The 55069-nt window shown below is 73.7% G+C and carries 54 protein-coding genes (1 of these 54 cut by a window edge); 22 read left to right on the forward strand and 32 right to left on the reverse strand.

What is annotated here, in order from left to right:
* Window positions 1–27 precede the first annotated feature (27 nt).
* Together tuf and ACFWEG_RS07965 are read right to left on the reverse strand one after the other, a co-directional pair.
* Window positions 28–1206, reverse strand: coding sequence for an elongation factor Tu (gene tuf / locus ACFWEG_RS07960; protein WP_387210419.1), 1179 nt, complete (start codon window positions 1204–1206; stop codon window positions 28–30).
* Window positions 1207–1306: 100 nt separating this feature from the next.
* Window positions 1307–1444: a hypothetical protein gene (locus ACFWEG_RS07965; RefSeq protein WP_387210421.1), complete on the reverse strand. Its 138-nt coding sequence runs from the start codon at window positions 1442–1444 to the stop codon at window positions 1307–1309.
* Between the two features lie 181 nt (window positions 1445–1625).
* Between ACFWEG_RS07965 and ACFWEG_RS07970 the strand changes: the two genes are divergently transcribed.
* The 6 genes from ACFWEG_RS07970 to lnt all read left to right on the forward strand — a co-directional run bounded on the left by ACFWEG_RS07970 (window position 1626) and on the right by lnt (window position 6758).
* Window positions 1626–2327, forward strand: a complete 702-nt coding sequence (locus tag ACFWEG_RS07970; RefSeq protein WP_387210423.1) for a TVP38/TMEM64 family protein — start codon at window positions 1626–1628, stop codon at window positions 2325–2327.
* 340 nt (window positions 2328–2667) lie between these two features.
* Window positions 2668–3552 carry an undecaprenyl-diphosphate phosphatase gene (locus ACFWEG_RS07975; protein WP_387210425.1) on the forward strand — a complete coding sequence of 295 codons (885 nt, stop codon included), beginning with the start codon at window positions 2668–2670 and terminating at the stop codon, window positions 3550–3552.
* 109 nt (window positions 3553–3661) lie between these two features.
* Entirely contained in the window at window positions 3662–4180 is a 519-nt protein-coding gene (locus ACFWEG_RS07980; protein WP_387210427.1) for an excalibur calcium-binding domain-containing protein, read from the forward strand.
* Between the two features lie 215 nt (window positions 4181–4395).
* Entirely contained in the window at window positions 4396–4578 is a 183-nt protein-coding gene (locus tag ACFWEG_RS07985) for a hypothetical protein (protein WP_387210430.1), read from the forward strand.
* Window positions 4579–4653: 75 nt separating this feature from the next.
* Window positions 4654–5130 (forward strand): nuclear transport factor 2 family protein, encoded by a 477-nt coding sequence (locus ACFWEG_RS07990; RefSeq protein ID WP_387210432.1) that lies wholly within the window; start codon window positions 4654–4656, stop codon window positions 5128–5130.
* A 47-nt stretch (window positions 5131–5177) separates the two neighbouring features.
* A complete protein-coding gene (gene lnt / locus ACFWEG_RS07995) occupies window positions 5178–6758 on the forward strand; it encodes an apolipoprotein N-acyltransferase (RefSeq protein WP_387210435.1) in 1581 nt (526 codons plus the stop codon).
* Here lnt and ACFWEG_RS08000 read toward each other — a convergent pair.
* Window positions 6691–7587, reverse strand: coding sequence for a Gfo/Idh/MocA family protein (locus tag ACFWEG_RS08000; RefSeq protein WP_387210576.1), 897 nt, complete (start codon window positions 7585–7587; stop codon window positions 6691–6693). The genes lnt and ACFWEG_RS08000 overlap by 68 nt on opposite strands.
* A gap of 122 nt (window positions 7588–7709) precedes the next feature.
* Between ACFWEG_RS08000 and ACFWEG_RS08005 the strand changes: the two genes are divergently transcribed.
* Window positions 7710–8219: a DinB family protein gene (locus ACFWEG_RS08005; RefSeq protein ID WP_387210438.1), complete on the forward strand. Its 510-nt coding sequence runs from the start codon at window positions 7710–7712 to the stop codon at window positions 8217–8219.
* Window positions 8220–8335: 116 nt separating this feature from the next.
* Window positions 8336–8830, forward strand: a complete 495-nt coding sequence (locus ACFWEG_RS08010; protein WP_387210441.1) for a hypothetical protein — start codon at window positions 8336–8338, stop codon at window positions 8828–8830.
* 12 nt (window positions 8831–8842) lie between these two features.
* Here the strand turns inward: ACFWEG_RS08010 and ACFWEG_RS08015 are convergent, their stop codons facing one another.
* Both ACFWEG_RS08015 and ACFWEG_RS08020 read right to left on the reverse strand, forming a co-directional pair.
* Window positions 8843–9322, reverse strand: a complete 480-nt coding sequence (locus ACFWEG_RS08015; protein WP_387210444.1) for a hypothetical protein — start codon at window positions 9320–9322, stop codon at window positions 8843–8845.
* Window positions 9323–9389: 67 nt separating this feature from the next.
* Complete coding sequence (locus ACFWEG_RS08020) at window positions 9390–10388, reverse strand: helix-turn-helix transcriptional regulator (RefSeq protein WP_387210447.1); 999 nt, start codon at window positions 10386–10388, stop codon at window positions 9390–9392.
* 107 nt (window positions 10389–10495) lie between these two features.
* Here ACFWEG_RS08020 and ACFWEG_RS08025 point away from each other — a divergent pair, with 107 nt between their 5' ends.
* Window positions 10496–10906, forward strand: coding sequence for a DUF3224 domain-containing protein (locus ACFWEG_RS08025; RefSeq protein ID WP_387210450.1), 411 nt, complete (start codon window positions 10496–10498; stop codon window positions 10904–10906).
* 13 nt (window positions 10907–10919) lie between these two features.
* Here ACFWEG_RS08025 and ung read toward each other — a convergent pair whose 3' ends face one another.
* From ung to ACFWEG_RS08050, 5 genes are all read right to left on the reverse strand, one after another.
* Window positions 10920–11603, reverse strand: a complete 684-nt coding sequence (ung, locus tag ACFWEG_RS08030; RefSeq protein ID WP_387210453.1) for a uracil-DNA glycosylase — start codon at window positions 11601–11603, stop codon at window positions 10920–10922.
* A gap of 114 nt (window positions 11604–11717) precedes the next feature.
* Window positions 11718–12473, reverse strand: coding sequence for an SDR family oxidoreductase (locus tag ACFWEG_RS08035; protein WP_387210456.1), 756 nt, complete (start codon window positions 12471–12473; stop codon window positions 11718–11720).
* 52 nt (window positions 12474–12525) lie between these two features.
* On the reverse strand, window positions 12526–13287 hold the full coding sequence (fabG, locus tag ACFWEG_RS08040) for a 3-oxoacyl-ACP reductase FabG (protein WP_387210458.1): 762 nt from the start codon (window positions 13285–13287) through the stop codon (window positions 12526–12528).
* Between the two features lie 173 nt (window positions 13288–13460).
* On the reverse strand, window positions 13461–13844 hold the full coding sequence (locus tag ACFWEG_RS08045; RefSeq protein WP_387210461.1) for a DUF3037 domain-containing protein: 384 nt from the start codon (window positions 13842–13844) through the stop codon (window positions 13461–13463).
* The gene (locus tag ACFWEG_RS08050) at window positions 13841–14719 is read right to left on the reverse strand and encodes a HipA family kinase (protein WP_387210464.1); all 879 of its coding nucleotides are present in this window, start codon (window positions 14717–14719) and stop codon (window positions 13841–13843) included. The genes ACFWEG_RS08045 and ACFWEG_RS08050 overlap by 4 nt, the downstream gene beginning before the upstream one ends.
* A 305-nt stretch (window positions 14720–15024) precedes the next feature.
* Here ACFWEG_RS08050 and ACFWEG_RS08055 point away from each other — a divergent pair, with 305 nt between their 5' ends.
* The 4 genes from ACFWEG_RS08055 (at window position 15025) to ACFWEG_RS08070 (ending at window position 19768) form a co-directional block, all read left to right on the forward strand.
* Window positions 15025–15750, forward strand: coding sequence for an RraA family protein (locus tag ACFWEG_RS08055; RefSeq protein WP_387210467.1), 726 nt, complete (start codon window positions 15025–15027; stop codon window positions 15748–15750).
* A 52-nt stretch (window positions 15751–15802) separates the two neighbouring features.
* Window positions 15803–16906, forward strand: a complete 1104-nt coding sequence (locus ACFWEG_RS08060) for a glycoside hydrolase family 88 protein (RefSeq protein WP_387210470.1) — start codon at window positions 15803–15805, stop codon at window positions 16904–16906.
* A gap of 76 nt (window positions 16907–16982) precedes the next feature.
* Window positions 16983–18917 (forward strand): heparinase II/III family protein, encoded by a 1935-nt coding sequence (locus ACFWEG_RS08065; RefSeq protein ID WP_387210473.1) that lies wholly within the window; start codon window positions 16983–16985, stop codon window positions 18915–18917.
* Window positions 18914–19768, forward strand: a complete 855-nt coding sequence (locus ACFWEG_RS08070; RefSeq protein WP_387210476.1) for an AraC family transcriptional regulator — start codon at window positions 18914–18916, stop codon at window positions 19766–19768. Before ACFWEG_RS08065 ends, ACFWEG_RS08070 begins: the two co-directional genes overlap by 4 nt.
* Before the next feature lie 50 nt (window positions 19769–19818).
* On the opposite strand, the gene ACFWEG_RS08075 is transcribed toward ACFWEG_RS08070, so the two are convergent.
* From ACFWEG_RS08075 to ACFWEG_RS08130, 12 genes are all read right to left on the reverse strand, one after another.
* Window positions 19819–20589 (reverse strand): SDR family oxidoreductase, encoded by a 771-nt coding sequence (locus ACFWEG_RS08075; protein WP_387210479.1) that lies wholly within the window; start codon window positions 20587–20589, stop codon window positions 19819–19821.
* Window positions 20586–21614 carry a zinc-binding dehydrogenase gene (locus ACFWEG_RS08080; protein WP_387210482.1) on the reverse strand — a complete coding sequence of 343 codons (1029 nt, stop codon included), beginning with the start codon at window positions 21612–21614 and terminating at the stop codon, window positions 20586–20588. The genes ACFWEG_RS08075 and ACFWEG_RS08080 overlap by 4 nt, the downstream gene beginning before the upstream one ends.
* A 51-nt stretch (window positions 21615–21665) precedes the next feature.
* Window positions 21666–22379, reverse strand: a complete 714-nt coding sequence (locus ACFWEG_RS08085) for an SDR family oxidoreductase (protein ID WP_387210485.1) — start codon at window positions 22377–22379, stop codon at window positions 21666–21668.
* A 159-nt stretch (window positions 22380–22538) separates the two neighbouring features.
* On the reverse strand, window positions 22539–23732 hold the full coding sequence (locus ACFWEG_RS08090; protein WP_387210488.1) for a polysaccharide pyruvyl transferase family protein: 1194 nt from the start codon (window positions 23730–23732) through the stop codon (window positions 22539–22541).
* Between the two features lie 26 nt (window positions 23733–23758).
* The gene (locus ACFWEG_RS08095) at window positions 23759–24766 is read right to left on the reverse strand and encodes a hydroxyacid dehydrogenase (RefSeq protein WP_387210491.1); all 1008 of its coding nucleotides are present in this window, start codon (window positions 24764–24766) and stop codon (window positions 23759–23761) included.
* Window positions 24763–26805: a DUF2264 domain-containing protein gene (locus tag ACFWEG_RS08100; RefSeq protein WP_387210494.1), complete on the reverse strand. Its 2043-nt coding sequence runs from the start codon at window positions 26803–26805 to the stop codon at window positions 24763–24765. The genes ACFWEG_RS08095 and ACFWEG_RS08100 overlap by 4 nt, the downstream gene beginning before the upstream one ends.
* A gap of 68 nt (window positions 26806–26873) precedes the next feature.
* Window positions 26874–28523, reverse strand: a complete 1650-nt coding sequence (locus tag ACFWEG_RS08105) for a hypothetical protein (protein WP_387210497.1) — start codon at window positions 28521–28523, stop codon at window positions 26874–26876.
* A 35-nt stretch (window positions 28524–28558) separates the two neighbouring features.
* Window positions 28559–29467 carry a carbohydrate ABC transporter permease gene (locus tag ACFWEG_RS08110; RefSeq protein ID WP_387210500.1) on the reverse strand — a complete coding sequence of 303 codons (909 nt, stop codon included), beginning with the start codon at window positions 29465–29467 and terminating at the stop codon, window positions 28559–28561.
* Window positions 29464–30486 carry an ABC transporter permease gene (locus ACFWEG_RS08115; RefSeq protein WP_387210503.1) on the reverse strand — a complete coding sequence of 341 codons (1023 nt, stop codon included), beginning with the start codon at window positions 30484–30486 and terminating at the stop codon, window positions 29464–29466. Before ACFWEG_RS08115 ends, ACFWEG_RS08110 begins: the two co-directional genes overlap by 4 nt.
* 126 nt (window positions 30487–30612) lie before the next feature.
* Complete coding sequence (locus ACFWEG_RS08120; protein ID WP_387210506.1) at window positions 30613–32829, reverse strand: alpha-galactosidase; 2217 nt, start codon at window positions 32827–32829, stop codon at window positions 30613–30615.
* A gap of 210 nt (window positions 32830–33039) precedes the next feature.
* Complete coding sequence (locus ACFWEG_RS08125) at window positions 33040–34380, reverse strand: right-handed parallel beta-helix repeat-containing protein (protein ID WP_387210509.1); 1341 nt, start codon at window positions 34378–34380, stop codon at window positions 33040–33042.
* A 169-nt stretch (window positions 34381–34549) separates the two neighbouring features.
* Entirely contained in the window at window positions 34550–35710 is a 1161-nt protein-coding gene (locus ACFWEG_RS08130; RefSeq protein ID WP_387210511.1) for a glycosyl hydrolase, read from the reverse strand.
* A 243-nt stretch (window positions 35711–35953) separates the two neighbouring features.
* On the opposite strand from ACFWEG_RS08130, the gene ACFWEG_RS08135 reads away from it, so the two are divergent.
* Complete coding sequence (locus ACFWEG_RS08135; protein WP_387210514.1) at window positions 35954–36850, forward strand: helix-turn-helix domain-containing protein; 897 nt, start codon at window positions 35954–35956, stop codon at window positions 36848–36850.
* A 10-nt stretch (window positions 36851–36860) separates the two neighbouring features.
* Here the strand turns inward: ACFWEG_RS08135 and ACFWEG_RS08140 are convergent, their stop codons facing one another.
* Entirely contained in the window at window positions 36861–37667 is an 807-nt protein-coding gene (locus ACFWEG_RS08140) for an AraC family transcriptional regulator (protein WP_387210517.1), read from the reverse strand.
* A gap of 128 nt (window positions 37668–37795) precedes the next feature.
* Here ACFWEG_RS08140 and ACFWEG_RS08145 point away from each other — a divergent pair, with 128 nt between their 5' ends.
* The gene (locus ACFWEG_RS08145; protein WP_387210520.1) at window positions 37796–38572 is read left to right on the forward strand and encodes a phytanoyl-CoA dioxygenase family protein; all 777 of its coding nucleotides are present in this window, start codon (window positions 37796–37798) and stop codon (window positions 38570–38572) included.
* A gap of 43 nt (window positions 38573–38615) precedes the next feature.
* On the opposite strand, the gene ACFWEG_RS08150 is transcribed toward ACFWEG_RS08145, so the two are convergent.
* The 3 genes from ACFWEG_RS08150 to ACFWEG_RS08160 form a co-directional block, all read right to left on the reverse strand.
* The gene (locus ACFWEG_RS08150; protein ID WP_387210523.1) at window positions 38616–39962 is read right to left on the reverse strand and encodes an ADP-ribosylglycohydrolase family protein; all 1347 of its coding nucleotides are present in this window, start codon (window positions 39960–39962) and stop codon (window positions 38616–38618) included.
* 94 nt (window positions 39963–40056) lie between these two features.
* On the reverse strand, window positions 40057–41412 hold the full coding sequence (locus ACFWEG_RS08155; protein ID WP_387210526.1) for a GH1 family beta-glucosidase: 1356 nt from the start codon (window positions 41410–41412) through the stop codon (window positions 40057–40059).
* A 150-nt stretch (window positions 41413–41562) separates the two neighbouring features.
* Window positions 41563–42447 (reverse strand): phytanoyl-CoA dioxygenase family protein, encoded by an 885-nt coding sequence (locus ACFWEG_RS08160; protein ID WP_387210529.1) that lies wholly within the window; start codon window positions 42445–42447, stop codon window positions 41563–41565.
* Here ACFWEG_RS08160 and ACFWEG_RS08165 point away from each other — a divergent pair.
* From ACFWEG_RS08165 to ACFWEG_RS08175, 3 genes are all read left to right on the forward strand, one after another.
* A complete protein-coding gene (locus tag ACFWEG_RS08165; RefSeq protein WP_387210532.1) occupies window positions 42416–43237 on the forward strand; it encodes a hypothetical protein in 822 nt (273 codons plus the stop codon). The two genes, ACFWEG_RS08160 and ACFWEG_RS08165, sit on opposite strands and share 32 nt — an antisense overlap.
* Window positions 43168–43863, forward strand: a complete 696-nt coding sequence (locus ACFWEG_RS08170; protein WP_387210535.1) for a hypothetical protein — start codon at window positions 43168–43170, stop codon at window positions 43861–43863. Before ACFWEG_RS08165 ends, ACFWEG_RS08170 begins: the two co-directional genes overlap by 70 nt.
* Before the next feature lie 182 nt (window positions 43864–44045).
* On the forward strand, window positions 44046–44486 hold the full coding sequence (locus ACFWEG_RS08175; protein WP_387210538.1) for a Rieske (2Fe-2S) protein: 441 nt from the start codon (window positions 44046–44048) through the stop codon (window positions 44484–44486).
* Between the two features lie 21 nt (window positions 44487–44507).
* Here the strand turns inward: ACFWEG_RS08175 and ACFWEG_RS08180 are convergent, their stop codons facing one another.
* Complete coding sequence (locus ACFWEG_RS08180; protein WP_387210541.1) at window positions 44508–45416, reverse strand: LysR substrate-binding domain-containing protein; 909 nt, start codon at window positions 45414–45416, stop codon at window positions 44508–44510.
* A gap of 74 nt (window positions 45417–45490) precedes the next feature.
* Between ACFWEG_RS08180 and ACFWEG_RS08185 the strand changes: the two genes are divergently transcribed.
* Window positions 45491–46471 (forward strand): DMT family transporter, encoded by a 981-nt coding sequence (locus tag ACFWEG_RS08185; RefSeq protein WP_387210544.1) that lies wholly within the window; start codon window positions 45491–45493, stop codon window positions 46469–46471.
* On the opposite strand, the gene ACFWEG_RS08190 is transcribed toward ACFWEG_RS08185, so the two are convergent.
* A complete protein-coding gene (locus tag ACFWEG_RS08190) occupies window positions 46462–47787 on the reverse strand; it encodes an aminotransferase class I/II-fold pyridoxal phosphate-dependent enzyme (RefSeq protein ID WP_387210547.1) in 1326 nt (441 codons plus the stop codon). The two genes, ACFWEG_RS08185 and ACFWEG_RS08190, sit on opposite strands and share 10 nt — an antisense overlap.
* A 36-nt stretch (window positions 47788–47823) precedes the next feature.
* Here ACFWEG_RS08190 and ACFWEG_RS08195 point away from each other — a divergent pair, with 36 nt between their 5' ends.
* A complete protein-coding gene (locus tag ACFWEG_RS08195) occupies window positions 47824–48498 on the forward strand; it encodes a pyridoxamine 5'-phosphate oxidase family protein (RefSeq protein ID WP_387210550.1) in 675 nt (224 codons plus the stop codon).
* Here the strand turns inward: ACFWEG_RS08195 and ACFWEG_RS08200 are convergent.
* Window positions 48468–49418: a DMT family transporter gene (locus ACFWEG_RS08200; RefSeq protein ID WP_387210553.1), complete on the reverse strand. Its 951-nt coding sequence runs from the start codon at window positions 49416–49418 to the stop codon at window positions 48468–48470. The genes ACFWEG_RS08195 and ACFWEG_RS08200 overlap by 31 nt on opposite strands.
* Before the next feature lie 167 nt (window positions 49419–49585).
* A complete protein-coding gene (locus ACFWEG_RS08205) occupies window positions 49586–50566 on the reverse strand; it encodes a DMT family transporter (protein ID WP_387210555.1) in 981 nt (326 codons plus the stop codon).
* A 225-nt stretch (window positions 50567–50791) separates the two neighbouring features.
* Here ACFWEG_RS08205 and ACFWEG_RS08210 point away from each other — a divergent pair, with 225 nt between their 5' ends.
* The gene (locus tag ACFWEG_RS08210; RefSeq protein WP_387210558.1) at window positions 50792–51607 is read left to right on the forward strand and encodes a PhzF family phenazine biosynthesis protein; all 816 of its coding nucleotides are present in this window, start codon (window positions 50792–50794) and stop codon (window positions 51605–51607) included.
* Here ACFWEG_RS08210 and ACFWEG_RS08215 read toward each other — a convergent pair.
* Window positions 51585–52364 carry a CPBP family intramembrane glutamic endopeptidase gene (locus tag ACFWEG_RS08215; RefSeq protein ID WP_387210561.1) on the reverse strand — a complete coding sequence of 260 codons (780 nt, stop codon included), beginning with the start codon at window positions 52362–52364 and terminating at the stop codon, window positions 51585–51587. The two genes, ACFWEG_RS08210 and ACFWEG_RS08215, sit on opposite strands and share 23 nt — an antisense overlap.
* Window positions 52365–52508: 144 nt before the next feature.
* On the opposite strand from ACFWEG_RS08215, the gene ACFWEG_RS08220 reads away from it, so the two are divergent.
* Complete coding sequence (locus ACFWEG_RS08220; RefSeq protein WP_387210564.1) at window positions 52509–54275, forward strand: substrate-binding domain-containing protein; 1767 nt, start codon at window positions 52509–52511, stop codon at window positions 54273–54275.
* Window positions 54276–54292: 17 nt separating this feature from the next.
* Here the strand turns inward: ACFWEG_RS08220 and ACFWEG_RS08225 are convergent, their stop codons facing one another.
* A protein-coding gene (locus ACFWEG_RS08225) for a glutamate--cysteine ligase (RefSeq protein WP_387210567.1) crosses the window boundary here: on the reverse strand, window positions 54293–55069 show its 3' portion. It continues 732 nt past the right edge of the window; the window shows 777 of its 1509 coding nt (coding positions 733–1509); its start codon lies beyond the right edge, outside the window — the gene reads right to left on this strand; its stop codon occupies window positions 54293–54295.

Consider the following 55069-nt stretch of genomic DNA (forward strand, 5'->3'; position numbering starts at 1 on the left):
CGTGCGGGGTGCGCCGGACGGAGCGGCTCAGCGGACCTCGGTCACCGTGCCCGCGCCCACGGTCCGCCCGCCCTCGCGGATGGCGAAGCCGAGCCCGCTCTCCAGCGGCACCTCGCGGCCGAGCTCGACCGCGAGGTCGACGGTGTCGCCGGGCCGGGCGACGGCGACCACGCCCAGGTCGATGTCGCCGACCACGTCCGCCGTCCGCAGGTAGAACTGCGGCCGGTAGCCGCTGACGACCGGCGTCGTGCGCCCGCCCTCGCGGGCGGAGAGCACGTACACCCGCGCGGTGAAGCGGCGGCTCGGCGTGACGCTGCCGGGCGCGGCGACGACGTGCCCGCGGCGCACCGCGTCCCTGGACAGGCCGCGGAGCAGCAGCGCGACGTTGTCGCCGGCCTGCGCGGAGTCCATCGGCCTGCCGAAGGTCTCCAGGCCGGTGACGGTCGTCGCGAGCGGGCCGCCGTCCGCGCCGAGCAGCTCGACGCGGTCGCCGACCCGGACCGTCCCGCGCTCGACGGCACCGGTGACGACGGTGCCGCGCCCGGTGATCGTCAGCACGTTCTCCACCGGCAGCAGGAACGGCGCGTCGACGTAGCGCTCCGGCATCGGCACGTAGGTGTCGACGGCGTCGAGCAGCGCGCCGACCGCCTCCGTCCAGCGCGGGTCGCCCTCCAGCGCCCTGAGTCCCGAGACCCGGACCACGGGGACGGTGTCGCCGCCGTACCCGTGCGCGGTGAGCAGCTCGCGGACCTCCAGCTCGACCAGGTCGGTCAGCTCGGGGTCGCCCGCGTCCGCCTTGTTGAGCGCGACGACGATGTGGTCCACGCCCACCTGCCGGGCGAGGAGCACGTGCTCGGCGGTCTGCGGCATGATCCCGTCGGTCGCGGAGACGACGAGGATCGCGCCGTCGAGCTGCGCGGCGCCGGTGACCATGTTCTTGACGTAGTCCGCGTGGCCGGGCATGTCGACGTGCGCGTAGTGGCGGGTGTCGGTCTCGTACTCGACGTGGCTGATGTTGATGGTGATCCCGCGGGCGGCCTCCTCCGGGGCCCGGTCGATGCGGTCGAACGGGACGAAGGTGCCGGAGCCGCGGTCGGCGAGGACCTTGGTGATGGCGGCGGTGAGGGTGGTCTTGCCGTGGTCGACGTGGCCCATGGTGCCGATGTTGAGGTGCGGCTTGGTCCGCACGTATGCCGTCTTGGGCATGGCTGGAGCTGTTCCCTTCAGGAACGCGAAGCGTGGACACCGGACCCCTGGGCCTGACCGACCCTCCCCCTGCGGGGTCCGCCGGTCTGTCCGGGGAGAGTCAGCTTCGGGCGCCGCCGAAGGGCGCGACCGCGGAAGCAGCGACGACGGCTGCTGCGGCTGCGGCCGCGGAGAGGACGGCAGCCTTCGGCGCGGCCGCGACGGCGGCCGGCGCTGCGAGGAAGGCGTACCGGGACATGCCCACGATCCTGGCCGACGCCGGCGGGCGCGTCGACTCATTTACGTGCGGCCGGAGTTCACCCGCCGCCCGGTCGGGCGCGGTGTCCGGCGTGATGTGCTGGAGTGTGCTCTTCGGCACTGTGCGGCATATGAGGCACGGATTACGGCGATCCGACAGGTTCTTCGGTTAGTCTCCCCGGATGCTCGCCTCCGCTTCCCGTCCCCACGGGCTCGCTCTGCGCTGCGGCAAGCTTCTGCTGTCGCCGTGGTCGCGGCTGTCCCTGCTGCTGGTGCTCCTCGCGTCGGCGGCCGCCTTCGTCGTGATGTTCCAGCCGCAGCGGCTGCTGTCCGACGGCTGGCCCGCCCAGATCAACGGCGCCGGCGCCGTGCTGCTGTTCACGGCGGCCTACGGTCTGTGCACCGCCGCGTTCGTGCCGCGCCCGCTGCTGAACCTCGCGGCGGGCGCGCTGTTCGGCTCTCACTTCGGCCTGGCCGCCGCGGTCGGCGGGACGGTCGTCGGGGCGGGCATCTCGTTCTGCCTGGGCCGGATGCTGGGGCAGGACGCCCTGCGGCCGCTGCTGCGCGGCAAGTGGCTGAAGGCGGCCGACGGCCAGCTGAGCGGGCACGGCTTCCGGACGACGCTCGCGGCGCGGCTCTTCCCCGGTGTCCCGTTCGCCGCGGTGAACTACTGCGCCGCGATCTCGCGGATGCGCATCGCCCCGTTCCTGCTCGCGACCGGTCTCGGCTGCATCCCGAACACCGCCGCGTACGTCGTCGCCGGCAGCCAGGCGTCCACCCCCACCTCCCCCGCCTTCCTCTTCGCCATGGGCTTCATCGCCCTCTCCGGCCTCGGCGGCCTGATCGTCGCCTGGCGCAAACGCCACCAGATACGCGGCGACTGACCGGGCGCGGCCCAGGGGGTGGCCGGCGGATCTCGCTCCGAGTCGCCGGGCCCGGCACGCCGATCTGCGGCGTTGTCGTCGGTCGCCGACTTACCCGAGCTCTCGGCTTCGCTCGCGCGGGGGAGACCCCACGGCGTCGCCCCCCTCCCCCGTCGTGCACCTCGACGCACCATGGCCCCGCTCGACGCGACACAGACCTCAAGGCCCACCCAGTGCCGGGCGAGATCCGGCGGCCACCCCTGGACGTCGACCCGTGGCCACCTGCTCGTAACCCGTTCGGACTACGGTCCGCGGCGTCCAGACGATTCGCGATCTTCCTCCCCGGGACGGCCTCACCTTCATGAGCTGGTTCGAATCCCTCATCCTCGGCCTCGTACAGGGGCTGACGGAGTTCCTTCCGATCTCCTCCAGTGCCCACCTGCGGCTGACGGCCGCGTTCGCCGGCTGGGAGGATCCGGGGGCCGCGTTCACCGCGATCACCCAGATCGGCACCGAGACCGCCGTCCTGATCTACTTCCGCAAGGACATCTCCCGGATCATCTCGGCCTGGTTCCGCTCGCTGCGCGACCGCTCCATGCGCTCCGACCACGACGCGCAGCTCGGCTGGCTGGTCATCGTCGGCTCGCTCCCGATCGGGATCCTCGGGGTGACCCTCAAGGACCACATCGAGGGGCCCTTCCGCGACCTGCGGCTGATCGCGACGACCCTGGTCGTCATGGGCGTCGTCCTCGGCATCGCCGACCGCCTCGCCGCGCGGAGGGCCGCCGCCGAGACCTCCGGCGGCCGCCACCGCTCGGTCGCACCGGGCAAGACCCTCAAGGACCTCGGCGTCCGCGACGGCCTCATCTACGGCCTGTGCCAGGCGATGGCCCTGGTCCCCGGCGTGTCCCGGTCCGGCGCCACGATCAGCGGCGGTCTCTTCATGGGCTACACCCGCGAGGCCGCGGCCCGCTACTCCTTCCTGCTGGCCATCCCGGCCGTCCTCGCCTCCGGCCTGTTCGAGCTGACGGAGGTCGGCGAGGGTCACGTCTCCTGGGGCCCGACGATCTTCGCGACCGTCATCGCCTTCGGTGTCGGCTACGCGGTGATCGCCTGGTTCATGAAGTTCATCTCCACCCGCTCCTTCATGCCCTTCGTGATCTACCGCATCCTCCTCGGCCTGCTCCTCTTCGCCCTGGTGGCGGCCGGTGTGCTGAGCCCCCACGCGGGCGAGTCGGCGGGCTGAGGCCCGCGGGACGCCGTGTCACAGCTGTGTCACCGCGTCCCGGTCTCCCCCTCGCGCCCCACGCCGCGGGGTCTACGGTCGCGCCACCGCACGACCGAGGGGGGACCTCATGAGCAACCCGTACGACCCGTCGCAGCCGTACCAGCCGCAGCCTCCGTACCAACCGCAACCGCCGTACGGACCGCAGCCGCCCGCGCCGCGCCGCTGGGCCCGGAAGCGGTTCGTGCTCCCGGCCATCGGGTTCGCGTTCCTGGTCGGCATCGCGGCGGGCGGCGGCGCCGAGACCCCCGCCCAGGCCGACTCCGCGCCGAAGCCCGGGCCGACCGTCACCACGACGGCGACCGCGACCGCCACGGTGACCGCGAAGCCCGCCGCACCGAAGCCCGCGCCGACCGTGACGGTGCGGGCCACGACGAAGGTCACGGTCACCGCGCGTCCGCCGGCGGACGCCGCACCGGCGGACGACGGCGGCAGCGGCGGCACAACCGGCGGGGGCGGCGGCAGCGACGTGTACTACCAGAACTGCACCGCCGCCCGCGCGGCCGGAGCCGCACCGGTCCGCCAGGGGCAGCCGGGCTACGGCCCGCACCTCGACCGGGACGGGGACGGCGTGGGCTGCGACAGCTGAACCGCCCTGAACGGCGCCGGGCCGCCCCGCGGCGACCGCGTCATGGAACGAGCACGACCGTGTGCCGGTCCTGTCGCGGACGCAGCCGGCGGCGCCCCGCGGCGCGTCCTGCCGTACGAGAGATCGCTCACGGGCGCGGCCCGTGACGAAGCGGTGCGGGGGATCGTTGGCCCGGTGGACACCGGTTCCCCAGTCAGACGCACGGAGGTGCGCAGGTGAGTGCACATCAGGTTCTCGAACGGTTTCCGGCCGGGGGGCCGCGGGGCTCGTGGCCGGCGGAGGAGTTCGCCGCGGCCCGGCTGACCGAGGGGGTGCGGGCCGAGGTGGTGATGGACCTGCACGCGGACGCGTTCCTCGTGATCGTGCGCGGGCAGGAGACCCCGCCGGGCCCCGCGTGACACGCCGCCGGCCGGGCGCCGCGGATTCGGTGCACGGCTCTTGGCGTCCCGCACCGGGGACCGGAGACTGACCCGATGACGCAGCGTGTGGATCTCGCGACCGTGATGGACCGGCTGGCCATCGACGCCCTCGTCACCGGCTACGCCGTGGCGCTCGACGACGGCGACTGGGAGGCTCTCGCCGGCCTGTTCACCGCGACGGGCCGGGCGGACCACCGGACGGCGGGCGGCATAGAGGGCGGGGTCGAGGAGATGGTGGCCTGGCTGGCCGGCACCATGGCGCGCTACTCCGTCCGCCAGCACCTGTACGTCAACCGCCAGGTGACGGTGGAGCAGGTCGACGGCGGCCCGGGCGACACCGCGCGGGTCCGCGCCGACTACCTGCGCCCGCTGCGGCCGAGCCCGGACGCGGGACCGGTGTCGCTGTCCGGCGGCCGCTGCCTGTTCATCGTGGCCCGCACCCCGGCCGGCTGGCGGATCGACCGGCTCACCGTCCAGGAGAAGTGGCGCCAGGCGCACGCGGGACCGTACCGGAACGGGCCGGGCCTCTGAACGACCTGCCCGAGGGCGCCGACACCCGCTCGGCCGCCGCTCCACGGATGCGAGGAGGCCTGCCGGCCGTTCCGGACGGCGGCTGGTCGCGCGCCGCCTGCGCCGTGCTCGCGGGCGCGCTTCCCGCGCTCGCCTTCCCCGCCCCCGCGTGGTGGTGGTGGGCGTACGGGGCGCTGGTGCCGTGGATGCTGCTCGTCCGCCGTGCCCCCACCGTCCGCCGCGCGGCGCTCGACGGCTGGCTGGGCGGTGCGGGCTTCCTGCTCGCCGCCCACCACTGGCTCATGCCGAGCCTGCACGTCTTCATCGTGCTCCTCGTGGCGGTCCTCGGACTCCTGTGGGCGCCCTGGGGCGTGCTGGTGCGCCACCTGCTGCGGGGTTCCCCCGGCGTCCGGCGCGGGGTCGCGGCGGTGTTCCTGGTGCCGTCCGGCTGGCTCCTGGTCGAGCTGGTGCGGTCGTGGCAGGGGCTCGGCGGGCCGTGGGCGCTGCTCGGCTCCAGCCAGTGGCAGGTGGAACCCGCCCTGCGGGTCGCCTCGGTGGGCGGGGTGTGGTTGGTCGGTCTGCTCGTGGTCGCGGTGAACACCGCGCTGACGCTGCTGGTCGCCGGGGCGGGCCGGCGCGGGGCCGTCGTTGCGCTCGCCGGGCTCGTGGCCTGCGGGCTCGTCGCGGGCGCGGCCTCGTGGTGGGCGCCGCGCCCGGCGGTGGCCGGCGAGGTGCGGGTCGCCGTCGTCCAACCGGGCGTCCACGGCGGGCCCGGCGGCGCGGCGCGGCGGTTCGCCGCCGGCGAGCGGCTCACCCGGGAGGTCGCGGACCGCGGCGTCGACCTGGTGGTGTGGGGCGAGAGCAGCGTCGGTTCCGACCTCGCCGCGCGGCCCGCCCTGGCCGCGCGGCTGGCGGCGCTCGCCCGGGAGACCGGCGCGGACGTGCTGGTGAACGTCGACGCCCGGCGCACGGACCGCCCGGGGATCTTCAAGAGCTCGGTGCTGGTCGGCCCCGGCGGCCCGACCGGGCAGCGCTACGACAAGATGCGGCTGGTCCCGTTCGGCGAGTACGTGCCCGCCCGTTCGCTGCTCGGCTGGGCGACGTCGGTGGGCAGGGCGGCCGGCGAGGACCGGCGGCGGGGTGAGCGGCAGGTGGTGATGGCGACGGCGCGGGCGGACGGCCGCGAGCTGCGCTTCGGCCCGCTGGTCTGTTTCGAGTCGGCGTTCCCGGACATGAGCCGCCGTCTGACGCGCTCGGGGGCGCAGCTGCTGGTCGCGCAGTCGGCGACGTCGTCGTTCCAGGACAGCTGGGCCCCGGCGCAGCACGCCTCCCTCGCCGCGCTGCGGGCCGCGGAGAACGGCCGGCCGGTGGTGCACGCCACCCTGACCGGCGTGAGCGCCGTCCACGGCCCGCGCGGCGAGCCCGTCGGCGACCGGCTCGGCACGGCCGAGCGGACCGCAGCCGTCTACGCGGTACCGCTGGCGACGGGCCGCACCGCGTACGTGCGCTACGGCGACTGGGCGGTGCACGGCGCCCTGGCCGCGCTCGCGGCGCTGTGCGCTTACGAGGGCGTGCGCCTGCTCAGGCGCCCGCCTCGCGGACGATCCGCTCGCACAGCTCGTGCGTCTCGAGGGCGTCCCGCGCGCTGAGCGGCCGCCCGGTGCGGACCGCGTCGAGGAAGTCGGCGACCACCTGCTCGATGCCGCGCTGCCGGGCCACCGGGACCCAGTCCCCGCGCCGCCGGACGCTGGGCTGGCCCTTGTGGTCGATGATCTCGGCCAGGTTGAGGACCTGCCGCCGGGAGTCCTGGCCGGAGACGTCGAGGCTCTCCTCGGTGGACCCGCTGAGCCGGTTCATGGTGCCGACGGCCGTGAAGCCGTCGCCGGAGAGCTGGAGCACGACGTGGTGCAGGAGCCCGTCGACGACCCGGGTGCGCACGTCGACGTGGTCGATCGTGCCGGGGGCGAGGAAGCGCAGGGTGTCCACGACGTGGATGAAGTCGTCGAAGACGAAGGTGCGCGGCTCCTCGGGGAGGCCGACGCGGTTCTTCTGCATGAGGATCAGCTCGCGCGGATGCTCCAGGCACTGCGCGTAGCCGGGCGCGAAGCGGCGGTTGAAGCCGACGGCGAGCGGCACGCCGTGCTCCTCCGCGAGCCGGACCAGGTCCTCGGAGGTCTTGAAGTCGTAGGCGAGCGGCTTGTCGACGTACGTGGGCACGCCCGCCGCGATCAGCCGGGAGACGATCTCGGGATGGGCGACGGTCGCCGCGTGCACGAACGCGGCGTCCAGCCCCTGGTCGAGGAGCGCGTCGAGCCCGGTGTGGCGGTGGTCGGGCGCGATCCGGTAGGTGTCGGCGACGCGGGCGAGCGTGCCGGGGTCGCGGGTCTGGAGGTGGAGGTCGAGCCCTGGTGCGACGGTCAGGACGGGCAGGTACGCCTTCTGCGCGATGTCGCCGAGACCGATGACGCCGACCTTCACCTGGGACTCCTCGATGCCGTGTGCCGTGATGCCGTGTTTTCGCAGCATACGCGGCCCCCGCGGCTGCGATTTCGGAGCCGGCGGATTCGCGTCGACGGGGCCCGCGGGGGAGGATGCCGCGCATGACGATCTTCGAACGGCCCGACCCTTCGCTCCCCGTGGACGAGCGCACCATGCTCGACAGCTGGCTGGACCACCACCGGGCGACCCTGGCGGCCAAGTGCTCCGGTCTCGACGACGAGCAGTTGCGCCGGGCCGCGGTCGCCCCCTCGGGCCTCACCCTGCTCGGGCTGCTGCGGCACCTGGCCGAGGTGGAGCGCTGGTGGTACGCCATCGTCCTCGCGGGCGAGCCGGACGTGTCGGTGTGGCTTACCGACGACGACCAGGACCGCGACTTCCACGTCACCGAGCACGACACCGGGGCGGAGGCGTTCGCCGTCTGGGAGACGGAGGTGGCGCGATCCCGCGAGATCGCCGCCCGGTACTCGCTGGACGACGTGTCGGTGGGGACCCGTCAGACCGGTGAGCACGTCACCTTCCGGTGGATCCACACCCACATGCTGGAGGAGTACGCCCGGCACAACGGGCACGCGGACCTGCTGCGGGAGGCCGTCGACGGCGCGCGGGGCTGACCGGCTCCGCACCTGCGCGCCGGGCGCGCGTCCGGACGGGCGCCGGGACTCACCCGTCCGGGTCATCATCGGCGGTCCGGGCCCGAAAGGGCGGCGCGAGCAGCAGAGTTGGCCGGATGTACCGCACCAGAACCACCGCGACCCTTCTCATGGGTCTGGCCGTCACCGCCGTCTCCGGCTGTGTCGGCGTGAACGGGCCGACCGACGCCGCACCGCGGGTGAGGCCGTCGGAGGCGGCCGGCGCTCCGCGGCCCGCGAACGCCGACGTACCGCCGCGGATCGTCCAGGCGCCGGCGCTGGAGGCCCTGGAGATGATGCCGCCGACCCCGCCGCCGTCGGACCGTCCCGCCCGGCAGCCCGTCCCGGCGGCCGCCGCCGAAAGGGACCGCCCCGCCGCCGCGCCGACACCGGCCCCGGACCGTCCCGCCCCGTCCGCCGGAGCCGAGCGGCCCGCGGCCCGGACCGCTCCCCCGCCGCCCGCGCCGCCCCGGGTGCCGGGTGCGGAGGAGCTGCGGGACCTGGGCGACGTGTGCGCGCTGGGCCGCCGCTACGGCGGCTGGCAGCCGGGCAGCCCGGAGTCCCGCATCTGCGCCGACACCTACGGGGGCTGAGCCGCCCCCGACTTACCGCTCGGTCAGCCTCAGCTCCATGCGGCTGATCGCGCCCCTGACCCCGTCGCCGTAGGCGTCGTCGCCGAGGGTGTCGATCACCGCGCGGGCGGCGCGCAGGTGCTCGCGGGCGTGGTCGGGGCGGTCCAGGCGGTCGTAGTCGGCGGCCAGGTTGAGGTGCAGGGACGGATAGAGGCCGCGGACCGCGATCGAGCCGTCGGGGCGTGCGACCCGCGCGTCGGTCAGCAGGTCGGCGGCGGTGAGCGCCCGCAGGTCCCACTCCAGCTCCGCCAGCGGGTCGTCCTGGGTGTCGGCCATGTAGTGGGCGAGGGTGCACCGGTGGAGGGGGTCGCCGTCCTCGCCCAGCTCCGCCCAGAGGGCGGCGAAGCGGGTGCGCGCCTCCTCGCGGTCCCCGGCGTGGAGCAGGATGGCCGTCTGCCCGATCCGGGTCATGACCGCGTCCGGGGGCGCCTCGTCCTGCCGTGCGTGACCCATCGCAGCCTCCCGCCGCCCGTGCGCCCGCGGTCGGGCCCACCGTCGAAACGTCCTGTCCCCTCCGACGCTATCCGGCCCCACCCTCCCCAGGCTCGCCACGCCCGCCGTAGCGCTCTGCCAGTCGGGTGGCGACGTCCGCCACCGCCGACCGCAGGGCGGCGGGCGCGAGCACCTCGGCGTCCAGGCCGAGCCGCAGCAGGTCGCCCACGGCGACGGCCGGCGTCTCGACGTCGAGGTCGGTCTCCACCCGGCCCTCGGCGTCCGGTTCCCCGGCGGCCTCGACCGCCCGCGCCCCGGCCGCACCGAACATCATCGGGAGCAGCCGCATCCCGCGGGCGGACAGCCGGACCCGGGCCGTCTGCTGCACCACCGCGGCCTCCAGGCGCCGGGTGGACTCCTGCCAGTGGGCGGCGAGATCGAAGCCGGGCGGCCGTTCGAAGGTCTCCGCCGCCACCTCGGCGGTGAGCATCCGGGACACCCGGTAGGAGCGGATGTCCGGGCCGGCGCGAGCGACCAGGTACCAGTTGCCGCCCTTGAGCACGAGGCCGAGCGGGTGCATCTCGCCCTCGCGGGACTCGCCGCCCCAGCGGCGGTAGCGGGCGCGGACGACCCGCTGCCGCCACACCGCGTCGGCGATCGCGGCCAGGCAGGGGACGGGGTCGGCGTCGCGGAACCAGGCGGGGGCGTCGAGGTGGAAGCGCTCCTGGATCCGGCGCGACCGCTCCCCCGCCCCCGCGGGGAGCGCCGCGGCCAGCTTGAGCTGCGCGGTGGCGAGCTCGGCGCCGAGCCCCAGCGCGGCGGCCGCGCCCGGCGTCCCGGCCAGGGACAGCGAGTCGGCCTCGTCGTCGGTGAGCCCGGTCAGCCGGGTCCGGTACCCGTCGGTCAGCCGGTACCCACCGGCCGGACCGCGGTCGGCGTAGACCGGGACCCCCGACGCGGAGAGCGCCTCGACGTCCCGGTAGACGGTCCGCACGGACACCTCCAGCTCGGCGGCGAGCTCCGGCGCGGTCATGCGGCCCCGCTGCTGGAGCAGCAGCAGGAGGGAGAGCAGTCGGTCGGCGCGCATGCCCCCATCCTGGCCCGCCTACCTGACAGAAGGTGTCAGGTACGCGGGCCAGGCTGCTTCCACCGGCCGGAATCCCCGGCGGTGGGATCGGGAGAGGAGTCCACGCGATGACCGCGATCCAGGGCACCGGCAGCTTCACCTTCGAGCGCTGGGAGGAGACCGAGGGGGGCACGGCGTCCGGCGGCGCCAAGCTCGCCCACGCGTCCGTGACGAACACGTTCACCGGCGTCGTCGAGGCCGCCGGCACCTCGTGCACGTACGTGATCGCCTATGACACCGAGAAGACCGGCTCCTTCGTCGGGTACCAACTCCTGGACGGCACCGTGGACGGGCGCAGGGGCTCGTTCTTCCTGGAGGAGCGGGGCGCCTTCGGCGAGGACGGCACCGTGCGCTGCACGTTCACGGTGGTCGGGGGCTCGGGGACCGGCGAACTCGGCGGGCTGGCCGGCAGCGGCGGCTACACGGCGCGCCACGGCGAGGCGTCGGTGGCGTACACCGCCGAGTTCACGCTGTCCTGAGCCGCCCGCCGGCTCAGCCCAGGTTCGGGATGCGCCAGTCGATCGGGCGGTGGCCCTGCGCGGCGACGGCGGTGTCGATCTGGGTGAAGGGCTGGGAGCCGAAGAACTTCTTCGCGGAGAGCGGGGAGGGGTGGGCGCCCTTGACCACGGCGTGCCGTTCGGTGTCGATGAGGGGGAGCTTCTTCTGGGCGTAGTTGCCCCACAGGACGAAGACGGCCGGGTCGGGACGGGCGGCGACGGCCTTGATCACCGCGTCGGTGAACTTCTCCCAGCCTTTGCCCTTGTGCGAGTTGGCCTCACCGGAGCGGACCGTGAGCACCGCGTTGAGCAGCAGGACGCCCTGCTCGGCCCACGGCATCAGGTAGCCGTTGTCCGGGACGGGGTGGCCGAGCTCGTTCTGCATCTCCTTGTAGATGTTGCGCAGGGAGGGCGGGGTCCGCACGCCGGGCCGCACCGAGAAGCACAGGCCGTGCCCCTGGCCCTCGCCGTGGTAGGGGTCCTGACCGAGGATCAGTACCTTGACCTGGTCGAAGGGAGTGGCGTCGAGTGCGGCGAAGACCTCGTCGCGCGGGGGGAACACGGGACCCTTGGCCCGCTCCTCCTCCACGAACTCGGTGAGCTCCTTGAAGTACGGCTTCTCCAGCTCGTCTCCGAGCACCTCGCGCCAGGACTCGGGCAGCATCGCGATATCGGGCACGTCGACAACCTCCGGCAGTGGTTCTGTGCAACTGCCCCCGAACCTACCGGGCACCACTGACAACGGCCCCGGGCGGTCCTCCCGCCCGGGGCCGTACGCGCGTCGCCGGCCGGGTCAGCCGACGCCGGCGTTGAGGAAGATGCCGCCGTCGACGACGAGCGTCTGGCCGGTGACCCAGTCCGACTGGTCGGAGGTCAGGAACGCCGCCGCGCCGCCGATGTCGGAGGGCACACCGAGCCGGCCCAGCGGGTAGGCGGCCGCCGCCTCCTCCTCGCGGCCCTCGTAGAGCGCGGCCGCGAACTTCGTCTTCACCACGGCGGGGGCGATGGAGTTGACGCGCACCTTCGGCGCGAACTCGTGCGCGAGCTGCACGGAGAGGTTGACCATCGCCGCCTTGCTCATCCCGTACGCGCCGATGAACGGCGAGGCGGAGACCCCGGCGACGGAGGCGATGTTGACGATGGCCCCGCCGTTGTCCCGCTGCCAGGCGCGCCAGGTCTGCTGGGCGAAGCCGAGCGCGGAGACCACGTTGGTCTCGAAGACCTTGCGCGCCACGTCGAGGTCGAGGTCGGCCATCGGGCCGAACACCGGATTGGTCCCGGCGTTGTTGACGAGGAAGTCGACCCGGCCGAAGGCCTCCATGGTGCGCTCGACGGCGGCGGCCTGGTGGGCCTCGTCGTGCGCCTTGCCGGCCACCCCGATGACCCGGTCGGCGCCGAGCGCCTCGACGGCCTCCTTCAGGGCGTCCTCGTTGCGCCCGGTGATGCAGACCCGGTCACCGCGCGCCAGGAGCGCCTCCGCGATGCCGTAGCCGATGCCGCGGCTCGCGCCCGTGATCAGCGCGACCTTGCCACTGTCCTGCTCAGGCATGTCCCCTGCCCTTCTCTGCTCTTGCCGGTCGGTCGGATGCGCGGACCGGCGGTCAGTCGAGCGGCCCGCCGGCGACGTACAGGACCTGGCCGGAGACGAAGCCGGCCGCCTCGTCGGTGAAGAAGGCGATCGCGTTGGCGATGTCGTCGGGGGTGCCGACCCGCTGGACGGGGATCTGGGTGGCGGCGGCGGCCTTGAAGTCCTCGAAGCCCATGCCGACCCGCGCGGCGGTGGCGGCGGTCATCTCGGTGGCGATGAAGCCGGGGGCGACGGCGTTGGCGGTGATGCCGAACTTGCCGAGCTCCTTGGCCAGCGTCTTGGTGAAGCCCTGCAGACCGGCCTTGACGGCCGAGTAGTTGGCCTGGCCGCGGTTGCCGAGCGCCGAGGACGAGGAGAGGTTGACGATCCGGCCGAATCCGGCGTCGACCATGTGCTTCTGGACCGCCTTGGCCATCAGGAACGCGCCCTTGAGGTGCACGTTCATGACCGTGTCCCAGTCGGACTCGCTCATCTTGAACAGCAGGTTGTCGCGCAGGACGCCCGCGTTGTTGACGAGGATCGTCGGCGCGCCCAGCTCGGCGACCACGCGCGCGACGCCCTCCTCGACCTGCGCGGCGTCGGCGACGTCGCAGCCGACGGCGAGCGCCCGGCCGCCGGCCGCGGTGATCTTCTCGACGGTGTCCTTGCAGGCCGCCTCGTCCAGGTCGAGCACGGCGACGGCGTGGCCCTCGGCGGCCAGGCGTACGGCGGTGGCGGCGCCGATGCCGCGGGCCGCTCCGGTGACGACGGCGACGCGGGCTTGCGTGGTGGACATGCGTGATCTCCTCGACTCGACCGTGAGTGGGGTTCCGCGGCCGCCGACCGGATGGGTGAGCGACCGCTTAGTACCCTGCGGACGTGACGCTAGAAGCCCTGGCACCCGGTGTCAACGTGCCCGCCGGGTGCCCCTGATCACTCACCCGGCGGGCGTCACGGCAGGGTGGTCGTCTACTGCACGAGCAGCGCCAGGAGGCGCTCCGTCTCACCGGCCGGATCGGTGGTGAGGCCGGTGTGCACGGGTCCGGGCTGCACCACCGTGGAACGCGGGGCGACCAGCCAGCGGAACCGCCGTCCGGCGTCGTCCCGCTCGGCCTGCCCGGCGTGCTCGCCGCCCCGGCAGATGCCCTCGACGGCCCGCAGCGCGGCCCTCACCCCGGCGACGTCGGCCGCCGGGTCGAGGGCGCGCAGCTTGCCCTCGTCGAGGTGGACGCGGGCGCCGACGTAGGCCTGGGCACGGCAGTACACCAGCACCCCGGCGTTGAAGCACTCGCCGCGCTCGACCCGCGGGACGACCCGAAGGAGCGCGTACTCGAAGACGTGCCGCCCGCTCATGCGCCCGCCCCCTCGCCGGCGTCGCCCGCCGGTTCGGCGTCGTCGTCGCGCTTCGCGTGCGGCCACGGAGCGAGGTGGTCGGTGAGCCAGCCGGGCGCCTGCGACGGGCGCGGTTCACGCCGCTCGCCCAGGACGATCCGCTCGTGGATGTCGGCCGCGCGGCTGAGCAGCGGGGCGGCGTAGGCCCGGCGCAGCGCGTCGGGGTCGGCGAAGCCGGGCTCGCCCGCCAGCCAGACGTCGGGGACGTCGGCGGTGACCTCGGCGAGCAGCTCCTCGGTGACCAGCGGCGCCAGGTCGGCCGCGGCCGCCGCGATGTCGGGGGCGAACTCGGCGAGCACGTGCTCGGACGCGTCGTACGACCGGGCCGCGGAGGCCTCGACGCCCGGCCAGTTGTGGTGCCAGATCATGGTCGCGCCGTGGTCGATGAGCCAGGCGTCCCCGTGCCAGACCAGCATGTTGGGGTTGCGCCAGGAGCGGTCCACGTTGTTGACCAGCGCGTCGAACCAGACGACCCGGCCGGCCTCGGCCGAGTCGACGGCATAGGCGAGCGGGTCGAAGCCGATCGAACCGGGCAGGTAGTCCATGCCGAGGTTCAGCCCGCCGCTCGCCTTCAGCAGCTCCTGCACCTCCTGGTCCGGCTCGCCGAGCCCGATCACCGGATCGAGCTCCATCGCCACCAGCTCCGGCACCCGCAGCCCGAGCCGCCGCGCGAGCTGCCCGCACACCACCTCGGCCACCAGCGTCTTGCGCCCCTGCCCCGCGCCGGTGAACTTCATGACATACGTGCCGAGATCGTCGGCCTCGACGATCCCGGGCAGCGATCCCCCCTCCCTGAGGGGGGTGACATACCGGGTCGCGGTGACTTCAGGAAGCATTCCGCCAGGTTATACGGGCGGTACTGCCTGCGAATCGACGGTGAGTCGCAGCGCCCCGACCGGCCCTGCGGAGGCGCCCCGGGCGGGGTCGGTGGCGGGCCGGAGGCCGTCCACGGGAGATCGGGCGGGGGAACGGCACCGCCCGACCGGCGGATCGTGCACACCATCGGCGTGCGGGGCCGGGTGCGCACCGGCTCGCGCTGCCTACGGTCGGGGCGTCAGCACCGTGCGGCCCCGTCGTCCCGTCCACCTCGGGCGCCGACCGACGGTATGGGGAGAGTTCAGCAGGAAGCGAGTCACCACGTATGGATCGTCCGAGGACAGACGCCCTGCCGTCGCCCGCCCGGGCCTCCGACCACGGGCCGGGCACCGGCTCGGGGCCGGCCGTCGGGGAGTTGTGCGACCGGTACGCCCGGGTTTCCACGGCCGCGGTCAACGACGTGCTCCGGGCCCGGGGACTCACGTGCCAGGTGCTCCCCCACGCGATCGCCCCGGTGCGCGACGACATGCGGCTGGCCGGGGTGGCCTTCACCATCCGGGGCGCCCGCAGCGCGCGGCTGGAGGACGAGATGGAGGAGCGCGCCGCGATGCTGGAGCAGATACCGGAGCACTCGATCTGCGTCTGGGACACCTCCGGCGACGAGGAGTCGGCCCAGTGGGGCGAGGTCATGACCATGGCCGCTCAGCGCAGGGGCTGCCGCGGCGCGGTGGTCGACGGCGGCGTGCGCGACACGGAGAAGGTCCTGGGCCTGGGCTTCCCCGTCTTCGCCCGCTACCGGACGTCGAACGGCATGCTGGGCCGGTTCCGGATGACCGGCTGGCAGGTCGGGATCACGCTCGGCGGGGTGGCCGTCGCGCCGGGAGACCTGCTGGTCGGAGACCTCGACGGAGTGATCGTCGTCCCGCGCGCCCTGGCCGAGGAGACACTGGTCGCGGCGGAGGGGGTCGAGCGGGCCGAGGTCGGGATCAAGCAGATGGTCGCCTCCGGTCTGGACCCGCGGGAGGTGGTGAGGCGTGGTGGCTACTTCTGACCGCGGCCCCCTTGCCGGCCCGGCGCGCCCCACGGCACGGTCACCGCACGACGTGGCCGTCGGCCTCTTCCGCCACTACGACGCGACCGACGAGGTCAAGGCCTACTACGGCGTCCTGGCGGTCTACGCGCTGGCTCGCGCGGCGTCCGAGGCGGGCGACGACACCGCCCTCGACCACGCGGAACGTGTCGTCCGCCGCTTCCCCGACGGAGTCGCGCATCCGCCGTACAACTTCCCCAGCTACCGCATCGGCGGGATCGCACACGCCTTCCTGAGCGCCCGGGGACGGCTCGCGGACCGCGCGGAGCTGCTGCGGCACCACGCCGAGGAGATGATGACGGCCACCCGCGACGCGAAGGGCATCCTCGCCATGCCGGGGCGCCCCGACCTGGTCTGGATCGACGTCGCGATGGCCGCGGCCCCCTTCCTGATGTACGCGGGCCTCGCCCTGGAGGAGCCCCGCTACGTCGACGAGGCGGTCAGCCAGGCCGTGCTGATGTACGACGAGTTCCTCGACCCGGCGACCGGCCTGCTGCACCAGTGCAGGGGGTTCGTCGCCGAGGGGGTCCTGTCGCGGGACCACTGGGGGCGGGGCAACGGATGGGGGCTGTTCGCCCTCGCCGAGCTCCTCGGCGGGTTGCCCGCGGGGCACGAGCGGCGCGGCGAGGTCGTCGAGCGGTTCACCGCCCTGTCGAGAAGTCTGCTGCCCTACCGGTCCGCCCGCGGGCTGTGGCGTCAGGAGATCCCCATGGCCGAGGCCTGGGAGGAGTCCTCCGGCACCGGCCTGATCGTGTACGGCCTCGGCGTCGGGATCCGGCAGGGGGTGCTCGTCGGCGAGGAGTGGCGCGACGCCGTCGCCGACGGCGTGCGGGGCCTGGCGCGGTGGTGCGTGAACACCGACTTCTCCACCGAGAACAGCTGTCCCGGAACCCTGTGCCCGGGCGAGGGCGAGGCCGCGGGGACCCCCGAGGCCTACGTCCGGCTGCGGGCGCCCTTCCGGGACGAGCCGCACGGGTTCGCCGCGCTGATCCTGGCGATGTCCGTCGCACCCGTCGCCGGCGTCGGGTCGGTGCGGCTGCGGCCCTCCCCCCAGTCCGAGACCTACCTCCCCCCGCTCGCCCCCACCACGGATGAGGCGCCCGATGACCTCGGCTAATGACCCCCGTACACGTAGCCGGCTCGACGTGCGGGCGGTGCTCGACCTGTGCGCGAGAGACCCCAGGGCCCAGGACATGCTGGACGTCCTGACGCGGCGCGCCGAACGCTGGACCGCCTCCCCGACCGTCGCCGACCCGGACGACGCGGCCGCACGGGTGGACTGGTGGCACGTCTGCTGGGATCGGCTGGGCGACGTGGCCTTCGTCCAGGCGCTCGTGCCGGACGAGCGGCGGGCGGCCTGGCTGACCGCGGAGGTCACGCGGATCTGCGACCTCCCTCCCGCCGACTGGACCGGGCCCGCGTTCCGGCCGCGGACCTCGCCTCCGGTCGGCACGCTCGAGACCGCCCACGTCGGTCTCGGGGTCACGACGGTGCTCGAACTCTGCCCGGAGCTGTTCGACGGCGGCCTGCGCCACCACGTCGAGCAGGCCCTCTCGACCAAGGGCCTCGCACCGTGCCGCCGCTTCCTGGAGGGCAACGAGCGGGTACCCGGGGAGGGCGAGGCGGCACCCGACGTGTGCAACTGGTACCTGGTGCTGCTGAACGGCTTCGCCGCCATGGCCCTGGCGACCGGCTCGGACGCCGACATCGCGACGCTTCCGCGCCGGTTCCGGTTCGGAGCCGCGCTGTGCCAGGGCGACAGCTACGCGGAGTGGGTGCAGTACTGGGGCTACGCCCTGCTGCACCTCACCCACCTGTACGAGCTGCTGACCGCCGCCGGCGTCCCGGAGGTGACCCCGGAGTGGATCGCTCCGCTGGGCAACGCGCTTCCGTGGGTCGCGCAGTCGGTGATGTTCGAGCAGAAGCGCAGCTCCTGGGGTGAGGGCCGCTATCCGGCGTTGGTGAACTTCGGGGACACCGCGCTGACGGGCCGGCCCCCCGCCGACGTCCTGCTGTGTCTCGCGCGGTTCCTGCCCGACGGCGGACCGCGGCACCGCGGCCTCGCCCGCCAACTGTTCGAGACCACCTACGCGGACCTCGAACTCGCCCCCTACGGCGGCACGTTCGGCTTCTTCAACGCGATCGGCTGGCGGAGTCTCCACCATCTCGCCGAGGCCGGTGCACCCGTCTCGCCCCGGGAGGCGGGGCTCGCGACCGGGCAGGGGTTCGGCACGGGTGCGGTCGTCGTCCGGGACTCCTGGGAGGACACCAGGACCGTGCTGGCCGCCCGGACGGGCCAGGACGACCTCCCCACCGTCTCCCACCGCCACGCCGACGACGGCAGCTTCGTCCTCGGGCACCGGGGAGAAGTCCTGTTCACGGACCCGGGGCACTGCTGCTACCGGCTGCAGGCGCAGGAGGTCGCCAAGTCGTCTCAGGCGCACACCGGTTGGAGCTTCACCGACCCCGCGACCGGCAGGACGCTGTCGCAGAGCCGGCCGCTGGCCGCGGGAGCCCGGGGCGGCCGGTTCGGGCCGCGCGTCGTCGACAGCCCGGCCGCTCAGGGCCCGGTCACCGTCTTCGGCGCCGACGTGGCCGCCGCGTACGGCGACCCGGACGTCGAGCGTGTGCAGCGCACCTGGTTCAGCCTGCTTCCGCACATCGTGCTGGTCGTCGACGAGATCGGGACGCGGCGGCCCCTGGTCGTACACTCCCACTTCGTGATCGACAACCGGGACGACCTGCTGCGGACCCACCGGGCCACGGACAGCCGGCTCGTGTTCCGACGGCGCCAAGTGGCGGCCAAGTTCTTCCAGTTGGCTTCGGAGACCGACCGGCGCCCTTCGGCATCCCCGGTCCGGACCGCGTGGTCCGCGCTCCACGACGTCTACAGCCCGCACCCGAACGCCCCGGGGCAGGGGAAGGAGGGGAGCGGAGAGGTCCACACGTTCTCCTCGGCGGCCGCCGGGACCCGCCACCGGGCGGTCTACTCGATCGTCCTGGACGAGGAGCCGGCGATCACGGGGTGGCACGTCCGGTGGCGGGGCGGGGACGTCGTCGCCGTGGAGCGGCCGGACGGGACCGAGCTCTCCTTCGACCTCGACCGCCTGCGGGCCGAGGCGACGTGACGCACCGCACCGGGGACGAGCGGCGGCGGCGTGTGCCCGCCCTGCCGTCACGCGACCCGTTCGACTGCACCGTCAGCGACGTGGACTACGTGCTGGTCCGCCGGACCTCCGCGGACTGGCGGATCAGCGACCACGCCAACACGCAGTCGCACATCATGGTCTACGCGGTCTCGGGCAAGGCGGACTACGACATCGCCGGCCGGGCCTATCGGATCCGGCCCGGGGCGCTGGTCCTGATGCCGCGCGGCACCGTGCACACGGCCAGCAGCGACCAGGAGGACCCCTGGCACTTCATGTCGGTCGCCTTCCGGGTCACGGCGGCCGACCAGGATCCGGACGCCCTGCTGGGCGCCCTCCCCGTCGTGAGCACCGACCTGTCCGGAGGCGTCGCCACCGCCTTCGCGCAGCTGCACACCGCGTGGACGTCGAGGGAGCCCGGACACCAGCTGCAGATGCGGGGGCTGACGTCGGCGGTGCTCTTCCGGGTGATCCAGCTGCACCGCCGCTCGACGGCCGACCCGCCGCACACGCGGCGCATCTCGGCCGTCACCCAGCTGCTGACGGACGACTTCGCCACCACGTACTCGGTGCAGCGGCTCGCCGCCCTGTCCGGGTACAGCCCGTCCCACTTCCGGACCGTGTTCAAGCAGGTCACCGGGCTCACGGCGACCGCCTACCAGCAGCACGTCAAGATCGCGAAGGCGACGGAGCTCCTGAGCAGCGGCGAGTTCAACGTGACGGAGACGGCGCGGTTGACCGGCTTCCGCGACGTGCACTACTTCAGTCGCCTGTACAAGCGGATGACCGGCGTCAGCCCGTCGCAGCTGTCCCGGGGCGGTCTCGCCGTCTGACCGCGGGGGCGGGGACGGGACAGGGGGCAGGGCTCGACGGGCCCCGTGTGTCACCGCCCCAGCCATCCCCCGTCGACGGCCAGCGCCGTGCCGTGCACGTAGTTCGCCGCGGGGCTCGCCAGGAACACGGCGCTCCAGGCGAGGTCCGAGGGCTCGCCCCAGCGACCGGCCGGGATCCGGTCGAGGATCGCCCGACTGCGTTGCGGGTCCTCGCGCAGCGCCGCGGTGTTGTCGGTGGCGATGTAACCGGGCACCAGGGCGTTCACGTTGACGCCGCAGCCGGCCCACTCGTTGGAGAGCGCCTTCACCACGCCGAGGACGCCGTGCTTGGCGGCGGCGTACCCGGGAACCAGGATGCCGCCCTGGTAGCTCAGCAGGGACGCGGTGAAGATGATCTTCCCCGAGCCCCTGTGCACCATGGCGGCGCCGATCCGCCGGGCCAGCAGGAACGGGGCGGTGAGGTCCACCTGCAGGACGAGGTCCCAGTCCTCGTCGGAGTGGGCGGCCGCCGGGGCCCGGCGGATGATCCCCGCGTTGTTGACCAGGATGTCGATCGGCGGCCCGTCATCCGTCAGCGCGGCGGCCAGTTCGGCGACGGCCCGGCGGTCCGAGAGGTCGGCCCGGACGGCCGTGAAGGACCGCCCCTCGGCGCGGACCGCCGCGGCGGTCCCGCCGTCGTCGGTGATCGTGCCGGACACGCCGACGACGTCGGCGCCCGACCGGGCGAGGGCGACGGCCACGGCCCGGCCGATCCCGCGGCTGGCCCCGGTGACCACGGCCCGCCTGCCGGTGAGGTCGAAGGGCGAGCGCGGCCCGGTCATCGCGCCCCTCCGGTACGGACCAGGACCTTCATGACCCCGCGGCCGGACTCCGTCGCGGCGAACGCCTCGGCGGCCGAGCCGAGCGGGACGACCGCGGAGATCAGGACGTCGGCCGGCACCGTGCCGTCGTGGACCAGCCCCACGGCCTCGGTGAAGTCCTCCCGCCCGTACAACCGGGCCCCGACCAGGGTGAGTTCGCGCCAGAAGATACGGTGCAGGTCGATGCTGCGCGGGCGGGAGTGGATCGCGACGAGGCAGAGCCGGCCGCGGGCGCCGAGGACCCGGACGGCGGTGGCGAGGCCCTCCTCCGCCCCCGAGACCTCGAAGGCGACGCGCGCCCCGGACCCCTCGGTCCAGCCCTCCGCCGCGGCCGCCGGGTCCTCCCGGGCCGGGTCGACGGTGCGGAACCCGAGCCGGGAGACGACGTCGCGCCGGTAGGCGTCCGGTTCGACGACCAGGACGGAGCCGCCGGCCCGGCGGGCCAGGAGCGCGATCAGCACGCCAATGGGCCCGGCGCCCACGACCACCACGGTGTCGCCGTGCGAGACCCCGGCCCGGCGGACGTCGTGGACGGCCACCGCCGTCGGTTCCACGAGGGCCGCGGCCGCCAGGTCGACGTCGCGCGGCAGGGGGACGACCACGCCGACGGGGACGGTCCAGCGCTCCTGGAGGGAGCCGGCGGAGTCGATCCCGATGAAGTCCAGTGCCTGGCAGATGTGCTGGTGACCGTCCCGGCACGCCGCGCACGCGTCGCACGCGCGCAGCGGCATCACGGTCACGGGGTCCCCCGCGGCGAGGCCGGTGACCCCCTCGCCGATCGCGGCGACCCGTCCGGACGTCTCGTGGCCGAGCACCGCGGGCCGGTGCACGCGGCCGTCCATGTCGCCGTGGTAGACGTGCAGGTCGGTACCGCAGATCCCGGTGTAGGCCGGGGCGATCTCCACCTCGCCCGGTCCCGGTGGGCGCCGGTCGACCTGTGCTGCGACGAGGGAACGGGCGCCGGTGTACCGGACGGCGAGGGGCATGGGAGGTCCCTTGTTCGGAAGGTGGTGCGGAGGGCTGTGGGGGTGGCGCCGTCACCGCGGCCGGGTCACGCCCGTGGACTCGAACAGCAGCTCGCGCACCACGACGTGCGGGGGCAGGGAGACGACGTAGAGCAGCGCGGAGACCACGTCCTCGGGCGCCAGCAAGGTCTCGCGCCGTACGGGTCGGTCGCCCCAGAACGGGGTGTCCGTCCCGCCCGGCGCCAGGTGGGTGACGCGGATCCCCTCGTCCTTCAGCTGCAGGGCGAGGGCAGCGGTGAACATGGCCACGGCCGCCTTGGCGGTGCAGTAGGCCGGGGCGGTGGCGTTCGGCCGCAGGCCCGCCGCGGATCCGACGTTGACGATGAGGCCGTGTCCGCCGGCCAGGTGCCGTACGGCGTGCTTGCAGGCGAGCATCGTCCCGGTCACGTTGACGTCCAGCATCGTGGCGAGGTCCGCCGCCGGTGCGGTGGCGATCGCGCCGGGCACCGACAGGCCGGCGAGGTTGACCAGGACGTCGAGGCCGCCCAGTCCGCCGGCGGCCGCGTCGATGAAGCCGGCCACCTGCTCCTCGTCGGTGATGTCGGCGACCCGGGCGACGAGCCCGGGCACGTCCCGCGTCAGGGCGTCGAGGCGACCCCGGTGCGAGCCCGTGACCGCGATCGCCGCACCGCGCTCGCGCAGGGCGGCCACCAGCACGCGGCCGATGCCGCCGGTCGCTCCGGTGACGGCGACACGGAGACCGGAGAGGGGATCGGCTGGGTACATCTGGCTGCTCCTCGGCACGGGTTCACGTCCTGGACCTGCAACTCTGTCCGCCGGGGGCGGGCAGAGGCCAGGGGCTGGAAGCCCGTCCCTTGCACGATCCGCCGCCCTCACACTGCCGGGTGTTCCGCCCCCGGCCCGCCGCGCCGGCACCCGCCCCCGTCAGCGCCCTCGCGCCGCGTCGAGCGCGCCCGCCAGGATCCGCATCGACTCCTCCTGCATCCGGTGCACCCTGTCCCGGGCCTCCTCGGCCCTGGCCCGCGCGGCGGCGGGGTCGGCGGCCACGCGCAGGACGGCGGGCGCGACCCCGGCCGCGGAGGCCGGGTCGTCCATGTCGAACAGCCAGTCACCGAGCCCGATGTCGTGCCACATGAACCCCTTGGACGTCTGCTCCTCCCAGCGGCATACCAGGGCGGGCACACCGTGGCCGACGGCCATGATCGGCGAGTGCATCTCGTTGCCGAAGAGCCCGGCCGACCGGGCGTGGACGCTCAGCGCCTCGCCCAGGCTCCAGAAGTCCTCCCGCCACACCACCCTGTCGCGGACGTCCGACGGCAGCCGGTCGTAGACGTTCTCCCGCGATATCCGCATCTGGGAGCTGTCCTCGGGGCTGAGCAGGACCTTCAGCCCGGTCTCCCGCACCACCGCCTCGATCGCGGCGCGCAGCGGGGCGTGGTCCTGCTCCTTCATCCGCTCGTTGTGGGCGTGGTCGCGCCGGTCCTGCGCGCTCATGGGCCGGTCGTAGATGTCCCAGTACGGGCTCACCCGCAGCCTGCTGAGGCAGCAGAGGAACCTGCCGTCCTCCAGGCCGTGGGCGTCGAGGAAGGCGCGGGCGGGGGTTTCGTCGAAGAGGTCGGCGGCGAACGCGCTGTCGGGGGCGAAGGCCGTCACGGGCGCGCGCACGCCGACCTCCCGCGCCCGGGCCAGGGAGACGGAGTCGCGGAAGTAGGCGAACTCGGCGCCGCTCAGCAGGCGGACCGTCTCCTCGTCGGTCTCCTGGAGGGTGATGCCGAGGATCCCGTACGGCTTCCCGCTCTGCGCCCAGCGGGCGATCTCCGGCGCCCCCATGAGCTTCGGCCCCGAGCCGTGGAGCAGGAAGTCGTTGTGGGCGACGGCCGCCGCGAAGTTCTCCGCGGTCTTCTCCCAGATCCGCACGCGCGGGAACCGGGCGGTGATCTGGGCCTCCACCCCGTTGTCCACCGCGCTCGGCCACAACTGCACCTCGACGTCGGGGAGATGCTTCTCCAGCAGGGCCAGCATGCCCGGCGTGTGGGCCACGTCGCCGATGTTCACCGTCTGCCAGGCGGAGCGCAGCAGAATGCGCGGGGGACGGGCGCCGGATGTCTCGGAAGTCATGGTCGGTCTCTCTTTCCGGTGCGGGGTCAGGCGGTGCGGTCGAGATCGGGTCCGGCCACGGGTGCACGGAAGGGCCGGCCGTGCACGAACCGTTCGAGCTCGTCCACCGCCGCGCGGCCGAGCCGGGTCAGCTCGTTGCCGGAGGAGCCGGCCAGGTGCGGGGTCAGCACGACGTTCGGCAGTTCGTACAGGGGCGAGTCCGCGGGCAGGACCTCGGGGTCCGTGACGTCCAGGACGGCGTGCAGGCGGCCCGCGACCAGCTCCTCGGTGAGCGCACGCTGGTCGATCAGGGCGCCGCGGGCGGTGTTGAGGAGCGTCGAGCCGTCGCGGAGCAGGCCGAGCCGGCGGCGGTCCAGCATCCCGCGGGTCCGGTCGGTCAACGGCGCGTGGACGCTGACCACCGAGCACTGTTCGAGCAGCTCGTCCAGGGGAAGCGTGCGGACCCCCAGGGCCTTGGCGCCGGCGGCGTCGAGGTACGGGTCGTGGACGGAGACCAGGACGTCGTGCGGCCGCAGGAGCTCGATGACCCGCCGTCCGATCCGGGAGGCGCCGATGATGCCGACGTGCCGTCCGGCGTTGCCGATCTCCGGGTACTCGCGGTGCAGGGGGACGGCCGTGCGTTCCCGTGCGTAGCGCTCCTTGAGCGCCATCACGCCCTTGCCGGCCAGCAGGATCCAGGCCAGCGTGTACTCGGCGACCGGCAGGGCGTTGGCGCCCGCCGCGCTGGTGACGGCCAGGCCCCGTTCGAAGCAGACCGGGTGGACGTGGTGCTTCACCGTTCCGGCGGTGTGCAGCACGGCGCGCAGGCGCGGCGCGCGGTCGAGCACCGCCGCGTCGATGTAGGGCGACTCCCATCCGGTGACCAGGACGTCCACCTCGGCGAGGACGCGCCGGGCCCCGGGGGCGTCGAAGTCCGTGAGCACCACCGGCTCCACCTCGCCCAGGGCCTCCATGCGGGCGCGGTCGGCGGGGGTGAAGAGCCGGGCGGGCAGGTACGCGGCCATGGCCAGCGCGCACCGCGGTCGTCGGGTCATGTCGTCTCCGTCGTGCCGCCGGGCGGGTCGAGGCGCAGCTCGTCGCGGTGCCCGTCGCCCCAGTCGACGCGCACCCGGGTGCCGTGCGCGTCCTTCGCCACGTCGAGGGTCACCGCCTCGGCGGCGGTGGTGATCGCGGGGTCGCCGGCGAGGACCAGCAGGGCCGCGTAGACCTCGCCGGGGCGCACGGGCTCGCCGCCGGCGACGGTGGGGACGGCCGCGTGGCGGCCGAAGGCGTTGGTGCCGTCGGCGTCCACGGCCGCCGCCTGCGTGAGCCCCCGCAGGCCGATCGCCGTGCTGGTCAGGCCGTTCGCCGCCGCCACGTCGGCCCGTGCGGGCGCGAGTCGGCTGCGGACGGGTGCGTCGTCCGCGACGGGCAGGCCGCTCATGACGAGCGTCCACGGCCCGTGGTCCTCGGCGAGGCCGGGGGCGTCGGCGGGGTCGGACCCGGCGTCGCGGTCCTCCGGCCGCCGGACGTCGACGCGCGCCAGCCGTACCTCCGCGCCGCGGTGCAGCACCGACGCGGTGGTCACCACGGGGCCGGTGGTGAACCGGGAGGAGTCGGGGGCGAAGTAGTCGGGGAGCTCGCCGTCGAGCCAGTGGGCGCGGTGGCGGGAGATCCCCACCCGGCCGTCCAGGCGCAGCCGCCGCCAGGGCCGCCGCAGGGACGGCGCGCCGTCGGCGCGGACCAGCGCGACGTGGGAGTCGAGAGGGAGGGAGTCCGCGGTGCCGCCCACGGCCGGTCCGGCGGCCGTGGCGTACGCGTGCCGCGCGTACACGCTGTCGTCGGGTTCCAGGAACCTCGGATCGGCGTGGTCCCCGCCGTGCTGGACCAGCCGGACGATCCCGTCCCCGCGGGTCCCCGAGACGAGCCAGCCGGGGCCGGGGAGCGGGAACTCCGTGTCGGCCTGCTCGACCGGCAGCGGCTCCTCCACGGCGGTCCACACCGGGTGGTCGGCGGGCAGCAGGAGCCCGGCGAAGCCCTTGCCGGCCCAGTACGGCGACGCCGGACCGGAGTACGGCTGCCGGATGTCGGGGAACGCGTCGCGCCACCCCAGGGAGAGCAGCCCGCGGTCGTCGACACTGCCGGCGTCGAGGAAGTAGCGCAGCACCCCGCTCGCGAGCCGCCTGGTCAGGCCGGGGGCGAGGGGTGTGGCGTCGAAGAGCGCACCGGTCCAGAACGGGGCCGCGACCGCCGTGCGGTAGGTCAGCGAGCGCCCCTGGAAGAGGGGCGCTCCGTCGGCGCCGACGAGGTGCACGGCGTCCTGGAGGTAGCGGGAGAGCCGCTCGCGGTAGAGCGCGGCCTGCTCCGCGTAGGCGTCCTCGCCGGCGATGCGGCAGAACCAGAGCGGGTAGAAGTGCATGGCCCAGCCGGAGTAGTAGTCGAACCTCCGGTGGTCGCCCGGCCGTTCGGTGCCGTCGGCGTACCAGCCGTCGCCGACGTAGAACTCCTCGTTCAGGGCCATGACGGCCTCGACGTCGCCGGGGGACCACGGTCCGCCGACCGAGCGCAGAAACCCGTTGGTCACCCCCTGGAACCACGCCCAGTTGTTGCGGCTCGGCACCTGGCCGACCGCGGGCGTCAGCCACTCGACGACCCGCTGCCGCACGGCGTCGTCCAGACGGTCCCAGATCAGCGGGCGGGTCTCGTGCAGGGCGAGCACGACGGAGGCGGCCTCCACCTTCGCCTGCGGGGTGTCGCGCAGGGTGGGCCAGCGCTCGGGGGAGGCGGGGTCCGTCCCGGCGGCCAGGCCGCGGGCGTAGTGCTCGGCCAGGTGGAGCGGGTCCGCCTCCTTCGTCCCGGCGAGGCGGAAGGCCGCCAGCAGGAACGTCCGGGCGAAGCCCTCCAGTCCGTCGCTGTGCCGGCCCGACCGGCCGGCCGGTCCCGGCAGGTCGATCAGGGCGTGGGTGCTGGAGGCGTAGGGGCGTACGGCCGCGAGGAGCCGGTCCGCGGTGTGCTCCCAGTGGGCGCGGGTCCAGCCGGTGAGCGGCGATGCGGCGCGGTCCTCCGGGGGCGGTGGGGCAGCGGTGGCCGCCATCGCGTTCTCCCTTCCGGTGCTCGGTGCGGTGCGGGGCGGCCGGGCGGCCGCCCCGCGGGGTGGGCTCGTCAGGCCGCTTCGATGGCCTTCTGCAGTTCCTCGCGCGCGCGGTCCCCGCCGCTCTGCCGCCACCGCTGCATCGTGTCGTCCCAGGAGGAGACGGGCTTGCGGCCCTGGAGGATCTCGATGCAGGACTCGTCGAGGATCTGCTGGAGCTGGGCGCCCTTGCGGGTCAGCGTGGGCGAGTAGAACCCGAGGCCGGGGTTGTCCACCGCCGTCTCGAAGAAGACCTTCTCGAAGTCGTGCATGCCCCGCACCACGTCCGGGTTGGCCGGGTAGGTGAAGACGTAGGGCGAGTCGGTGATGAACTTGACGCCCACCGACGTCTCCGTCTTCCCCTGGTCGGTGAGGACCGGGGCGCCGTCGGCGTCCCGCTTGTGGTGGAGCCCTTCGAGGCCGTAGCGGCGGAAGAGGTACTCCTCGCTCCCGAAGGGCGCGGCGAGCCAGTTCGCGATGTCCAGCAGCTCTCTGACGCGGTCCTTGCTGCTCTTCCTGACGACGCTGAAGCCGCCCCAGAACGAGGCCTCCTGCATCCACGGCGTGGGGGTGACGCCCTGCTCGAAGGAGAAGGCGGGCCGGCCGGTGATCCGGTAGGAGTCGCCGGCGACGTTCTGCTCGTAGAGGTCGACCCAGCTGTTGTTCGGGTTCTGGGTGAACGCGATCGTGCCGGCGTTGAACCACTGGCTGTTCGGGGCGGTGGCGAGGAAGGAGTCGGGGTGGAACAGGCCGGCCTTGCGGACCTTGGCCAGCGCGTCGAGGGCCTGCTTCGCCTCCTCCAGCTCGTCGACGGCGGTGAGCTTGCCGCCCTCGGACTTCCAGCTGTTCGGCAGGCCCAGCATCTGCAGGGTGTAGCGGTACATGCCGAGCGGGGAGGAGGTCCCGAACCGGTTCTTCCTGGGGTCGGTGTACTCCTTCATGGCGGCGAAGAGCTCGTCGAAGGTTGCGGGTGCGGGGTCGATGCCCCGTTCCTCCAGCAGGTCGTCCCGGCTGAAGAGGGCCATGACGGCGCGCGGGCGGGGTATGGGCAGGCCGTAGAGCCCGCCGTTGACGGCCGTCCCCTTCCAGCACGCCTGGGGGAAGTTGGCGAGGTTGGGATAGTTCTTGATCTCGTCGCCGGCCAGGAACTCGCTGAGGTCCTGGCACTTGGCGTCGAGGAACGGCGCCAGTTCCGGCACCGCCCCGTGGGTGATCTGCATGAAGTCGGGCAGGTCGTCGCCGGCGACGAGGGTGGCGATCTTGGTCTTGTAGTCGCCGGCGCCGACGATGCTCATCCGCAGGTCGGCGTTGAGCCGGCCGTTGAGCTCGCGCCAGTACTTGTTGCGGTCGGGGCCCGGCGGGACCGGTGAGTAGGTCTGGACGAAGCCGGTGACCTTCCCGCCCTTGCCGGGCGCCTTGCGGACCGACCTGTACGTCTCCTCGGGGAAGGTGAGGTACCCGTCGGAGCCGTCCGCGTGGACCCTGGCCAGGTCGGGCTCGACGCCGTTCCTGCTCGGCATGTGGCCGGGCAGCTCGACGCGCTCGCCGATCCCGGCCGCACCGCCGCCCCCGCCTCCGCCGCACGCCGTCAGGAGCGGACCGCCCACCGAGGCGGCGGCGAGCGCGACGGCGGTCCCGCGCAGGACGGTGCGGCGGCTGGGTGCGCTGTGGTTGTCGTTCATGAGCCCCTCGTTTCCGTTCGGTGGGTTCCCGGCCCTCATCCCTTCACCGCGCCCGTCAGCATTCCCTTGGTGAAATGCCGTTGCAGGAAGGGGTAGACCAGGAGGATGGGGAGGATCGAGACGAGCAGGATCGCCATCTGGATGGACTGCTGCGGCGGCAGCGCCTCCATGGAGGCGCTCAGTTGGTCGACGCCGAGTTCGGTGTTGTTGACCACGTACGTCCGCAGGACCAGTTGCAGCGGCCACTTGGAGGCGTCGTTCAGGTACAGCAGCGGAGCGAAGAACGCGTTCCAGTAGGAGACCGCGTAGAACAGCCCGATGACGGCGAGCACCGCCCGCGACAGCGGGAGGATGATCCGTACGAGCACGGTGACGTCGCTCGCGCCGTCGATCCGGGCGCTCTCCAGGAGTTCCTGCGGCAGGTCCATGAAGAAGGCGCGCATGACGATCACGTTGAACGCGTTGATCGCGGTGGGCAGGATGATCGACCAGTAGCTGTCGATCATCCCGAGGTTCTTCACGAGCAGGTAGCTGGGGATGATCCCGGGCGAGAACAGCAGGGTGAACAGCACCGTCATGAGCAGCGGCTTGTGGGCGAAGGACCCGGGCCGGCTCAGGCTGTAGGCGAGCAGCGCCGTGCCCGTCAGGCTGATCAGGGTCCCGGTCAGCGTGACCCCGACGCTGACCGCGAGGGCGCGGGTGACGACTCCCCCGTCGAAGATCGCCACGTAGGCGTCGAGGGTGGGGGCGTCCGGCCACATCACGTAGCCGCCGGCGGCGGTGATCTGCTCGCGTGACGCCAGGCTGGTGGAGACCATTCCGACGAACGGGACGATCACGACGGCGCAGGCCAGGGTGAAGAACACCGTCTTGGCGAGGCCGGCGAGCCCGGACCGGAGGCGGAGCGGGACGGGGTCGCGGGGGCGGACAGAAGGGGAGGTCATGACGTGTAGATCCCTCGCTCTCCGAACAGGTGGGCGATCTTGTTGGCGCCCAGCACCAGGGCGACGCCGACGAGCCCCTTCACCAGTCCGACGGCGGCGCTGACGCCCCACTCGCCGCCGACGATGCCGTTGTTGTAGACGTAGGTGTCGAGCACCTCGCTGACGTCGCGGCCCACGGGTCCCTGTTGGAGGATGATCTGCTCGAAGCCGACGGTGACGGCGTCCCCGAGCCGCAGGATCAGCAGCAGGATGATGATCCCGCGCAGGCCGGGCAGGGTGACGTGCCACATCTGGCGCCACTTGTTCGCCCCGTCGACGCTCGCGGCCTCGTAGAGGGACGGCGGGATCTGGGACAGGGCGGCCAGGAAGAGGATCGTGGCCCAGCCGGTGTCTTTCCACATCACCTGGCTGGTGAGCAGCGCCTTGAACCACTCGACGTTGCCGATGACGCTGATCGAGCCCGCGCCGGCCTCGCGCAGCGCGCTGTTGAGCACGCCGACGTCGCCGAGGAACTGCTGGAAGATCGCCACGACGATGACCCAGGACAGGAAGTGCGGCATGTAGAGCACACTCTGCACGAGCCGCTTGATCCGCTCCGAGGACAGCGTGTTGAGCGCGATCGCCAGCACGATGGGGGCCGGGAAGACGAGGACGACCTGCAGGAAGAGCAGGATCAGCGTGTTCTGCAGCGCGTTGAGGAACTGCGGGTCGCCGTTGAAGATGACCTCGAAGTTGCGGAGCCCCACCCACTCGCTGTTCCTGATGCCGATGAACGGCTGGTAGTCCTGGAACGCGATGACGTTCCCCAGGAGCGGGACGTACTGGAAGAGCAGCAGGACGGCGGTTCCGGGCAGGGCGCACAGGAGCAGCAGCCGGTCCCGGCGCAGCCGGCGCCATCGGGACTCCCCCGGCCGGTTCCGGGCGGTGTCCCCCCGGGCGTTCTTCGCGGTGTTCTTCACAGGCGTGGGCGGGGCCTGGTGCGAGGCGAGGCTCCGCGGCCGTTCCAGTCGATCGAGCATCGAGGTCACCTGACGTCGTGGGATTCTGGGCTTGCGCACGGCTTGACCGGCGGGCGGTGCGGCGGGCCCGGGGGGGCGGCGGGCCGGGGGCCGGCCGGGAGCGTTCGTCCACTCGTGCCGCGCGGTTCAGACGGCTTCCGCCAGCAGCAGCACGATCTGCAGGGGGCACAACTGCGGCAGGGTGGCCCCGACGCGGCCGAGCACGGCCCCCGACACCACGGCGCCCTCCTCCGGCAGCCTCGGGACGCGGTCGGCCCGGGAGACGGCCACCTCCGTCGGAGGATGGATCGAGCGCACGCGGTACCGCCGCTCGGGCAGCAGCCCGGGGATCGTCATCCGCACGGGTGCGGTGTTGAGCCCGTCGTCGAACTGCACGCAGGCCATGAGGGCGGCGGTGGCGTCCGGGGCGACGACCCCGTGCATCCACGGATGCCCCTCCGGAGTGTCCAGCCGCACCACCTTCCCGGAGTGCAGGAGCGTGCGGTGCCTCTTGTAGAGCTCCACCCAGCCCCTGAGCGCGGCCCGCTCCAGCGGGTCGGTCTCCCGGACGTCCCACTCGATGCCGAAGTGCCCGAAGAAGGCCGTGGCGGCCCGGAACGCGAGGGGCATGTAGCGGCCGGAGTACATCGAGAAGGGCGCGGCGACGTGCGCGCCCATGTACTCCGGCGGGAGGAGCTGGCCGGTCCAGCGCTGGATCGGCTGCCGCGCCACGGCGTCGGTCATGTCGGAGGTCCAGACCCGTTCGACGCGCTGGAGCACCTCCAGGTCGATGCGGGCGCCTCCGCTCGAGCAGGACTCCCACTCCACCTGCGGATGGCGGCGACGGAGCTCGTCGAGCAGGGCGTAGTAGCCGAGGGTCTGCGCGTGGACGGCCGGCCGGCCCGCGACCCGCCCCGAACCGGCGTCCAGCAGCGCCCGGTTGTGGTCCCACTTCACGTACGCGATGTCGTGCTCGGTGAGCAGGGCGTCGATGTGCTCGAGCAGGTAGGCGACGACCTCGGGCCGGGAGAGGTCCAGGACGAGCTGGTTGCGTTCGAGCAGCGGCACCCGGTCTCCCGTGGACAGGGTCCACTCGGGGTGCAGGCGGTAGAGGTCCGAGTCGGGGTTGACCATCTCCGGCTCGATCCAGATCCCGAACTGCATGCCGAGGTCGCGGACGCGGGTGACGAGGGGCTTCAGTCCGTCCGGGAACACGGTCCCGTCGACCCACCAGTCGCCCAGCCCCGCGTCGTCCCCCCGTCGGCCGTGGAACCACCCGTCGTCCAGGACGTACCGTTCGGCTCCCACCTCGGCGGCGAGTTCGGCGAGCTCGACCAGTTCCGCGGAGTCGTGGCGGAAGAGCACGGCCTCCCACACGTTGAAGTTCACCGGCCGGGGCGAGGCGGGACGGGTGGCGACCGACCGCAGGAAGCCGTGGAACTGCCCGGCCAGCCCGTCGAGTCCGGCGTCGGAGGAGGCGAAGTACACCCACGGGGTCTCGTACGTCTCGCCCTGGCCGAGGACGGCCTCGCCGGGCAGCAGCAGTTCCCCGCCGCCGATCGTGAGGCCGCCGTCCTTCCGCTCGGTGCGGTAGACCTGGTTGCCGCTCCACGCCACGTGCACGGCCCACACCTCGCCGTCCGCGAACCCGAAGCCGCTGGTGCCGACGACGCTCAGCGTCGCGGAGTCGGCGCCCGGCTTGCCTCTGCGGCTCTCGCGCAGCCACAGCCCGTCGACGACCGGCCGGCGCTGGGGGGTGCGTTCGTGCAGGATCCTGCCGGTGAAGTCGAGGCCCTCGCAGGCCGAGGTCGGCACGGGGACGACGACGTCGAGATGGTCCACGACGTAGGGCGAGCGTCCGGTGTTGGCGAGCGCGTGGCGCACCCGCAGCGGGCCGCCCCGAAGTGACTCCACGGTCGTGGTCAGGGACAACTGGGCGACGGGGTCGTGCGCCTCCATGGTGAGGACGTCGCCGTCGACCCGGGCGCCGGTCAGGGTGAACGCCGGCGCCCAGTCCCGGCCGGCGGCGGGCTCGCCGACGGTGCCGGCCAGGCGGTGGCCGCTCAGTCCGGGGCGCCCGAACCAGCCCCGCCAGTGCTCCGGCAGGAGGGGCACGGCCGACTCGGCGCCGGCGGCGCGCTCGGCCTCCTCGGCGCTCCAGGCGGCGCCCTCGGCGCTTCCCGCGCCCGCCGCCGTCCCGCACCAGACGACCGAGGGCAGCTCGGTGGACGTCTGGTGGAGGAGCAGCCGGGTACGCCGGTCGGGGGCCGCCTGCGGGTCCGGGAACAGCACGGGGAAGCGCATCGGCTGCGCCGGAGCGGGCGAAGGGGGACGGAGGGAGACCACGACGCGGACCTCTTTCATCGGTGCGCAGGGTGCGCGGTGCGCACATCGCTCTGGTGGATCGGGGTGCTGGGGGATCGCTCTGTGGTGCGTTCGGCGGCGCGGTGCGGGCTGGTGCACGTCCCGGCGGGCGGGGGCGGCGGCCCGCCGGGACGTGGTCGGTCGCACCGCCGCGGTCCGCTCGGCGCGTTCGGAGGGGGTGCGGGCTCCTGCGCGCCGAGGTGACCGGAGTCAGTGTCGGCCGCGGAGTTCGAAGGCGCCGCGGTCGTAGGCCGGCCCCTGGGGGCGCCGCTTGCCGGTGAAGTCCCGCCCGACCTCGTCGAACCGCGTGCCCGAGTCACCCGCCGGGGAGCCCCGCTCGATCCGGAAGTCGGCCGTCTCGGGGTCCGTGCCCGGGTTCCTGAGGAGCGGGTCGGCGATCAGGTCGTGGGGGCCCGCGGTCCGGGGCTTCAGACCGCCCCAGTAGACGTTGTAGTCGTAGACCACGTTCACGTTGTCGTGCGCGAAGTTGGTCTCCTTGCCCGGCCTGGCGACGGAGATGTTGTTCAGGACCCGGACGTCCTTGCTGCCCCAGGCGCCCACGTTCGGATAACTGAGGGCGGGACTGCGGGAGTTGAGGTAGGTCGTGTTGTTCACGATGTCGACGTCCGCGCTCTTGTAGGCGTGGATCCCCGAACCGCCGTTGTCGAAGCTGATGTTGTTCGCGATCAGCGACCGCCCCGTGTAGACGCCGCCGCTGGTGTCCGGGTGGATCGTGGTGTCGATGATGATGCCGTTGCCGTCGGAGATGCAGCCGCACACGACCCACTTCACCTTGGACTCGTTGTCGTGGACGACGTTGCGCTGGATGGAGACCTTGATCTCGCGGGATTCGTCGACCGCCTCGGGCGCCAGGACGGAGATGCCGCTGTTGGCGTACACGGCGTAGTTCGCGTTGGAGTGGACCAGGTTGTCCTCGATGGTGATGTAGTCACCACCGGTCGTGGCGATGCCGCCACCGGGGCAGTCGTGCGCGTGGATGTTCCGGAACGTCACGTGCGACCAGGGGAGCTTGTCCGCGCCCTCGCGGGCGACGACGCAGTTCTGGTTGTAGGCCGGCTTCCTCGGATCGGCCTTGGCGGTGGCGTCCTCCAGCGTCAGGTTCCGCGCGTTGCCCTCGATCTCGAGGTCGTCGATGACGATGTGCGAGGCGCCGATGAGCACGATGCCGTTCCAGCCCGTCACGGGCGCGATCTTCGGCCGGTGGTTCCGGTAGTTGGTGTAGGTGATGGGAGCACCGGCCGTGCCGGAGTTCCGGACCATGACCACGCCCTCGTTGGACGTGTCCCGGTACGTGCCGTTCATGATCTGCACGGTGTCGCCGGGCCGGGTCAGGTCGGCCGCGTGCTGGATGGTGCGGAAGGGGGACCGCGGGGAGCGCCCGTCGTTGGCGTCCGAGCCCGAGGCGCTGACGTAGTAGGTGCCGCGGCCGTCTCGTCGCTCGCCCGATGCGGCGCCGGCCGGTACGGCGCCGGCGCTCAGCACGCACACCACGACGGCGGCTGCGGTGGCGGTTCTCGTGGGGTACCTCATCGTGCGCCTCCAAGGGAGATCGGTCGGCGGCAGTTCGTCTGCCGCCGTTACGCGTTCACGCCTCATGCGGTGGTACGTCCTCTTTCCCGGGCCGTGCCCGAGCACCACGCGGCGCCCCGGGAGCGGCGTGGGGAACGCGGGGAGGGGTGACGGTGCGGTGGGGCGACCGTCAGTCGGTGATCAGTTCACGGATGCCGCGCGCGGCCAGGCGCGGGGCGTCGTCGACGTGTTCGGACAGGACCAGCGCCGGCCTGACCCCCTCGTCGACGAGGGAGAAGAAGCGGTCGGCGGCCTCCAGCCCCTTGCCCCGCCCCGCGGGGAGGACCAGTCCGACGTGGCGGTCGACGGGTCGTACGGGATCGGTCCGCAGCTCCTCGACCAGCCGGGCGAGGCGGGCGCCGGTCGGCTTGACCTCGTTGTCCACGGTCAGGAGTCCGAGGTCGTACTCGTACTCCACGAAGGCCGAGTACCGGCGGTCGACGTCGTGGCTGCCCCACCAGGTGCAGCCCCAGACGCCCCGGGACGTCAGGGTGTTGCGGACGAAGGTCTCGGCCCAGTCGGGAATCGTCTCCGCCGGGCGTTCCACCGGCGAGGCCCCGAACTCCTGGAGCCACTTCGGCCGCCCGGGGCGCTCGGCGTACGCCTCGGCGAGTTCGGCCATGTACTCGCCGAGGTGCAGGACTCCGGTGCCGTCCCGGCCGTAGCGCTCGATGGCCCCCGTCCAGTGCGGATAGCAGTGCAGGACGCTGGCACCGCCGTGTGCGGCGGCGCCAGCCGGGGAGAACGTGCGGCCCTCGAACCAGGGCTGGTGGTCGACTCCGTTGACGTGGAGGCGGCCCGGCGCGATCGCCTCGCAGTGGTCCAGCAGGCGCGCGGCCCACCGGTCCCCGGCGGCAGGAGCCACCCGGCCGTTGGGGACCGACAGCTCGTTGCCGAGGTCGAGGCCGAGGAAGCGGGGGTGCCCGCCCACGTAATCGGCCACCGCGTCGAACAGCAGGAGTTCGGCGCGGACGACGTCCTCGTCCGTGATCATGCAGCGGTCTCCCAGCCAGGCCGGAAGGAAGGTGAACCCGCTGAGCCAGCCGTCGAGCACGGACACCGAGACGTCCAGACGCACGTCGGGGTGGTCGGCCAGGTCCATGAGTTCGACCAGCCGGCGGAGGGCCGTGCGGTTCACGACGGCCGGATCGGGCTGGAACACGGGCCACAGCAGCTGGACGCGGACGTGGTCCATGCCCAGGCCCGACACGGCGCGCAGGTCGTCGAGGACCGACGCCGGGTCCCACTCGAGCCACGAAAACCACCAGTTGCCGCTCGGCACGTAGTTCACGCCGAGCCTGGGTGTTCCGCCGCAGGCTGCCGCCATCGTTCCTCCCCTTCCGCTCGTCCGCTCCTGCGGCCCGTCCCGGAGCCGCGCCGGCCACCTCCTCGGCCACCTCGACGGGGGGAGCGGACTCCGCTCCCGCGCGTCGACGTGGCTTAATGCGGGTGGAACACTGCTGACACACTCACTAAACCGCGCCCGGCCTGCAGGTTCCTCCTGTCGGCTCCTTCGACCTTCCTGGATCCTCAGATGCTGGAATCCCTCACTCCCCGGACCGATCCCTCGATGCTCGCCTGCTGGCACGGCACTCCCGGCCTGATGGAACGGGCCCACCGGCACGACGACATCGAGGTCAACCTCGCCATGGACAGCGAACTGGTCTACATCGTGGGCGGCCGCCGGCTCACCTTCGCCCCCGGGGAACTGGTGGCGTTCTGGGCCGGGATACCGCACAAGCTGATCCACGTCACTCCCGGGACCCGCATGGGGTGGCTGTACATCCCGCTGACCACGTTCCTCGGCTGGCGGATGCCGGCGGCCGGCGTGACGGCCCTGCTGCACGGCCAGTCCGTACGGACCGGCGGCGCCGGCCGCCAGAAGGGCGATGCCGACCTGCTGCGCCGGTGGCAGGCCGACCTGACCACGGACGACGCCGAACTGCACCGCATCGCCCTGTTGGAGATGGAGGCGCGGATGCGCAGGCTCGTCCACCAGTCCTTCCCCGGCGCGCCGGAGACGGACGGGCCCGGGGGGCACCGGTCGGTCGAGCACACCGCCCGCCTGGCGCAGTTCATCACCGCGCACTTCCGCGAACCCCTCACCGCCGAGCGCATCGCGGCCAGCGTCCCGCTGCACCCCCACTACGCCATGTCGCTGTTCAAGGAGGTGCTGGGCGTGACCCTGAACGGCTACGTCAACCAGTGCCGGGTGGCGGAGGCCCAACGGCTGCTGATCACGACGGACCGCCCCGTCGCCGAGATATCCACCGCCGTCGGCTTCGGCTCGCAGAGCAGCTTCTACGCGCACTTCACGGAGGCCTGCGACGCCTCGCCGGGCAGCTACCGCAAGGCGCACCACGGCAGCACGCCGTTCGCGAGCGTGGCGGGGGACGATCCGCTCAGCGTGATCGACCAGGCGGCCCTCTGACCGTCGCCGCTCATCTGCTGCGGCGGCGGTAGGCGGTGGGCGGTTCCCCGAAGTGCGCGCGGAAGCGGCGGGAGAAGTGGAACTCGTCGTGGAAGCCGTAGAGGCGCGCGATCTGCCGGACCGTCATCGTGGTCATCCGCAGCAGCCCCGCGGCGTCCCGGAGCCGGCGCTCGTTCCGGTAGGCCAGCGGAGCCAGCCCCACCGCGGCCGCGAACCGCCGCCGGAAGGTGTCGTACGGCAGCCCGACCGCCGCCGCGACCTCCCGCAGGTCGACGGGACCCTGCAGGTCCGCGGTCAGCAGGGCGCACGCCTCCGCGACGGGGTCGTGCGGGGCGGTGGCGCCGGCCGCCGTGATGTCGACCAGCAGGGCGGCCAGCGCCAGGAGTTGGCGTTCCGCGTCGGCGGCGGTGGGCCGGTCGGCGGCGATCACGGCCGCGAGCGCGGACGCCGAGAGCGGGGTCCGCGGGCGGTGGGGGCCGCTCCCGGCCAGGACGCCGGTCGCGGCGAGCGTGTCGGTCAGCGGGCCGGTGACGACGGTGAAGAGCTCCGTCCAGCGGCCCCCCGGAGGCGTTCCGTACCGGTGGGGCACGCCCGGGGCGACCACCGTGACCATGCCGGGCAGGATCGCCCGCTCGTGTCCGCCGCCCTGGCGGTAGGTGCCGCTGCCGGCGACGACATGGGAGACGACCCAGCCCGGCAGCACCCTGAGCTCGTCGGACGGCGCGGGCTCGGCGTCGACGACCTCGCCGGCGAGCAGGATCCGGCCGAGCCGGGTCCGCCGTCCGTCGACCTGGAAGATCCGCAGTCCCGAGTTCATCGCTCAGAACGTACATGCATCGGCCAGGACATCCATTCCCGCGTTCCGGCGCGCGCCCTAGCGTTGCGGGCACCGGACAACGGCACCACATCACCCGGCGCACCCGTCAGCACAGGGAGAGGCCACCCATGACGTCAGTCGAGCAGACCCGTACCACCCTGGTCACCAAAGAGATGGCCGACCAGTACCATCGCGAGGGCTACTTCGTCATCGAGTCGGCGCTGCGGCCCGAGGAACTCGAGCTGCTGCGCGGCGGCGCCGACCACTCCGTCGCCAAGGCCGACGCGGCGATGGACGCGGCCGGCACCGACCGCCAGGGCATCAACGCCCGCGGCAAGCGCTACTTCAGCAACATGATCTACGAGGACCTGCCGGAGCTGCGCGCGTTCCTCTTCGGCGAGACCATGGCGGACGTCTGCCGTGCCGTCCTCGGCCCCGACGCCTACCTGTTCTGGGAGCAGTACGTCATCAAGGCCGCCGACCAGGACACGGCCTTCGCGTGGCACCAGGACTCCGGTTACGTGCACGAGGACCACGAGCCGTACCTGACGGTCTGGATCGCGCTCGACGACGTCACCGAGGAGAACGGCGCGGTCTACCTGCTCCCCTACTCCCGCTCCGGCATCCGCTCCTATGTCAAGCACGTCAAGGACGAGCGGACCAACGACATGGTCTGCTACTTCGGCTCCGACCCCGGGGTGCCCGTCGTCGCGCCTGCCGGGTCCGTCGTGGTGTTCTCGAGCGTGATGATCCACCGCAGCGGGCCCAACCTGACCGACCGCTACCGCCGCGTGTACCTGGCGCAGTACTCCGCCGACGTGATCAGGAAGAAGGAGAGGGACGGCGGCGAGCCGGTCGGCTCGTTCGAGCGGTTCCTCGACGACGGCGAGATCGTCGGATCCTGACCGGTGTGACGGGCGGCGCTCGCGAGCCCGCGGGCGCCGCCGGTCACGGGAGGGCGGGGGCCGGCGACCCGTCGGGGCCCAGGACGCGCGCGGGGAGCGCCGCCACCCGGTCGGCCGCGGCGGACAGCGAGTTCTCGTACCACCCGGCCAGCCGCGTGTGCAGCACGTCGCCGAACGGCGCGGTCCACCGTTCCTCCAGGTGGCCGGGGCCGAAGTACACGCCCAGGAGCGAGCCGGCCGTCGCCCCGTAGCTGTCGGTGTCGTTGCCCTGGCTGACCTGCTTGCAGATGCCGTCGCCGACGTCCGTCGCGAAGCGCAGCGTGTTGATCAGGGTGCCGCTCTCCTGGAAGACCCGGCAGTGGCCGTACTGCGCGTACCGGCCGTGGATCGCCCGGTAGCCCTCCAGCCAGTCGCCCGCCTCCGCCACCAGCGCGAGCGAGTCCGAGACGATGGCGAAGAAGCGGCTGCGCTGGGGCACGTAGTGCAGCGCGGTGGCGAAGACGTCCAGCGGGTCCTTCGCCGTGAAGGCCGCGGAGATGGCGGCGGCCGCGAACATCGCCCCGTAGACGCCGTTGCCGCGGTGGGTCAACGACGCGTCGCGCCATGCGAGTTCGGCCGCGATGTCGGGGCGTCCCGGGCAGGCGTAGCCGTAGGCGTCCGCCCGGATCATCGCGCCGCACAGCTCGTCGCCGGGGTTGAGCCGGGCCGGCAGATCCTCCAGCTCCTCGGCCGTCATCACGGGGTAGTCGTCCAGGCCCATCGCGAGGCCCTGCCGGGTGAGGAAGGCCCGCTCCGGTCCCCAGGTCTGGCCGAGGGCGACGTTGTCGAGCCACATCCGGCGCAGGTGGACCTTGGTGAAGCCGGCCCCGTACCGCTCCAGGGTCATCAGTCCCAGCAGCGTGTAGTTGATGTCGTCGTCGGGGACGACCCGGGTGATGTTCCCCCGCGTCGTGCCCGGCCAGTCCGGATGGAAGGCGCGGAAGCCGCCCTCCGTGCGCAGCCCGGCGGGGATGTAGTCGCGCAACGGCCACTCCCCCAGCCGTTCCAGCGCCGACCGCAGCTCGTCGAGGGTCGGCATGACCTCGACCGGCTTGCCCAGGACGCAGCCCGCCACCGACCCCAGGAACCCCGCCCGCGCCCGCTCCCCCGCCGCCGCCAGGAACCCCGGCGCCGGGCTGTCCGCGGCCGGGCTGTCGCGGGCGGACGGGGCCTGCTCGGCGCGGATCCCCGCCAGGTCGCTGGGTTCGGTGTACGGCCAGTCCGCGCGCACCGGTGACGCGTCGATCTCGGCCGCCAGGTCGGACAGGGCCTGGTAGTCGTCCGGCAGCTCCTCCAGGCGGCCCGCCATGCCGGTGACGTCGCGACCCTGCTCCTCCTTGTCCCGGAGCATGGCGCGCAGTTGCCGACGGAGTACGGGATACGGCGCGAACACGGTCTCTCTCCCTACGGGCGGGGTGGCGGCGGGTGCGGTGGCGCGGGCCCGGTCAGGTCCGGGCGGCCGCCGTGCGGTGCGCTGCGATCAGCTCGGCGAAGCGCCTCCCGCTGGACTTGAGCGTGCGCCGCTGGGTCGCGTAGTCGACGTGGACGAGCCCGAAGCGCCTGCCGTAGCCGAAGTTCCACTCGAAGTTGTCCATCAGCGACCAGGCGTAGTAGCCGTCCAGCGGCACGCCCCGGCGCACGGCGTCCGCGCAAACCTCCAGGTGGCGCTCCAGGAAGTCGATCCGCTCGGGGTCGTGCACGGTTCCGTCGGCCCCGGCGGTGTCGTGCTGGGCGGACCCGTTCTCGGTGATCACGATCGAGGCCGGGGCGTAGTCCTCGTGCAGCCGCACGAGAGTGCGTTCCAGGCCCTCGGGGTGGACCTCCCAGCCCATCGCCGTCGTCGGGGCCCCGGGGACGGGAAGGATGTCGAAGGAGGGCGCCGGCCGGCCGGGGGCGTCGGCGACGACCTGCCGGAAGTAGTAGTTGACGCCGATGTGGTCGAGCGGAGTGGCGATCGTCTCGGCGTCACCGGGTCGTTCGGGCAGCTCGACGCCGTACACCTCGCGCATGTCCGCGGGGAAGCCGCGGCCGTGCACCGGGTCGAGCCACCAGCGGTTGTGGTGCCCGTCGGCCCGCCGGGCGGCCTCGCGGTCGGCCTCGGAGTCCGTGGCGGGCTCGCAGGGGCTCAGGTTGACGGCGATGCCGACGTCCGGCGTGAGCGCGGCATGCGCCCGCAGGGCCTGCGCGGCGAGCCCGTGGCCGAGCAGGAGGTGGTAGGACGCCCGCACGGCCGCGTCCAGGTCCCGCAGCGCCGGGGCGTGCAGGCCCTCCAGGTGACCGAGCCAGGCCGAGCAGTACGGCTCGTTGAGCGTCGCCCAGTTCCGCACCCGGTCGCCCAGGGTTTCGGCCACCACCGCCGCGTACGCGCCGAACCGCTCCGCCGTCGCGCGCTCCGGCCAGCCGCCGCGGTCCTGCAGCGCCTGCGGCAGGTCCCAGTGGTAGAGCGTCGCGTACGGGCGGATGCCCGCCTCCAGCAGGCCGTCCACGAGGCGGTCGTAGAACGCCAGACCGGCCCGGTTGACCACGCCGTCGCCGTTCGGGACGACCCGCGGCCACGCCAGCGAGAAGCGGTAGTCGCTCACCCCCAGCTCCCGCATCACCCCGACGTCCTCGGCCCAGCGGTGGTAGTGGTCGCAGGCCGTGTCGCCGTTCTCCCCCCGCTCCACCGCGCCGGGGACCTCGCACAGCGTGTCCCAGACGGACCGGCCCCGTCCGTCGGCGGTGGTCGCGCCCTCGATCTGGTAGGCCGAGGTCGCCACCCCCCAGCGGAACGCGGAGGGAAGGTCGTGGAGGAACTGCATCGGGCGACTCCTGTCTCGGTGCGCGGAAGGTGCGGGCCGTGGTTCACACCGGCTCCCCGCCATGGAACCGTCTTCCGCCCACCGGTTTCCTCCTGTCGGGCCGGGCGATCTTCCTGGTTCCTCAGATGACGGCAGGGGCCGCCCGCGGTGTCAGCGCGCGCAGCCGCCCTCGCGGTCGGGGCGGACCATGGGGGCGGAGAGGTCGGGGGTTCCGCGGTAGGCGTAGGGGTCGGTGCCGGCCACCAGGACGATGTCGCGGTAGTCCCACTTGCCGAGGTGGACGCCGGGCGGCGGGGTCTGCCTGGGCAGCACGGACCGGGCGCTCATGTAGTGGTTGACGAGGGCGCGCCGCATGCCGTGCCGGCCGGTGTTGGGCAGCGAGCGGTGCAGCAGGTAGCCGTCGAAGAAGACGACGTCCCCCGCCGAGACCTCCAGGGGGACGGCGTCGGAGTCCCGGTAGGGGAAGGCGTAGGACTCCACGGTGCAGTCGAACCGCTCGTCCTCGTGCTCGCGGTCCGGGTAGAGCACAACGGCGCGGTGGGAGCCGGGGAGGACCCACAGGCAGCCGTTCTCCACCGTCGCGTCGTCCATCGCGATCCACACGCCGGTCAGCGACCGGTCGCGGGTGGGGATCCAGAACTCGTCCTGGTGCCAGGCCTGTCCGGGCCTGCCCTCGGCCTTGGTGAAGAGCATGGACTGCATCGCCTTCACGTCGGAGCCGATGAGGTCGGTGAGCACGGGCACGACCGCGTCGTGGGCGAGGAAGGAACCGAGCAGCGCGGACACCTTGTGCGGGAAGTGGACGCACAGGAACCGCCGGGCGGCGTCCTCGTCGCCGACGTCCTGCGCCGCCGGCTCCAGGCCGGCGATCGGCCCGAGCTCGCCCCGGCCGATGCGGCCGGCCTCGTGCCGGAGCCGTTCGACCTCGTCCGCGGTGAGCAGGCCGGGGGCGATCAGGTAGCCGTCCTCCTGGTAGGCGGTGCGCCGGTCGCGGGTGGTGGTCGTGGGGGCGGCTCGGTTCAGGAAGTTCGCCAAGACGTACACGCAGTGCCCGAACGTCAACACCGACTGCGGCGGCCGCTACGACGGACTGTTCATCTGGCACGTCGACGACGTCGCCCCCCACGGCCACTTCACCCTCCCGAGCGGCGAACCCGAGTACACCGCGGCCCCCGACGGCGACATCTACTTCGCCACGGCGCTGCTCATGGCCTCGGCCCGGTGGGGCGACGGCTCCGGCGTCTTCGACTACCGCGCGCAGGCGTCGTTCATCCTGAACGAGCTGAAGGACACCTCCGACCTCCAGCCGGGCGAGCTGTCGATCTTCAACCCGGACAACAAGCTGGTCCGGTTCATCCCCACCTGGATCGAGGGCTCCGGCAGCCTCGTCGACACCTCCTACCAGCTGCCGGGGTTCTACGAGTACTGGTCCCGCAACGACCCCACCACGTCCAACCGCTCGTACTGGAACCAGGCCGCCGGCGCGGCGCGCACCTACTGGCGCGACGTCCTGGACAAGGCAGGCAACCACGGGAACGGCATCTTCCCCGACTGCACCACCCAGGACGGCGGCCCGCTCGCCAGTACAGCTGCGCCAGCGGCTACAAGCACGGCTCGGACGGCTGGCGCACCATCCAGATCGTCGCCTTCGACCACTACTGGTACGTGGGCGACACCGACGGCCACGCACCCCTCGCCGCCCAGCGCACCTGGGCCGACCAGCTCCTGGGCTTCATGCGCCCGCACCGCGCCTCCATGGCGGGCGAGTGGAACGTCGACGGCACACCGGTCTCCGACTGGACCGGCGGCGCGGGGCAGGCGCTGATGTACGCCTCCGCCGCGACCGTCGCCTCCGACCCCGGCACCCGTGACGACTTCCTGCGGCTGGCCTGGGACTTCCCCGTCACCACCGGCGAGTGGCGCTACTACCACAGCTCGCTGCACATGCTCGGGCTGCTCCACCTGGCCGGGAAGTACAAGGTGTACGACATCGGCGGCGAGCCGTCCGCCGGTACCGCCGTCTACGCCGACGGGCTCGCCCCCGGCTGGCGTGCCGACGCCTTCAGCGGAACGGTCGACACGGCGGTGACCTCCCCCGCGTACGGCGGCAGCGGCACCTCGGTCGGGTTGACCCCCGGCGGCGGCTGGGACGCGCTGTCCTTCTCCACCGCCCAGCCCGTGGCCGCCTCCGGCATCAGCCGGGTCGTCCTGCGCGTCCACGGCGGCTCTTCCGGTACACGCCAACTGCAGCTGATGGTCAACCCGGCCTCGGACGGCAGCGGTTCGTGGGGCACCCGGGTCCCGATCGACGCTCCGGCGGGCACCTGGACCGAGTTCGCCGTCCCGCTGTCGGACCTCGGCGGCCCCTCGGCCGTCGGCTCCCTCGCCGTCCAGGACAGGACGGGGCAGGTCGCCCCCGCCTTCCACGTGGACGACGTGCGGCTGTCCTGACCCCGCGGAAGCGGGTCGGTGCGGGAGTGGCATACCGGGTCGCGGAGGTCTCCGTGACGATTTCGCCCGGCTGTCCCTCCCGCACTGAACATCCGGTGGCGCCCCCGCGTACCCCTGGGCGAAGCTGATCGAGGTGTCGGTGACGGCCGGCGCGCAGCTGGATGGACGAGAGGGATGCCGGAATGACCAACGCACACCAGGAAGCCGTGAATCCGAGCCGCCGCACGGTGCTCGCCGTGGTCGGCGCGGCGGGGGCGGTCGCCGCCCTCGCCGGCTGCGGCTCGGAGGACTCCGGGGGGACGGACTCCGGCAGCGCTGACGGCTCCGCGGAGGCGGGTGCGGAGCTCGCGCAGGTCTCGGACATCCCCGAGGGCGGCGGCAAGGTCTTCGGCGACCAGGGGGTCGTCGTCACCCAGCCGACCGCCGGTCAGTTCAAGGCGTTCTCCTCCAAGTGCACCCACCAGGGCTGCGCGGTCGGGGAGGTCGCCGACGGGGTCATCAACTGCCCGTGCCACGGCAGCAAGTTCGACGCGAACGACGGCAGCGTCAAGGCCGGTCCTGCGACCGCGCCCCTCCCGGAGAAGAAGCTGACGATCGAGGGGAACTCGATCCGGCTGGCCTGACCGGGCGGCGCGGCGGCGGGTTCAGACGGTCGCCACCCGCTCCGCCGCGGTCCGCAGGGCCTCGACCGCCGCCCGCACGGAGGGGCGGCGGTCGGCGTCCGTCCGCCACACGACGGAGACGTGCCGCCGCATCGAGTGCCGGACGGGCACGGCCCGCACCCCGGCCGGCAGGACGCCCCGGCCCAGGCGCGGGGCGATGCACACCCCGAGGCCCGCGTCGATCAAAGCCAGCTGCGTCTGGTGCTCCTCCGCGTGGTGGGCGATGCGCGGCTCGACGCCCTTGGCGCGCAGGGTGAACATCAGCCAGTCGTGGCAGAACTCCCCGTCCGGCCAGGACACCCAGGCGTCGTCGGCGAAGTCGTCGAGGTCCACCTCCGCGCGGCCCGCGAGCGGGTGCGCGGCGGGCATGGCGACGTCCGCCGGGTCGTCGAGCAGCGCGGCAGCCGTCAGCTCGTCGGGGACCGTCATCGGCTTGTTGTTCCAGTCGAGGACGACCGCCAGGTCCATGTCGCCGCGCAGCACCTGGCGCATCCCGTCGGCGGGTTCCAGCTCGTGGGTGCGGACCGTGAGCCCCGGGTGCGCGGCCCGGAGCAGGCCGAGGGTCGCCGGCAGCAGGCCGCGGGCGGCGGTCGGGAACGCGGCCAGGCGCAGGTCGCCCACCACCCGGCCGCGCTGGGCCTCCAGGTCGGAGCGGGCCGTCTCGACCTGCGACAGGATGCGCTCCGCGTGCTCCGCGAGCAGCTTCCCGGCGTCGGTGAGCCGTACGCCGCGGCCGTTCTTCGTCAGCAGCCGCTGCCCCACCTCCCGTTCCAGCTTGGCGAGTTGCTGGGAGACGGCGGAGGTGGTGACGTGCAGCCCCGCGGCCGCCCCGCTGACCGAGCCGTGCCGGCAGACGGCGTCGAGGACGCGCAGGCGCTCCAGACTCAACATGTAAGCGATACTAAGCGATGGGTGGTACGAAGTCTCGCTTGTGCTACGTGGTGCGGACGGCCATCGTGGACGCCATGAGCAGCACGATTCCCCGAGGCACCGCCCGGACGGCGTCCACCGTTCCGGCAGCCGCCGTCTCCCCGTCCGCCGACCCGTCGGCCGCCGCCCGCCCCGCCGTCGACTGGCGCCTGCGCTTCGCCGCGCTGTCCCTGATCTGGGGCTTCAGCTTCCTCCTGATCAAGGTGGGCACCGACGGCTACGCGCCGCTGTACGTGACGCTGGGCCGCGTCCTGTTCGGCGCGACCGTACTGCTCACCGTGCTCCTCGTGAAGCGGGACCGGCTGCCGCGCGGTCTGCGCACCTGGGGGCACCTGGCCGTCGCGGCCGTCCTGCTGAACTCGCTCCCCTTCACCCTGTTCTCCTACGCGGAGACGACGATCCCCTCCACGCTGGCCGGCATCTGCAACGCGACCACCCCGCTGTGGGGGATGCTCCTGTCCCTGGTGGCGTTCTCCTCCGACCGGCCCACCCGCCGCCGGTTCGCCGGTCTCGGGCTCGGCTTCGTCGGCGTGCTGGTCGTGCTCGGCGTCTGGCAGGGGTTCTCCGGCCAGGACCCGCGGGGCACGGCGCTGGCCCTGATCGCCTCCTTCAGCTACGCGGTCGGCTGGATCTACGTCGGCCGCACCCTGGGCGGGAGCCCGGCGTCGAAGCTGTCGCTGTCGAGCGCCCAGCTGGCGCTCGCCACCGTGCAACTCGCGGCCGTCACACCCTTCTTCACGGGCTTCCCCCGCTCGTTCCCCCTCGTCCCGCTGCTCGCGGTCCTGGCGCTCGGCGCCCTCGGCACCGGGCTCGCGTTCCTGCTGCAGTACGGCCTGGTCGCCGAGGTCGGGCCGACCACGGCGACGACGGTCACCTACTTCATCCCGGTGGTCGCGACGGCGGCCGGGGTGCTCGTCCTGGGCGAGCACCTGCACTGGAACACCCCGGTCGGCGCGGTGATCGTGCTGGCGGGCGCGGCGCTCGCGCAGAGCCGGTCGCGACGGCGTCAGTCGTAGCGGCGGCCGGTCGGCCCGCTGCCGATCGCCGCGGCGACGGCGTCCGCGACCGCCTCGATGTCGCGGGCGTCGAGCCCGGAGACGGTGACGCGGACGGCGGGCGCGCTGTCCATCCGGAAGCGGGCGCCGGGCGCGACCGCCCAGCCCGCGTGCAGGAGCCGGGAGACCGCGCCCGTCTCGTCCGGGACCGGGATCCACACGTTCATGCCGCTGCGGCCGTGCGCGGCGACCCCCCGCGCGGCGAGCGCCGCGAGGAGCGCGTCCCGGCGCGCCCCGTACGCGCCCGCGACCTCCTGCGGATCGATCGCCCCGGCCCGCCAGAGCTCCACCACCGCGCGCTGCAGCAGGAGGCTGACCCAGCCCGGTCCGAGCCGCTGGCGCCCGCGGACCCGGTCGACGGTGAGCGCATCGCCGGTCAGCAGGGCGAGCCGGAGGTCGGGCCCGTAGGCCTTGGCCACCGAACGGACCAGCGCCCAGTGGTCGGTGGCCCCCGCGACCGGTCGCAGCGGCAGGTCGACCATGCCGTGGCCGTGGTCGTCCTCCACGACCAGCACGGAGCGGTGGCGGACGAGGACGGCGCGCAGCGCGTCCGCCCGGGAGGCGCTGACGGTGGCGCCGGTGGGGTTCTGCGCCCGGCAGGTGATCACCAGCGCCCGCGCGCCGCCGGACAGCGCCCGCTCGACGTCGTCCGGCAGCGGGCCCTCGTCGTCGACGCCCACGGGGACCGCGCGCAGGCCGAGCGCGGGGACGAGGTCGAGGAAGCTGCCCCAGCCGGGGTCCTCGACGGCGACGGCGTCGCCCGGCTTCAGATGCGCGGCCAGGACCCGTTCGATCGCGTCGAGGGCGCCGGAGGTCACGGCGAGCGGGCCGGCGGGGACGCCGTCCGCGGCGAGCGCCCGGGCCGCCGCCTCGGCCAGTTCGGGGACGACGGGGCGGTCGCCGTAGAGGGTGTGCGGGTGCCGGGCGGCCGTGGCGAGGGCGGGGGCGAGGTCCGGGAGCAGCGCGGGGTCGGGGTTGCCCTGGGAGACGTCCCGCACGCCCGGCGGGGCCTCGACGCGGATCGCCTCGCGCCCGGTGCTGGCGGGCCGGGGACGCACCCGGCTGCCGCGGCGGCCGTCGGTCTCGATCACCCCGCGCTCGCGCAGGGTCCGGTACGCGGCGGCGACGGTGTTCGGGTTCACCCCGAGCCGCATGGCCAACTCCCGCATCGGCGGCAGCAGTTGCCCCGGCTGCAGCTCTCCGGATCCCACCGCGCGCTCGATGTCGGCCGAGATCTCCGCCGCACGCCGGCCCGTGATCGTATATTCTCCTAGCACAAACCTCATTATGCACTAGTACAACAGGGGGCCGCAATGACGGACACCACCGCCTACGCACCGACCGACCGCACCGTCCCCACCCGCTCCCGCGACCGGGCCTCCTACGACCGGGCGACCGTGCACGCGATACTCGACGAGGGGTACGTCTGCCACCTCGGCTTCGTCCGCGACGGCGCGCCCGTCGTCCTGCCGACCCTCTACGGCCGCATCGGCGAGCGGCTCTACGTGCACGGCTCGACCGGCTCCCGGCCGCTGCGCTCGGCCGGGCGCGCCGAGGAGGGGCTGCCGGTGTGCGTCACCGTCACCCATGTCGACGGCCTGGTCCTGGCCCGCTCGGCCTTCCACCACTCCCTCAACTACCGGTCGGTCGTGATCCACGGCCTGGCCCGGCAGGTCACCGACGAGGCGGAGAAGCGCGCGGCGCTCGACGCGCTGGTCGAGCAGGTGGTGGCCGGCCGGGCGGCGGACTCCCGCCCGGCCGACGCCAAGGAGCTGGCGGCCACGGCCGTCATCGCGCTCGACCTGACGGAGGTCTCCGCGAAGAGCCGCACCGGCGGCCCGAACGACGAGCCCGCCGACCTCGCGCTGCCGTACTGGAGCGGCGTGGTGCCGCTCACCTACGGCCGCGGCGCCCCGATCCCCTCCACGGACCTGGACCCCGCAGTCCCGCTCCCCGCCTACCTCGCAGCGGGCGCGACCGAGCGCTGACCCGTCCGCGTCTCGGCGACGGCGAGCCCCGCCACCGACGCGAGCAGCACCCCGGTGCCTGCGGCGGTCGCCGGGGTCAGCCGCTCGCCGAGCAGCGCCACCGCGATCACCGCCGCGCTCACCGGCTCCATGAGCATGACCACCGAGACGGTCGCCGAGCGGACGACGGCCGCGCCCGCGAAGTACAGCGCGTAGGCGAGGGCGGTGGGCACGGCGGCGACGTACACGACGAGGAGCAGCACCCGGGCGGCGTCCTCGGCGTGCGGGACCGGCCCCTCGGCCGCGGCGAGCGGGAGGAGGCACAGCGCCCCGACCGCGAACGACCACATCGTGGTGTCGACGGGCGCGACGGCGTCGCCGTCCCGCCCCCAGCGGCGGGTCAGCAGGGTGACGACCGCGTAGCCCGCCGCCGAGAGCAGCGCGAGCAGCACCCCGGCCGGGCGCACGGTGTCCCCGCCGCCGACCAGCGGCAGGGCGAGCCCGGCGAGCGCCCCGAGGATCGCGCACAGGCCGCCGCGTCCCAGGTGTTCGCCCAGGGTCAGGCGGGCGCCGAGAGCGATCAGGACCGGCCCGGCCCCGAGCGCGACGACGGTGCCGACGGCGAGGCCGGTGGCCTCGACGGCGGCGAAGTAGGCGGTCTGGAAGACGGTGAGTCCCAGGCCGAGGACGAGGACGCGCACGGGGCGCGGCCGGGCCGAGGGCCTCGGGCGGCGGGCCCTGCGCAGCTTGGCCGCGCCGCGCAGGGCGAGCAGCAGGGCGAGACCTCCGACGTAGCGCCAGAAGGACAGCGCCAGCGGCCCCATGTCGCTGGAGCGGTACAGCAGGGCGGCGGCCGCGCCCGCCGTGCCCCAGGCCGCACCGGCGACGATCAGACAGAGCAGGCCTCGCCCGACGGGCAGGCCGGAGTGGACGTTCGACACGTGGGTTCTCCGCGAAGTGAGGGACGGAAGGGATCACCGGCTCCGCGCGCGGGCAGCGGCGACCCGCCCGGCGACGTGCCGGGCCCGGTCCGTGACTTCGGTGCCGCGCGCGTCAGGAGGCGGGCGGCGGCGGGAGGACGAGTCCGAAGGGATGCATGATCGCGACCCTAGGAGGCGCGGACGCCGTCGGACAACTCCCTTTCGGGCTCCGGCACCGCCTCGCCGGCGGTCCGGTCGTGGCCCGGTGTCGAGGACTGCGCGATGAACGCGCCGACGAGGACGACGCACCCGCCGACGAGCTGCGGCGCCGAGAGCGCCTCCCCCAGCAGCACCCACGCGAACACCGTCGCGACGACCGCCTCCAGACAGGCCACCACCCCGGCCACCTGCGGGGAGAGCCGCCGGACCGACAGCACTCCGGTCACGTAGGCGAGGACGGTGGCCACGGCGACGATCCAGCCGAGCAGCACCCAGGCCGGCACCGTCGAGCCGTCCATGTCCGCGCCGCCGGCGAGCACCGACCACTCCGCCTGCCAGGGCCGGGCGACCACCGTGAGCACGAGGGCGCCGACCAGGAGGCCGTACGCGATGACCCCGAGCGGGTCCGGGGCGTCCGCGCCGGCGTCGCCGCCCTGGTCGGACAGGACGAAGTAGCCGACCTGGCAGCAGGCCGCGCCGAGCGCGAGGAGCAGCCCGACCGCGTCGAAGCCCAGCCCGGCCCACACCTCGACCACGCACGCGAGGCCGCCGACGGCGAGGACCACGCCGAGCGCGGCGGCCCGCGTCACCGGCCTGCGCTGCACGAACCGCACCCAGCCGAGGACCAGCGCGGGCGCCAGGTACTCGACGAGGAGGGCGACCCCGACCGGGATGCGGGAGATGGCGGCGAAGTAGCAGGCCTGGACGCCGGCCACGGCGAAGAGGCCGAAGCCGGCGAGCAGCAGCGGCCGGTCCCGCACGAGGGCGCGGTGCCGCCAGGCGAGCGGCAGCATGACCAGGGCGGCGCCGGCCACCCGCAGCCACACCACGTGCAGCGGGTCGAGCCCCGCCTCGATGAGCGGCTTGGCCGCGACCCCTGAACCGCCGAACGCGAGCGCCGAGGCCAGGGCGAGGCCCAGGCCGGTGTTCCTACCCCGAGAGACGTGCATCGGCCCATCATGACAGGCGCCGTCAGGAGCGTCGCGCCCCATACCCCTGACGCTCATCTGGTGAGACGGGCGCACGACGACGGCGTCCCGTACGGGTGTCGCGCGGGACGCCGTCGTCGTGCGGGGCGGGGCGAGGGGCGGGGGGCGGGGTTCGCCGCGCCGCGAAGGCCAATGAGCCGCGATTGGACGTGTCGGCCGGCTCCGGCGGCGTCCTAGCGTCGTCCCATGCGGATTCACATCGTCGACGCCTTCACCGACCGCCCCTTTTCGGGCAACCCGGCCGCCGTCCTGATCCTGGACGCCTTCCCGGCCGACGCCTGGCTGCAGCAGGTCGCGGCGGAGGTGAACCTCTCGGAGACCGCCTTCGCCCACCCCCTGCCGCCCGGCGGCGAGGCCGACTGGGCCCTCAGGTGGTTCACGCCGGTCGCGGAGGTGGACCTGTGCGGCCACGCCACCCTGGCCACCGCCCACGTCCTGCACACCACCGGCCGGGCCACCGGCACGCTCCGCTTCGCCACCCGCGGCGGCGTCCTCGCGGCCACCGCCGAGCCGGACGGGACGCTCACCCTGGACTTCCCGACCGCCCCGCTCACCGAGGTCGCCCCGCCCCCGGGGCTGGCCGAGGCGCTGGGCGCGGCCCCGCGGGCGGTCGTGGACACCGGCCCGCACTGCGACGCACTCCTCGTGGAACTGGCCGACGAGCGGGCGGTCCGCGCGCTCGCGCCGGAGCTCCGGGCACTCCCCCGCGACGTGATCGTCACGGCCCGCGCCGAGGACGCCGAGGGCGGCTACGACGTCGTCTCGCGCTGCTTCTTCCCGGCCGTCGGCATCGACGAGGACCCGGTCACCGGCAGCGCGCACACCGCCCTCGCCCCGTACTGGTCGCCCCGGCTGGGGCGGGACGAGCTCACCGGCTACCAGGCGTCCGCGCGCGGCGGCCTGGTGCGCACCGCGCTCAGGGGCGGGCGGACCCTGCTGTCCGGCACCGCCGTCACCGTCCTCGACGGCGAACTGCTCGTCACGCCGTCGGCAGCCAGCTGACGTTGCCGGCGAGCAGGGCGTAGCCCACGAACGCGCCCACGTCGAGCAGGGTGTGGGCCGCCACCAGCGGCCCCACCCGGCCCCACCGGCGGTAGAGCAGCACGAAGACGACGCCCATCACCATGTTGCCGACGAACCCGCCGATGCCCTGGTACAGGTGGTAGGAGCCGCGCAGCACCGAACTCGCCACCAGCGACCGCATCGGCGACCACCCCAAACGGTCCAGCCTGCGCAGGAGGTAGCCCACCACGATCACCTCCTCCAGGACCGAGTTCTGGATCGCGGAGAGGATCAGGACCGGGTACTTCCACCACACCTCGGGCAGCGACTCGGGCACCACCGTCAGGTTGAACCCTGCCGCGCGCATGGCCAGGTAGAAGGCGATGCCCGCGCTGCCGATGCCGGCGGCCACCAGCGCGCCCCGGCCGAGGTCGGACCAGGGGCGGCGGCGGTCGAACCCGAGGGCGCCGAGGCCGGAGCCCTCGCGGACCAGCAGGTGCCAGACGAGGGCCACCGGGACCAGCGAGCTGGAGATCGAGAACAGCTGCCAGGCGAGATCCAGCCACGGCCGACCCGGTGCGCGCGAGCCGTTGAGCGTCGCCGCCTGGTCGGCGAGACCGCCCGGCTCGGTGACCGATCCGACGAAGCTGATCAGCGCCGAGAGCGCGCTGGCACCCAGTGACAGGGCCAGGACCAGCAGGAGTTCGTCCCGGAGGATCCGCCGCGGAAGGCCCTGTTCGGGAAAGGGTCCGGCCATGTCGCGCGCCTCGGCCTGCACTCTGCCTCCACTTGTCCGATCGCCCCTCGCGGCCCCGTGGACCCGGCTACTGTCTCGCATGCGAGTCCGGAGACGTGGCACCGGCCGGGTGCCGGGTCGACTCGACGGAGGGGCGCCACCACCATGGGACGTCACAGCTTGCCCGACGTGCGGCCGGAGCCCGCACCGGGGGTGCCCGCCCGGGCGCGTCGCCGTGGCGCGGCGGTCGCCGTCGCGGTGGTGCTGTGCGTCGCCGGCGTCGCCGCGGCCGCCGTTCAGACGGGCCTCGTCGCCTTCACCCCGACCTGCGAGGCCCGCGCCGTACGCGTCGACGTCGCGGCCTCTCCCGACATGGCCCCCGCGCTCCGCGCCGCGGCGCGGTACGTGCGGACGAATGACGTGCGGACCGACGGGCGGTGCCTGGAGGTCCATGTCTCCGCGCGGGAGTCCCACAAGGTGGCGGACGCGGTCGCAGGCCGCACCCTGGACCGGGACATCGAGGTGTGGGTGCCGGACTCGGAGCTGTGGCTGCGGCGGGCCGCGGCCGGCGGGTCGGGCATCCCGCTGTCGGCGGCGGGCAACTTCGCCTGCACCCCGGTGACGGTGGCGGCGGCCCGCACGACGGCGACCGGCCTCGGCTGGCCGGGGCGGTCGTACTCCTGGGCGGAGCTGGCGACGCTCGCCACCACCACGGACCGCCTCCGGCTCGGCGCGGCGGACCCCGCCCGCAGCGCGACGGGCCTCCTCGCCCTGAGCACCCTCGGGACGTCCGTCGCCCCGCGCGGCGACGACGGCCAGACCCTCCTCGCCGGGACCGCGATGCTCCTCTCGGAGCATCTGTCGCCCGGTGACGGGGAGGCTGTGGAGATCCTGGACCGCGGCGCGCCGGGGAGCGAGGACGGCGCTCCGGCGGCGAACCGCGGGCTGATCCTCAGCGAGCAGGCGGCGTTCACCCACAACCTGGCCGCCGGCGAGGACCTGGCGCTCTTCCACCCCTCGGACGGCGGGCCCGCCCTGGACTACCCGTTCACCCTGGTCGACGAGACGTCGATGACCACCGACGAGCTCCGCGCCGCGACCCGCTTCCTCACCCTGCTGAGCGAGCCGCCGGGCCTGCGGATCCTGCGCGAGCACGGCTTCCGCACCGACCGGGAGCCGGCCGCCGCGCTCGTCCGCCGGGCCGGCGGCTCCGAGCGGCAGCCCGTGCGCGCCGTGGCGGCCGCCCCGCCCTCGGCCGAGGCGGTGCGCGGCACCCTCGCGATGTGGACGATCGTCGTGCAGAGCGCCCGGCTCACGGCCGTCGTCGACGCCTCGGCGTCCATGGCCGAGCCCGTGACCGGGCGCGACGGGAGCCGGATGGACGTCACCAAGGCGTCGCTGCAGCGGGCGCTGTCGCACTTCACCCAGGACGACGAGGTCGGCCTGTGGGAGTTCTCCACCCGGCTGGCCGGGGACCGCGACTACGAGGAGCTCGTACCGACCGCCCGGCTCGGCGACAGCACCGGCAGCGGCGCGTCCCAACGCACCCTGCTCACCCGCGCCTTCGCCGCCCTGCAGCCCCGCCCCGACGGCGCGACCGGCCTCCACGACACCACCCTGGCCGCCTACCGGGCTAGCCTGGACGGCTACGTCAGCGGGAAGTTCAACGCGCTCGTCGTCCTGACCGACGGGAGGAACGAGGACCCCGGCAGCATCTCGCGCCGCACGCTGATCACGCGGCTGGAGGAACTCGCCGACGACAAGCGCCCGGTGCCGATCGTCGCCGTCGCGGTGGGCCCCGACGCCTCACGGGACGAGGTGCACGCGATCGCGAGGGCGACCGGCGGAGCCGGGTACGCCGTCAGCGACCCGGCCGAGATCGACACCGTCCTGCTGCGGGCGATCACCGCGGCGGCCGCCGCCCGCGGCTGAGGGGCGTCCGCCCGCGGCTAGCGGTGGCCGCCCAGGCCGATGCTCCAGGTGTGCACCGGCTCCCCGGCGTGCATGAGTTCGGCGTACCTGCGGGTCGTGGCCGCCAGCGCGTCCTCGCGCTCCAGGCCCTCGGCCAGCGCCCGGCGGAAGGTGGCGCGCTGCCAGGACGCCCCGTTGACCCGTCGGCGGCACCGCTCGGCGATCACCCCGAGGTACAGGTCCCGGTCGGCGGGGGCCACCCCCCAGGCGTCGAGGCCGGCCGCGGCCAGCGGCAGCAGCTCCTCGCGGACGAGGTCCACCGCCGGCACCTTCGCCAGCCCCCCGGAGCGGCCCCGGCGCGGCCACTCGAACTCGGCGTCGATGCCGTGCCGGCAGGCCGCGTCGAAGTTGGCGGCGGCCGTCTCGAACGGCATCCGCGTCCACACCGGACGCGACTCCTCCGCCAGGGCGCGCACCAGGCCGTAGTAGAAGGCCGCGTTGGCGACCACGTCGGTCACCGTCGGCCCGGCCGGCAGCACCCGGTTCTCCACCCGCAGGTGCGGGACGCCGTCGGCGATGTCGTAGACGGGGCGGTTCCAGCGGTAGACCGTCCCGTTGTGCAGCACGAGTTCGGAGAGGCTCGGGACGCCGCCGGCGTCGAGCACCTCCAGCGGGTCCTCCTCGTCGCAGATCGGCAGCAGCGGCGGAAAGTAGCGCACGTTCTCCTCGAACAGCTCGTACGCGCTGCTCACCCACCGCTCCCCGAACCAGGTCCGCGGACGGACGCCCTGCGCCGCCAGTTCGGGTGGTCGGAC

This window comes from Streptomyces sp. NPDC060194, assembly GCF_042728285.1.
Classification (GTDB): domain Bacteria; phylum Actinomycetota; class Actinomycetes; order Streptomycetales; family Streptomycetaceae; genus Streptomyces.

Coding starts and splice junctions, on each gene's coding strand:
- tuf (WP_387210419.1), bottom strand. CDS start 1,206: ATGCCCAAGACGGCATACGTGCGGACCAAGCCGCACCTCAACATCGGC.
- ACFWEG_RS07965 (WP_387210421.1), bottom strand. CDS start 1,444: ATGTCCCGGTACGCCTTCCTCGCAGCGCCGGCCGCCGTCGCGGCCGCG.
- ACFWEG_RS07970 (WP_387210423.1), top strand. CDS start 1,626: ATGCTCGCCTCCGCTTCCCGTCCCCACGGGCTCGCTCTGCGCTGCGGC.
- ACFWEG_RS07975 (WP_387210425.1), top strand. CDS start 2,668: ATGAGCTGGTTCGAATCCCTCATCCTCGGCCTCGTACAGGGGCTGACG.
- ACFWEG_RS07980 (WP_387210427.1), top strand. CDS start 3,662: ATGAGCAACCCGTACGACCCGTCGCAGCCGTACCAGCCGCAGCCTCCG.
- ACFWEG_RS07990 (WP_387210432.1), top strand. CDS start 4,654: ATGACGCAGCGTGTGGATCTCGCGACCGTGATGGACCGGCTGGCCATC.
- lnt (WP_387210435.1), top strand. CDS start 5,178: ATGCGAGGAGGCCTGCCGGCCGTTCCGGACGGCGGCTGGTCGCGCGCC.
- ACFWEG_RS08005 (WP_387210438.1), top strand. CDS start 7,710: ATGACGATCTTCGAACGGCCCGACCCTTCGCTCCCCGTGGACGAGCGC.
- ACFWEG_RS08010 (WP_387210441.1), top strand. CDS start 8,336: ATGTACCGCACCAGAACCACCGCGACCCTTCTCATGGGTCTGGCCGTC.
- ACFWEG_RS08015 (WP_387210444.1), bottom strand. CDS start 9,322: ATGGGTCACGCACGGCAGGACGAGGCGCCCCCGGACGCGGTCATGACC.
- ACFWEG_RS08020 (WP_387210447.1), bottom strand. CDS start 10,388: ATGCGCGCCGACCGACTGCTCTCCCTCCTGCTGCTGCTCCAGCAGCGG.
- ACFWEG_RS08025 (WP_387210450.1), top strand. CDS start 10,496: ATGACCGCGATCCAGGGCACCGGCAGCTTCACCTTCGAGCGCTGGGAG.
- ACFWEG_RS08035 (WP_387210456.1), bottom strand. CDS start 12,473: ATGCCTGAGCAGGACAGTGGCAAGGTCGCGCTGATCACGGGCGCGAGC.
- fabG (WP_387210458.1), bottom strand. CDS start 13,287: ATGTCCACCACGCAAGCCCGCGTCGCCGTCGTCACCGGAGCGGCCCGC.
- ACFWEG_RS08045 (WP_387210461.1), bottom strand. CDS start 13,844: ATGAGCGGGCGGCACGTCTTCGAGTACGCGCTCCTTCGGGTCGTCCCG.
- ACFWEG_RS08050 (WP_387210464.1), bottom strand. CDS start 14,719: ATGCTTCCTGAAGTCACCGCGACCCGGTATGTCACCCCCCTCAGGGAG.
- ACFWEG_RS08055 (WP_387210467.1), top strand. CDS start 15,025: ATGGATCGTCCGAGGACAGACGCCCTGCCGTCGCCCGCCCGGGCCTCC.
- ACFWEG_RS08065 (WP_387210473.1), top strand. CDS start 16,983: ATGCTGGACGTCCTGACGCGGCGCGCCGAACGCTGGACCGCCTCCCCG.
- ACFWEG_RS08075 (WP_387210479.1), bottom strand. CDS start 20,589: ATGACCGGGCCGCGCTCGCCCTTCGACCTCACCGGCAGGCGGGCCGTG.
- ACFWEG_RS08080 (WP_387210482.1), bottom strand. CDS start 21,614: ATGCCCCTCGCCGTCCGGTACACCGGCGCCCGTTCCCTCGTCGCAGCA.
- ACFWEG_RS08085 (WP_387210485.1), bottom strand. CDS start 22,379: ATGTACCCAGCCGATCCCCTCTCCGGTCTCCGTGTCGCCGTCACCGGA.
- ACFWEG_RS08090 (WP_387210488.1), bottom strand. CDS start 23,732: ATGACTTCCGAGACATCCGGCGCCCGTCCCCCGCGCATTCTGCTGCGC.
- ACFWEG_RS08095 (WP_387210491.1), bottom strand. CDS start 24,766: ATGACCCGACGACCGCGGTGCGCGCTGGCCATGGCCGCGTACCTGCCC.
- ACFWEG_RS08100 (WP_387210494.1), bottom strand. CDS start 26,805: ATGGCGGCCACCGCTGCCCCACCGCCCCCGGAGGACCGCGCCGCATCG.
- ACFWEG_RS08105 (WP_387210497.1), bottom strand. CDS start 28,523: ATGAACGACAACCACAGCGCACCCAGCCGCCGCACCGTCCTGCGCGGG.
- ACFWEG_RS08110 (WP_387210500.1), bottom strand. CDS start 29,467: ATGACCTCCCCTTCTGTCCGCCCCCGCGACCCCGTCCCGCTCCGCCTC.
- ACFWEG_RS08115 (WP_387210503.1), bottom strand. CDS start 30,486: ATGCTCGATCGACTGGAACGGCCGCGGAGCCTCGCCTCGCACCAGGCC.
- ACFWEG_RS08120 (WP_387210506.1), bottom strand. CDS start 32,829: ATGAAAGAGGTCCGCGTCGTGGTCTCCCTCCGTCCCCCTTCGCCCGCT.
- ACFWEG_RS08125 (WP_387210509.1), bottom strand. CDS start 34,380: ATGAGGTACCCCACGAGAACCGCCACCGCAGCCGCCGTCGTGGTGTGC.
- ACFWEG_RS08135 (WP_387210514.1), top strand. CDS start 35,954: ATGCTGGAATCCCTCACTCCCCGGACCGATCCCTCGATGCTCGCCTGC.
- ACFWEG_RS08140 (WP_387210517.1), bottom strand. CDS start 37,667: ATGAACTCGGGACTGCGGATCTTCCAGGTCGACGGACGGCGGACCCGG.
- ACFWEG_RS08145 (WP_387210520.1), top strand. CDS start 37,796: ATGACGTCAGTCGAGCAGACCCGTACCACCCTGGTCACCAAAGAGATG.
- ACFWEG_RS08150 (WP_387210523.1), bottom strand. CDS start 39,962: ATGCTCCGGGACAAGGAGGAGCAGGGTCGCGACGTCACCGGCATGGCG.
- ACFWEG_RS08155 (WP_387210526.1), bottom strand. CDS start 41,412: ATGCAGTTCCTCCACGACCTTCCCTCCGCGTTCCGCTGGGGGGTGGCG.
- ACFWEG_RS08170 (WP_387210535.1), top strand. CDS start 43,168: ATGGCGGGCGAGTGGAACGTCGACGGCACACCGGTCTCCGACTGGACC.
- ACFWEG_RS08175 (WP_387210538.1), top strand. CDS start 44,046: ATGACCAACGCACACCAGGAAGCCGTGAATCCGAGCCGCCGCACGGTG.
- ACFWEG_RS08180 (WP_387210541.1), bottom strand. CDS start 45,416: ATGTTGAGTCTGGAGCGCCTGCGCGTCCTCGACGCCGTCTGCCGGCAC.
- ACFWEG_RS08185 (WP_387210544.1), top strand. CDS start 45,491: ATGAGCAGCACGATTCCCCGAGGCACCGCCCGGACGGCGTCCACCGTT.
- ACFWEG_RS08195 (WP_387210550.1), top strand. CDS start 47,824: ATGACGGACACCACCGCCTACGCACCGACCGACCGCACCGTCCCCACC.
- ACFWEG_RS08205 (WP_387210555.1), bottom strand. CDS start 50,566: ATGCACGTCTCTCGGGGTAGGAACACCGGCCTGGGCCTCGCCCTGGCC.
- ACFWEG_RS08210 (WP_387210558.1), top strand. CDS start 50,792: ATGCGGATTCACATCGTCGACGCCTTCACCGACCGCCCCTTTTCGGGC.
- ACFWEG_RS08215 (WP_387210561.1), bottom strand. CDS start 52,364: ATGGCCGGACCCTTTCCCGAACAGGGCCTTCCGCGGCGGATCCTCCGG.
- ACFWEG_RS08220 (WP_387210564.1), top strand. CDS start 52,509: ATGGGACGTCACAGCTTGCCCGACGTGCGGCCGGAGCCCGCACCGGGG.